Source organism: Microvirga arabica (assembly GCF_016811235.1).
GTDB classification, from domain to species: domain Bacteria; phylum Pseudomonadota; class Alphaproteobacteria; order Rhizobiales; family Beijerinckiaceae; genus Microvirga; species Microvirga arabica.
The window spans coordinates 1-56,243 of record NZ_JAFBID010000031.1 but is presented as its reverse complement, the minus strand read 5'-3'; the positions used below and the strand labels follow the sequence as shown (position 1 = coordinate 56,243).

Sequence of the window (56,243 nt, the reverse complement as noted above, 5' to 3'; positions counted from 1 at the left end):
AGCACCTGCCAAGGCCAGTCCTACCCCCAGAAGAACCATGCCAATGGCAGCCAGAGTGCGCGAGCCGACCCGGTCGGCAAGTGGCCCGCTTGCCGCGCCAATACCGAAATAGAGGAACCCGGCCAGCGAGAACACGAGAGAGGTCGATGCCCGTGACGCGGAGAATTCCGCTTGAAGCGCCTCAAAGAAGGCGCTGAACGTGTAGGCGCTGCCGAAACCAAGTAAGGTTACGGTGAAGGCGGCCGCAACGACGAACCAGCCATAGAAAATGCCAGAGCCGGAGCCGATTGATGTGCTGCGCATGGTGTCTACCTCCTCAGGCGAGTGGATGCCGGCGATGCCAGCCGGTGGCGCTCTGAAAAGCCGTGCCGGCGCGAAGCAATGCCGGCTCACCCATATGCGCTGCTACCAGCTGGAATGCGATCGGCAATCCGGCGTCGGTGACACCGCCGGGCAGCGTGATCGTGGGACTGCCGGTCATGTTGAAAGGGCAGGTGTACCTCTGGAGCTTAAAGATCAGATCCGGCTGCTCGCCGAGCGTCTGGATCATCTCGAGGCTGAGTGGACCGAAGGGATGCACCGGTGTGAGCAGAAGATCGATCGTGCCAAACAAGGCGGCCACCCGGCCGCGCAGCTCAAGTCGCCGTAGCAGGATCTTCTGGTACTCCATGCCGGATAGAGCGCGGCCGTTGTCCAGGACCGACGCGAGGACCTGCCCATACTCCGCCTTGCGCACTGGGTAGGTCGCCTCGTGCGCGACGGCTGCCTCGACCGCACAATTGGGCGCCCAGTCAGCAATTGTCTGCCCCACGTCGGGGAACGTCACCTCCATGATCAAGGCGCCAAGGGAGTGGAAGACCTCCGCCGCCTGTGCGAGCACGGCCTGGACAGCCGGATCCACATCATGCCCGTTCCAGGCGGGGTCGACTCCGATACGCAGTCCGCGAACACCCTGACCGGCTTGCTCAGGAAAGTCGGGCACGGGATCGAGCATTGCCGTCGGGTCTTTCGGGTCGGAGCCCGCGATCGCAGCTAAAATCAGGGCGCAATCCCTCGCGCTGCGCGCCATTGGGCCGATGTGATCCAAGCTCGCGGCGAGCTCAAAGACGCCGTATCGGCTGACACGTCCCCACGTCGGCTTCAGCCCCGTGACGCCATTTGCGGCGGATGGCCAGCGGATCGACCCGCCAGTGTCGGAGGCGATCGCGCCGTAGCACAAACCCGCTGCTGTGGCGGCGCCCGGACCGCTCGACGAAATGCCGGGCCAATAATCCGGGTTCCAAGGGTTTTTTGGCGGGGTGATCGACGGATGGTGGTCCGAATAGGCGCCTTCAGTCAGCTGAAGTTTGCCCAGGAGAATAGCACCGGCCTTCTTGAGGCGATGCACGACCGTCGAGTCTTCGGAAGGGCAAAAATGCTGGTGGATGGACATTCCGGCTGCCGTTGGGTGACCTCCACTCCAGCAGAGGTCCTTCACCGCGAGCGGCACACCGTGCAATGGTCCGCGATAGTGGCCGCCCATGATCTCCGCTTCCGCAATCTGAGCCTGCTCAATCGCATCATCAGCGGTGACGAGAGCGAAGGCATTCAGGGAGCGATCCAGCCGAGAGATACGATCGAGCAGTGCATGGGTGATGCCCACCGGCGACACGGCACGCGTTTTGAGGCGCTCGGCAAGTTCGGAGAGTTCAAGGTAATGGGGGGCAGCGGATAGAGCGTTCATGGCAATCTCTCTCGTTCGGACTTGGCTTGATTGATCCGAATGCAGGTGGGTGCGGCCTCTAACGCCATCTTTCAATCTCGGATCAGGATGGCTAAACTCATTAGCAGAGTAAGTGGGGCCGTCGGACATAACTGACCCCATATTCTCTTCGGCTGCAAACCAGATGTTCTGCATCATTCGAGTTAGAAAATCTAAATGATCGAAAGTAGGCTGCCTCCACTCAAAGCACTTCGTGCCTTTGAGGCCACTGCACGACATCTGTCGGTAAAGCACGCAGCCGCCGAGTTGTGTGTCACCCCAGGCGCGGTCAGCCAGATGCTCAAGACCCTGGAGACCGAACTGGGAACGAAGCTGTTTCACCGCGTCAATCGAGGCATCCTCCTGACTGAAGCAGGGCAGAACTACCTTCCGCCGATCCGCAACGCCTTTCGTCAGATGGCGGAGGCCACCCAGCGCATTGCAATCGCTGCGGACACAACACTGACTGTGAGTGTCACGCCTTTCTTTGCCGCAACGTGGCTCGTGCCTCGCCTAAAGCGCTTTCAAGATGCTCACCCGGATATCGACCTGAGGGTTCTCGCCAGCAGCGCCCTTGCGGATTTCTCCCGCGATGGCGTGGATGTGGCTGTCCGCCACGGCCACGGCCAATACCTGGGACTTCGCAGCTATAAGGTCCTCGTGGCCGAAATCGTGCCAGTGGCGGCTCCCTCGCTCGTTGCTGAAAGAGGCATGCCAGAGTCCGCTGGAGACTTGGCCCGCTGGCCTCAAATTCACGACGCCGAGCGAAAGGGGTGGCACCTTTGGTTTCAAACCCAAGGCATTGAGGACATCGCAGCGCCTCGCGGCCCATCGTTCGACGACTCGAATCTCCTCCTCAAAGCCATATTGAGCGGTCAAGGCGCGGGCCTTCTGCCTGCTGCCATGATTGAAGATGAACTCAAAGAGGGCCGCCTCACGCGCCTTGCAGATACTGTCCTAGTCGATGCATTCGCGTACTATCTTGTCTATCCCGAGGCGAGCCACAGCCGGGCGAAAATCGCTGCGTTCAGATCATGGATTCTCAAAGAGGCCGCTGATTGATGCGGTGCTGATTGATGCGGTATTGGCGAGTCCTGTCGAACCACGCCGCTCAGTTTCCACTCTCCAGCGCAATTCCCGTCGTCACAAGGCAATGGCTGTTATGGGCATCAAATAGTCGTTTAACCATTTCGGCCAGCTGCCGAGCGAGGCCTCTGGGCCGATGGTTCATGAATTGAGATCCATTCACAAAGCATAAGCCTCCCGAAGAGCCTCCCGTTCCGCGAGCATTTCGGTGGCTTCCGCCAGGACCTTTGCCGCTGCCTCGAGGTCTGCAGCCGTGAACCGTGTTCCAATCTCATTGACCCACGCGGCCTGGCGCACCCGGATCTCGGCCAGAATTTCCGCCCCGGTCGGAAGCAGTTGCAGGAGCTTCGCCCGTTTGTGCTGGGGATTGGCGAGATACTCGGCCAGCCCGTCCTCGACCAAGAGATCAGCCACGCGCTGCACACCCTGCCGGCTCATGCCGAGCACCCGCGCAATCTGGGCAACTGACATCCCGTCCGCAGCGGCGGCAGCCAAAACCTGCCAGCGCGCGCTGCTCTGACCGAGAGGCTTGGTCAGGGCATCACCAGCCGCGGTCAAATAGCCCGACAGCCGCAGCACCGCGAAGGCCATCTTGGCAAAAGCTTCTCCCTCGGGGGTCCGGCGCGGCTTCGTGTGGTTGACAGCATGCTGTCGCTTGTCTAGCTTTCGTTTCATGACAGCATGCTGTCATTTAGATGAACGCAAGGCAAGCGGCGCTTCATAAGGCAGCCGCAATGATCCCGGGGAGCTCACAATGTTAAAGACGTACACGGGCGGCTGCCATTGTGGCGCCGTTAGGTTCGAGGCCGACATCGACCTCGCAGCGGGTACGGGACGCTGCAATTGCTCCATCTGCATGAAGACCCGCAACTGGAGCGCCATCATCAAGCCTGGTGCATTCCGATTGCTGAGCCGGCCCGAGGAGCTGATAGAGTATTCCTTCGGCACCGGTGCGGGCCAGTACAGGTTCTGCAAGCGCTGTGGCGTGCATTCCTTCAGTACAGGCTATGTCGCAGATATTGGCGGCGAGTTTGTCTCGGTGCGCGTGAATTGTCTCGATAATGTCTCAGACGAGGAACTGGCTGCTGCGCCGGTGACCTACGCCAACGGGCGTGACAACGCCTGGTGGGACAGGCCAAAGATCACCTGTCACCTTTGATGCGAGGTAGTGTCGTCGAATAAACCCGGAAGAGACGGCTCCGGGTCAAACGGCATCGCACCCTCCATGCGAAGGAGCGCCTGCTTGAGAGCCACACCTCCATGTGCCGAGAACCCTCCCAGCTTACCGGAGGCGGCAAGAACCCGATGGCAGGGCACCACTATGGGCCATGGATTGCGGGACATCGCGACCCCCACGGCTCGCGCCGCATGGGCATGTCCGGCCTGCTTTGCCAAGGTACCGTAGGTAATCGTCTGCCCGAACTTCGTCTGCCGAAGGAGTTGATAAACATGGGCTTCAAACCGGCTGACGGCACTGAAATCCAGCCTCACCTCTTCAAAGTCCGTGGCATGGCCGTTGAAGTATTCTCGAAGCTTATGAATACAAGCAATCACCGGGGCCGGTGGATCACAAGGATTGGGAATCGCCCCGCGTTTGCGCAGGCGCTTCTCCGTAAAACTGGGGCTAGCCTCCGGCAGTTGCACACAGTGCAAGCCGCTTTTAGTCCAAGCGACGCCACAAACTCCAATCTCTGTATCGAACAGCTGATAACAGACTTGCAGCACCGACAGATCCCCTATCCCTCACAGGCAGTGACTTCAAGAAGTCTCCGCGGTCTTGTCCATTGTTGCTTTAAGAACCGAGATGCCGTCTTGCATCATGCTTTGGACTTGGGCACTCGCGCTGTCTGGCAGAAAATCCGCAATCCAGACAGCCCGACTGCCGCCTTGCGTCGCGAAGACCTGGACCGAGGCATTGTAGTGGCTCAGCCCGGCTCCTTCCGCAGACCAGACCAGTCGGCAACGATCTTCATCCAGAGCAATGATCGGCTCGCGGACTATCATGCCGTTCCCAAACGTCACAATTCGCGCACCCGGTTCGAGCCTCGTGTCAACAACAAAGCCCGGGACTAGTCTGGTATGGAGCGCGCCGACATCCCGGATCGCATCCCAGACCGTCTCAGGCGTCGCTTTGGTCATGATTTCTACGGTTTCAGAGGCCATGTTTATCAGGCCTCTTTGCCGCAATGCGCTTCAATCCGGTATCCGTCAGGATCAACGACGAATGCAGCATAGTAGTTGGGGCCATAGTCATCACGCAGGCCCGGAGCACCGTTGTCTCTCCCGTGTGCGGCGAGGGCGGCCTTATGGAATTGCGAGACGCTCTCGCGGGTTGGCGCCACAAAGCAGATGTGCAAGCCGGAGTGTGGATCTGCCGGAACCGGGCTGGTGCTGTGATTCACCCACAAGACCACGGCGTCCTTGCCGTAGCCGAGGGAGCCGTCGCTCTCGCTCAGGCAAGTGTACCCGAGAGGTGCCAGGACGGCATCATAGAAGGCCTTTGATCTTGCCACGTCATGAACGCCAATAGACAGATGATCGATCATTCTCTTTTCCCCTTTATCGGCTTTCGCCTGCGCGACGATCGTCTGAGCGGCTCCGGCCGGTCTCATGGTCCTAGCAATGCGGCAGGCCTGCAGCTTGGGGAAAATTGCTCTAGTTTCTTCTTCAGGTAGGGAGCCTACTCTAATGGCTGATCCTGTTGCTCATTTGACAGAAAAGCTCGTCGTTAGGCAACTCGCCAGGACTGCCGACTGGCAGATCTGCGAGTTCACGTGCAGTGCGGGCATTAATGATCGACCTTTCGAAGAGCAGCACGACGGCTTTACGATTGCGGCTGTCCTCGAAGGGGTCTTTACTTACAGATCAGGGACTGGACGAGAACTCCTCCACCCAGGAGCGCTGCTACTCGGCAATCACGGCCGTTGCTTCGAATGCGGCCACGACCACAGCAACGGCGACAGGTGCATTTCGATTAACTACAGGCCGGACTTTTTCGCGGAAATCGCCACCAGCGTAGCCGGAAGTAGTCGCTTCAGGTTTCCCACAGGAATGCTGCCACAAAAGCAGATGCTTGCTCTACATCTGGCAGGGCTCGAGACGATCACCCATGGAATGTCACTCCAGTCACCGGAGGAGATCGCCATCACCTTAGCAGAGGCAGTCCTCTCCACGGTTTCCGATAAGCCTCTAGCCCATAGAGAGGTTGCGGCCCGGGATGAGCGCCGCATTGCGGCCTCAATACGGTACATTGAGGAGCGCTATAGGGATCCTCTTGAATTAAGCGAGTTGGCGGACGTTGCGCATATGAGCAAGTACCATTTCCTGCGAACGTTCCGCTGCGTGACCGGAAGTACGCCGTATCAGTACCTGTTGTCGGTCAGGATGCGCCAAGCCGCCATTGCATTGACAGTCTCTCCCGCGAACATAGCAGACGTTGCGTACGAGATGGGGTTTGGCGACCTCTCCACCTTCAACGAGCGGTTTCGCAGGGTCTACTGCGCTGGCCCATCGGAGTTCAGGGCTAAAAATCGGAGGCGGCAGGAATAATTAGCCGAGATATCTGATATCGACTCCGAATTCGGGCTCTACGTTTAGCCAAGTCCTTAACACAAAGGAATGTAATGTCTGCAGATGTGATCATTGTTACGGCCGGGTTCGCCGCGATCATCTGGTTTCTCCAGCAGATCCACACTCAACTCGAAGCGATCAATCCTATTCTCCGGGAGGATGACTGAATGCGCTGTGTAGGGGGGCAACTGTGACACTTCTTGGCAGGAAGATCGCAATTACCGGTGCCGGACGTGGGCTGGGAAAAGCGCTAGCGATCGTTGCAGCGGATCGAGGGGCCATACCCATTCTGTTGGGCCGTTCGCCAGACCACCTGACAGCCGCGAGAGAGGCAATTGGTGAGAGGGTCAATCTGTTTCCAGACGCGTTCCGGTGCGATCTGGCCGACTTCGCTTCAATTGCTGACGCTGCCCAGAGGATCGCGCGCCAGCATCCAGATTTGGATGTACTCGTCCATAACGCCTCGCAATGGTCCAGTGGAGCCCTTGATGATCAGAGCGATGACAGTATCGCAGCAGTGATCGATTCTACAGTGACTGGGATGATAGCCCTCACAAGACATCTGTTGCCCCTGCTTAGGGCGCGGCCGCGAGCGGATATCCATATCGTGGTATCAATGTCCGGACTACAATACGCACGCTTCGTCGGGTCGTCGCTTCCATTCCGAGCTGCGAAGGCGGCTCAGGATGGCTTTTCGCAGGGCCTGGTCGAGGAGCTGAAGGGCAGCAACATTCGCATCACATCGATCTACCCTGGGCTGATCGATGACGTCTCGCCATTAGATTCAGCGTGGGAAACTGCGCGAGAGATTGGAGACGGCCTCAGCAACAAAGATGTGGTCGATGCGATCCTCTATGCATTGGCTGCACCGCCCAATGTGGCGCTTCGCCAGATTGTCATCGAGCGCACGAAGTCCGAGTTTTTGGCCTGACTACAGGTGGTGCAACGGGCGGTGTCACGTTAACTCAGGCGTGAGATCGAGCGGTGTAGTTGAGCCGGCATGCCGAAATCCATCAGCTACAAGCGTCACCGCTTCCCGCCTCAGATCATCGCCCATGCCGTGTGGCTCTATTTCAGGTTTCCTTTGAGCCTACGTCTGGTCGAGGTGATGCTGCTGGAGCGTGGCATTCTCATCTCGTACGAGACCATCCGGCGCTGGGCTAAGAAGTTTGGGCCGGATTACGCCCGCCGCCTCAGGCGCAAGCGACCGAGCCGCCACGATGTCTGGCATCTTGACGAGGTGGTCCTCAGCATTGCTGGTAAGAAGCATTGGCTCTGGCGTGCCGGCGATCAGGATGGCTATGTACTTGATGAGATCGTCCAGACGCGCCGCGACACCAAGGCGGCCAAGCGCTTGCTGAGGCGCCTCCTGAAGAAACAAGGCTGTCCGCCCCGACGGCTGATCACCGATAAGCTCGGCTCCTATTCGGCTGCCCGGTGTCAGATCATGCCAGCCGTCGAACACCGCTCCCATAAAGGTCTTAACAACCGCGCGGAAAATTCGCATCTGCCCTTGCGCCGACGAGAGCGGGCGGTGCAGGGCTTCCGGTCTGCGGGAGGCTTGCAGCGGTTCACCGTAGTGTTCTCGGCCGTCCGCAACCTCTTCGTTCCACCCCGCTCTCGCCGCTCTGCCCTTGCCACCCACCTGCATCGCCTCAATGCTATGGCGGAATGGAAAACCGTGGCGGGCATTGCCGCTTGAACACTTATGCCGCCTGCAGGTCTCGTTGCGTCCAACGGCGGTTAACGTGACAAGCCCTTCGACTCTCGGCCAAACGGGATGCAGCTGCCGCCAAGCGGTTCTTCCGTAAGGCTTTGAAGCAGCCTCACACAGTTAATCCGCGGACCATCACGGTCGACAAGAATGCAGCCTATCCGATCGCAACGAGAGCCATGAAACTGGATGGAGAACTCTGGCGCTTCGCCAAACTCCGGCAGGTGAAGTTCTTAAATAACATCGTTGAGCAGGATCACCGGCGCATCAAGCGCCTGGTCCGGCCAGGGCTGGGCTTAAAGAGCTTCACGACGGCCTCACGGACGATTGCGGGCTACGAGGTCATGGTGATGATCGGCGAGGGCTAGGTGGCGAATGCACCAGCAAACGACATGAAGGCTCAGAGCGATTTCATCGCGGCCCTCTTCCGCGTTGCTGCCTAACCCGAACTCTCGTCCAGCCTTCGCTTGACCTACATTAAGGGTTGTAACGGAACCCACTGGGTGACATGGGCCACCAACAGTCTCCGCCGTCTGCGACCCTGGATCTTAGGGCAGGGCAATGTGCTGAGCAGCACGAGGTGTCCAAGCATCCGCCCGCGATCGACCGCCACGTTATAATACATAAACATATGCGCTCAATTAAGCGCCGCTTGACAGGCCCTCGCTCGGGATTCCATATTCTATAGAATATAGAACGCGACTCGGAATAGTTCTGAGCGTACCTGAGGGAGGACCGTGTGATAGCGTCAACTGGTAAGCTGCAAGCCCAGCAATCTGTGCTAGCCCGTCTCACGACCGCCGTCGTCTTGACGGCTGCTTCAGTAGGTACTGCGTACGCCCAAGGAGCCGGCGGTCCGAACTCACCGGTCGAGATCAAGGTCATGGCGAACGAGGCATTCGCCAACAGCTGGCAAACTCAGCTCGTGCCTGAGTTCAACAAGCGGTTTCCGAATGTGAAGGTCGTGGTCGACGGCGTTCCTTATGCAGAACTGCTACCGAAGATGATGCTGGATGCCGTGAATGCCGATCCAGAGTACGACGTTCTCGTGATCGACGACCCATGGGTTCCGCAGCTTGCCACAGTCGGAGCTCTCGCTGATCTCAAGAGCAAGGACGTCGCTGCACTAACCAGCCCTGACTATGACTGGGATGACTTCAACGCGGCACCGCTTGCGGCAGGCGAGTGGAAGGGAAAGCAGTATGCAGTTCCTGTCCGCTCTAACATGCTGCTCATGTTCTATAACCGAACGCTGTACAAGAAAGCCGGCGTTCCGGAACCAACGCCGAAACTAACCTGGGACGAGTTCTTCACCCAGGCCAAGACCTTGGTGCAGGACACCAATGCTGATGGCAAGGAAGACGCCTGGGCCGTCGACACCTACTTCGTACGCGACTCCCTCACCCCCACCATCTGGCAGGCCATCCTCAACGCGAATGGCGGCAAGCTGCTCGACGAGTCAGGAGCTCCGGCATTCAACACTGAGGTCGGGGCGAAGTCTCTCGATATGCACAAGGATCTCGCAAAGTACGGTCCGCCCGGCGCTCTGGGACACGGGTACTCAGAGGCACTTCAGGCCTTCCGGCAGGCGAAGGTCGCTGTGATGTTCAACTGGGGAAGCGTCTACAAAGCGACTGCCATCGACGCCAATTCAACGACGTTGAAGGAGGATGAAGTCGGTATTCAGGTGATGCCGGCCGGATCGGCAAGGGCGGGGACACACCGCGGAATTTGGAACGCTGGCGTCAGCAGCAAAACTAAAAACCTGCAAGCGTCGTGGACTTTCCTCCAGTGGCTGTCGTCCAAAGAAGGCGAGAAGGTCAGCGCCTCACTGCTAGGCTCCTTCCCTGCGCGGAAATCCACGCTCGGAAGCAAGCCTGAGGAGAAGTGGCTCGAGCCAGTCTATCGCACGCTTCAACAATCCTACGAACTTGCCGCTGAAGGCGAAATGTGGAGAATCCGCAGCCCGAAGTCGAACGCCGCACAGCAGGTGCTGGCTGACGAGGTCGCCCGCGCCATCGCCGGTCAGGTCAGCTCAAAAGAGGCCTTGCAGGCGGCTGCGACGAAGATCAAATCCACACTCAGGTAATTGGGTCCCGGAGCCGCCGGCATCCTCCATGCCAGCGGCTCCATCTATGACAACGGCTGATCAAATCCCAGGGTCCCCCTGGAGATCCGAAGCTCAGAAACCGACCGCTCGTTCACTCAGGTTCCAACTGACACGCCTACGCCGCGTCGTCTGGTGAAGTTGTTTGACGTCATGTGAAGTGCACGATTCAACCAGATTCATCGCGCCGTGACCAATCGAGGAAGACAATGCCGAAGAATGCAATCATAAGCGAGGTCAAGACGCTGTCCTGCAGCAACTCGTGGCGAAACTACAATTTCCTTAAGATCACGGCCGAGGATGGAACCGTCGGCTGGAGTGAATTCGACGAGAACTTCGGCTCCCCGGGCGTTGCCAATGTCATAAGCCAAATTGGCCACCGCCTGATCGGTCAAAGTGCTATGAATCATGAGCACATTCGGGAAGACTTACGTGATTGCACCCGGCCCGGATCGGGTGGCGTGGTCGGGCAAGCGCTTGGAGCGATCGAGAATGCTCTCCTCGATCTTAAGGCTAAAACCCTCGGTGTCCCCTGTTACGCCCTTCTCGGCGGAAAGGTTCGCGATAAGGTCCGGGTATATTGGTCCCACTGTGTGTCCTACCGCGCGCGGACGGAGCATTTCAAACCCGGAATCAAAGACATCGAGGGTGTTCAGCAGATTGGTCGAGAGGTTGGCGAGAAGGGCTTTACCGCGCTGAAGACGAACATCTTTCACTATGATGATCAAAACCGGATCAGTGGCTGGTCGCCGGGCTTTGGCCGGCCTCACGATCCTGCCCGGAATGTCGAGCGGAAGACCGTGAAGGACTTGCGCAAGCACATCGAGATCATGCGAGAGGCGGCCGGGCCTGACGTCGATATTCTGCTCGACCTCAACTTCAACGCAAAAACAGAAGGCTATCTGAAGTTGCTGCGGGAAATCAACGATCTAGATCTATTTTGGGTCGAACTGGATACTCTGGACCCAAAGGCGCTTGCATATATTCGGTCACAGACTAAGCATCCGATCTCATCGTGCGAGACACTCATCGGATTGCAGCAGTTTCTGCCCTTCTTCCAGGAGCAATCAGTCGATGTCGCGATCATCGACACCCCTTGGAATGGTGTCTGGCAATCACTCAAAATCGCCGCAGCCGCCGACGCGTACGAGACGAACGTCGCGCCCCATAACTTTTACGGCCACCTTTGTACAATGATGAATGCGCACTTCTGTGCCGTCGTTCCCAACTTGCGGATCATGGAAACTGATATTGACCGCATCGCATGGGACGCCGAGCTCTTCACCCATGTTCCAGTCTACAAGGATGGTTACCTGATCATCCCGGACCGCCCGGGATGGGGCACAGAGCCCAACGAAGCGGCGCTGGTTGCGTACCCGCCATTGGAATCCGTTGGGCCGGCCAAAAAGACACCTGTCCCGAGACTCTCTGTCTAATTCAACTCTCACGCTGCCCCAAAGTTACCGATGCTGAACGCCATGAGAAACGAACCCGTCGACGTCCTGATTATCGGAGCCGGTGCTTCAGGGGCAGCTGTCGCCTGGAGCCTGGCCGATACCAAGATGCGGATCCTGTGCTTGGAACAGGGAGATTGGCCGCGGTCCTCGGACTTTCCCAGCGCAAGCCGGGATTGGGAGGCCCAGCAGTCAGAGGACTATTCCATTAGCCCGAACCGAAGGGGACTGGCTGCGGACTATCCGATCAACGAAGACGATTCGCCGATTAAGATCGCCAATTACAATGGCGTCGGCGGTGGGACAGTGTTCTACGCTGGCCACTTCCCCCGCCTACACCCCTCCGACTTTCGGGTCCGCTCCCTCGATGGCATCGCCGACGATTGGCCGATTGACTACCAGACACTCGAGCCATTCTATGCCATAAATGACCGAATGATGGGTATCGCAAGCCTGGAAGGTGACCCAGCCTATCCGCCCAAGGAGGCGGTGATGCCTCCTATCCCCCTCGGTCGCACCGGTGAGAAGCTCGGCAAGGCGATGAACGATCTCGGCTGGCACTGGTGGCCATCTGATAGTGCGATCGCGACCCAGGAGTACCAAGGGCGTGCACCGTGCATCAACCTCGGGCTATGCGGCGCTGGCTGTGCGCAGGGCGCAAAGGCGAGCACAGATGTGACCTACTGGCCGGAGGCTGTGCGGGCGCGGGTCGAATTGCGTACACGATGCCGCGTAAGCCGGATCGAGACGAATGACGATGGCATGGCAACCGGCGCCTATTACTTCGATCCAGACGGCCAGGAGCGATTTCAGCCGGCTGAAATCGTGATCATGGCCTGCAACGGCATCGGGACGCCCAGGATCCTCCTGAACTCAGCCTCCGAGCGTTTTCCAAACGGCCTTGCAAATTCGAGCGGCCTGGTCGGGAAGAACTTAATGTTTCATCCCTACGCCCAGATCCGTGGCCATTTCGATGAGCCTCTCGATGGCTACCGTGGCCCTCCGATCTGCATCTGGAGCATGGAATTCTACGAGACTGATGAGAGACGAGGCTTCAAGCGGGGCTACTCTTACCAGTTCTCGCGCGGGCTAGGCCCTGTCCGAACGGCGGTCACCGGGATGGCCGATGGTCTCCTGCCGTGGGGGGAAGGCCATCACGCGGCCTTCCGGCGACTATTCTGCCGCAGCGCCGGGATGGTCTCTGTCTGTGAAGACCTGCCCGAAGAGATCAACAAGGTAACCCTTGACCCTCATCTAAAAGACAGCAACGGGGTTCCAGCGCCAAAGATCACGTACCGGATCGGCCAAAACACACAACGGATGCTGGACCATTCAGTCGCCCGCGGCATCGAGATCCTGAAGACTGCTGGAGCACAGGACATCACCCATAGGTCGCCCTTGCCCTATGCAGGTTGGCACCTGATGGGGACGGCCCGCATGGGGAAGGACCCAGGAAGGTCAGTCGTTAACGAGTGGGGGCGTGCCCACGACGTGAAGAATCTCTTCATCGTGGATGGCAGCATTTTTGTCACGTCGGGTGGAGTCAACCCAACCTCGACGATCCAGGCCGTTGCCTTGTACATCGCCGACCAGATCAAGACCCGCATCTACGATCTGTTCGACTAAATGGAGGTGAATGTGCTCTCTCAATCAGTCGGCACTGGCAAACTCTCCGGTCCCGAACAGGAGGCGCTCTTCTGCGTCGTCAGCCATATGATTCCATCCAGCGATGAACTGGAGCTACCTGGAGCCGCCGATCCTAAGATTTTCACCGACATTCTTCGGTCTATCGGTCGTGACCTGCCCGCGCTACGGCACGCACTTCACGTTCTCAACGAGATGGCTGGGCAACGGATAGACGCACTGCCGCCTGCTCAGCAGGCGGCGCTTCTAACCAGCTTCCGGTCAGCCTACCCCGATCTGACCGGGGTCCTAGAGGCTGTGACGGTGCGATGTTACTACCGCGACGACAGGGTGATGGCATTCTTGGGAATGGAACGACGGCCACCATTCCCGATTGGATTTGACGTTCCTCAGGGCGATTGGTCATTGCTGGAGCCAGTTCGCCGACGGGGCAAGATCTACCGTGACGTGAACTAGATCGGAAGGTACCACGTGACTGCGAACCAAAGATCTCACAGCATACACACGGAAATGCGGGGACGAGCAGGCGATCTGATGACTCGATGGTCATTCATGATGCCCTCAATCGTTCTCTTGCTGGTCACTCTCGCGTACCCGATCTTCTATACAATCGACATCAGCTTTTCGACATTCGATCTATCGACTTTCGGTGCGGACGAATGGGTCGGTTGGGCTAACTACGAAGACGTCCTGAACGACTATCGCTTCTGGGACGCTCTGAAAGTAACCTTGGTATACCTCGTTTTCGCGCTGCCGCTCCAGGTCGCTCTAGGCTTTGCCATTGCCTTTCTGATCAATGCGGAGTGGGGCGGGCGTGGCATGGTCCGGGCTCTGTTCATTATCCCGATGGTTGTCGCCCCCGTAGTTGCCGGTGGGATCTGGCGCATGATCCTCGATCCACTTTGGGGACTGATGAACTATGCGCTGCAGGGTATTGGGATTGGGCCGCTGGATTGGTTTGGCGACGCGAACCTAGCAATGGCTGCGGTGATCATCATCGACACCTGGCGGTGGACGCCGTTTATCGTTCTCATTGCCACGGCTGCTCTTCTGGCGCTACCAAAGGACGTCTTTGAAGCAGCAAAGATCGATGGGGCCAACTGGTGGTCGACGCTTTGGTCGATTGCGCTGCCTCTGCTCATCCCGATCATCACGGCTACCTTCGTGATTCGCTGGCTTGGAGCTGTCAAAATGTTCGACATTGTCCTGGCCGCAACCTATGGCGGCCCGGGCAAAGCCACAAACGTCCTCAACTTGTTTATCTACGAAGAAGCCTTCCGATCTCTACGGTTCGCGGAATCCTCTGCCATGGCCGTAATCGTGCTTGTACTCACGATGGTTCTAACAGGGATCTTTCTTTATGGCAGCCGGAAGCTGGAGGAACGATTTTGACCATAGTCGCCACGGCCGCTCCACGTCGCTCTTCTGGACAACTCGGTCACCGGATCCGGATCGTCACTGGAGTCGCCATAACCCTACTCTTCCTTTTCCCGGTCTTCTGGATGGTTCTGACCTCCTTCAAGCACCAGGTTGACATCTTTACCAGTCCGCCAAAGTTCTTCTTCACGCCAACCATTTCCACCTATGTGGAGTATTTCAGGCGAGCTGATATTGAGCGCCGCCTGATTAATACGGTTATCGTGGCCGCAGGGTCAGGCCTACTGTCGATTGTGGTCGGGACGATGGCGGGCTACGCGCTCGCTCGCATCCGGCTTCGCGGTGCGGCAACTTTCGGGGTCCTTATCCTCCTATCCCGGGGCGTGCCGCCCATAGCGCTCGCTGTACCCATGTTTCTGGTGGCCCGGCAGCTTGGCCTGACGGATAAGCACATCACGCTCATCCTGGCCTATAGCACCTTCCTTATCCCGTACGTCATGTGGCTGATGCGTAGCTTCTTTCTTTCTCTGCCCCGGGAATTGGAGGAATCCGCAATGATCGATGGTTGTTCGCGGTATGGGGCATTTTTCAAGATCATATTGCCGATCTCCCTGCCTGGCCTGATCTCAACGCTGATCTTCAGCATGATCCTGGCCTGGGAAGAGCTCCTCTTTGCACTGGTTCTCACGAACCGGGTGGCTTCCACGATCCCGGTTGCCATCGCCGGAATTGCTGGAGACACCATCAACGGTGCAAACTGGGGAGCCTTGACTGCTGTTGGAACCATTACGGTGGTCCCCGTCGTCATCTTCGCTCTGCTGGTGCAAAAGTGGCTGATTCAAGGCTTAGCTGACGGAGCTACGAAAGGCTAAGTCTCCATCCCTCTAGCAGCCTTTGGAATACTTCATGGAACACCCGAATATTCACGTCACGAAAACTGAAATTGCCCGGCGCCACATAAAAGAGATGGTGTTGTCCGGCGCTGTGCGTCCTGGCGATCGGATTACAACTCGTGAGGTTTCCACCGCGCTGGGGATCAGCGAGACGCCAATCCGCGAGGCGATCCGAAGCCTGGAATCAGAAGGCTGGCTGGAAGTCCAAAGTCATGTCGGGGCTGTTGTGAAGGGTCTCCACCCGGATCAGATCCGTGAGATCAGCGCATTGCGTGGTCGGATCTGCGAACTCGCAATTGAATTAGGAGCGCCGAACTTCAACGAAGCGCGCTTGAACAAGATCGACAAGGTCGTCGATGAACTGGAAGAAGCGCTGAACCTAGGCGACTTTCAGCAGTTCGCGTCCAAGAACTATGAGTTCCACGAACTTCTTTGTGACAATCCACAATCGCCCCTTTGCTACAGACTCCTGAATAACATGCTCGGGCTGATGTCGAGTCAGCGCCATGGTCTTCCTCCGCAACGCGCGCGGTTAGAGGAGGCTCAGAAAGAGCACCGACGGATCCGGGATCTCATCCGCGCCGGCGAGTTTCAGGCCGCAGCGGAGATGGCACGCGAGCATGAGAGGATTACTGGTGATTTCCTCATCCGAGCAATGAAGGAACTGTCGGCACCGGGAACGCCCGATCCCGAAGTTTGATGATTGAATTGCGAAAAGCGCCTGACAAGGGCGTCGAACTAGGCCGGTCAGTCGGGAATCTATAACAGGAGGAATCTGCGATGGGGACAGTCGATATTCGAAATGTTCGAAAGTCGTATGGCAATGTCGAAGTCTTACATGGCGTGTCTCTTCACATAAACGACGGCGAGTTTGTTGCCTTGGTCGGGCCATCCGGCTGCGGCAAGTCAACTTTGTTGCGAATGATTGCAGGTCTAGAAGACATCACTGCAGGCGACATCGTGATCAGTGACAGGCTCGTGAACCATGTCGCACCGAAGGATCGCAACATCGCAATGGTGTTTCAGAACTATGCTCTCTATCCGCATATGAATGTGCGCGACAATATGGGATTTGCGTTGCGCCAGCGTCGCATGTCGAAGCCGGAGATCGAAAGCCGGGTGAATAATGCTGCCCGGATTCTCGGCCTTGAGCACCTGCTGGATCGCAAGCCACGGGCGCTTTCTGGCGGCCAGCGCCAAAGAGTTGCAATGGGACGAGCCATCGTACGCGAGCCGAATGTGTTCCTTTTCGATGAGCCTCTCTCGAATCTGGACGCAAAGCTGCGCGTTCAGATGCGCTCTGAGATCAAAGAGCTTCACCAGCGATTGAAGACGACGACGGTCTACGTAACTCACGATCAGATCGAGGCAATGACCCTTGCAGACCGAGTGGTCGTCATGAACGGGGGTGTGATTGAACAGCAAGGGTCACCGCTTGAACTCTACGATAGCCCGGCCAGTCGATTTGTCGCCGCGTTTATCGGCTCGCCACCGATGAACTTCATCGAAGGTAGTGTCGTGAATGGATCGCATGTCCGTCTTGAGGACGGGACAACCCTTCACGTGCCAGCGAACAATCTCGGGGACAAGGGGCGAGCGACCATCGGCGTTCGGCCCGAGCATTTTGAGCTTTCGGACGCAGGTTGGCCGGCGACAGTTTCAGTTGTCGAGCCGACGGGATCCGAAACCCAAATCACGGCGCGTATGAGCGGCCAGGTCGTCCGGATTCTCATACGGGGCCGAACATTCGTGCAGCCCGGCGAGGTTATCCATCTCACGGTGCCGCCTGATCTCATCCACATCTTCGATGACAGCGGGACGCCCCGTATTCACGTCAGTACCCGAGGAATCAAACAGCATGCTTGAACTAAGACGGTTTTACGTTGGCGGCCGCTGGGTGTCGACACAGTCAACCGCGGAACACGTGTTGGTCAGCCCAACTACCGAAGAGCCTGTCGGTATCGTCTCCTTGGGCAACTCAGGTGATGTCAATGCTGCTGTCGCCGCAGCCAAGGCTGCGTTCCCGGCTTGGTCATCCGCCGACCTGACGGAGCGGATAGGGCTCATCGAACGGATTCATTCGATCTACTCCTCGCGGATCGAGGAAGTCGCTCAAGCAATCTCCACGGAGATGGGTGCGCCGATTGATCTCGCCCGAACCCGGCAAGCGCCGGCCGCCCAAAGGCACATGACGAATTTTCTTGAGGCGGTGAAGAGGTTCCAGTTCATTCGCCCCCTCGGCGATCATGCACCAAATGACCGGATCCTCATGGAGCCGATCGGGGTCGTTGCGCTGATTACACCCTGGAACTGGCCGATGCATCAAGTCGCACTGAAAGTCATTCCAGCGTTGCTGACCGGGTGCACGATGGTTCTGAAACCTTCCGAGTTCGCACCCATATCATCTTCGCTGCTGGCCGAGATCATCCAAGAGGCCGGGGTCCCAGCGGGAGTGTTCAACCTCGTTCACGGTGATGGTGAAGAAGCTGGCAATGCCTTGGTCTCGCATCCAGATGTCGCGATGATCAGCTTTACAGGGTCTACTGGAGCAGGGCGAAAGGTGCTTAGGGGTGCTGCAGATACCTTTAAGCGGGTTGCTCTGGAACTGGGTGGCAAAGGTGCAAACGTAGTGTTTGCTGATGCAGACGATCAAGCAATCGAGCGTGGGGTCAAGCAGTGCTTCTCCAACAGCGGTCAGAGCTGTAATGCACCAACGCGAATGCTTGTCGAACGTTCGATCTACGACGATGCCGTTGAAAAAGCGCGGCAAGCGGCTGAAGCCACACCCGTTGGAGCATCTAATTTACCTGGGCCCCATATCGGGCCTGTGGTTTCGGCTCGGCAATTCGAGCGAGTCCAGACCCTGATCGAGACCGGCATTCGCGAGGGTGCCCGGCTCGTGACGGGGGGATTAGGTCGGCCTGCGGAGTTCAACAAAGGTTACTTTATTAAACCAACTGTATTCGCGGATGTCGCGAATAGCATGACCATCGCCCAGGAGGAGATTTTCGGACCTGTCCTGTCAATCATCCCGTTTGACAGTGAGGATGAAGCTGTGCAGATCGCCAACTCCACCCTCTACGGCTTGACGAACTATGTGCAAAGCCAAAATCCTGAGAAGCGCAATCGAGTCGCGCGGCGCTTGCACTCGGGCATGGTGGAAATGAACGGACAGCCACGTGGCGCAGGATCTCCTTTTGGGGGTGTCCGCCACTCTGGAGGTGCCCGCGAGGGGGGCGTCTGGGGCTTAGAGGAATTTCTGACCGTTAAGTCTGTGTCTGACTGGGGAGATCCTACGATCAGCTAGCCTCACACGATCATACTGTGCTGGTCGGAAGCGGCTACTGAGTTTCGGTCACCCTAGCATCCGGGCATCCATCAGCGTCAGCCATCGATAGCAGGAGCGTTGCGGAAGACGTGATAGCGCCCGCCCGGGTCCGTCTCAAGACGGTAGTAATTGCGTACCGTCTTCTGCTCCTCACTTAACCACTACTCCGAAGTGGTCCGTTCCGGACTATCGGCTCGGATCACTTTGTGGCGGACATGTCGCCAGATGAGCAACGCCGGAGGATGATCGGGCAGGAGGGTAGTCGCTACCACGGACTCAGGTTTATTCGGCATGAGGTCACGACGCCAATCGGCACGGTAAGCCATTCATGCTGAGGGATAATGCGGGTGCAGTCTCTCCCACTGTTCCACAGGCTTGCAGGCTTCGACTTCGAGATCAAAGTGATCGCGCGGGTTTCAGCGGCCGCCTGAACCTCCATGAGATTTGATCACGCGCTTGACTCAAATACCTACTTCTACGGTAGATTGTCGAGACCATGAGGTTTTGTGGAGCAGGTATGAAGCGCTTGAGAGCGGGCCCATTCGACGACAACTTCAACGTCTTGGAGAGGCTGCTCTTGAGAACGATCTTGGACTAATTGCCCCACAAACGCTTATGCTCTCCTATTCCGAGGACAGCTTTCTCGGGCGGTGAGCATCTCCTCAACACGGCATAGCTGATGCCTTCAGCCGGAAAGCGATGATGGGCATACCGGGGATGGTGAGTCGTGTTGATCGTTTATCTATGGCAGCATCACGTCAGCGCCCAGTTACGTTGATAGTGCCATTCCGCCAATCCAAGTCTGCCTCACCTGCAGGCTGTCGTCGAGGAGGACGAGATCGGCCCGATATCCAGGTGCGATGCGGCCAAGTTCATGATCGAGCCGCAGGAAGCTCGCCGGCACGAGCGAAGCCATCCGCAGCACGTCCGGCAGGGCGAGGCCTAAGCGCTCGACGCTGTTGCGCACGGCGCTCGCCATGTCGAGATCGGAGCCGGCCAGCGTTCCGTCCTCCGTCGTGAGCCTGCCATCCTTGCGGTAGATCGGGCGGCCGTGGAGCTCGAAGCTCGTCAGGTCCGTGCCGGTCACCGACATAGCATCGGTCACGAGCATCATCCGCTCCGTGCCCTTGGCGGCAATGGCCACGCGCAAGGCAGCGTCGCTCACATGATGGCCGTCGACGATGAGGCCGCACCAGGTGTCACGGCTGTCGAGCGCCGCACCCACGGGACCGGGGTCGCGACCGGCGAGCGGCGGCATGGCGTTGAAGAGATGCGTGAAGCCGCGCAGGCCGTGGCGGGTGGCTTCCATGACCGTGTCATAGTCGCTCGCCGTATGCCCGGCGCAGATCAACACGCCGGCGGAGGCAAGCCGCGCAATGGAATCCATGCTGTTGCGCTCGGGCGCCAGCGTCACGAGGGTGCGGCCCTCCTTCAGGGAGGTCAGGATCGCGATGTCCTCGTCCTCCATCGGGCGCATGAAGGCAGGATTGTGCACGCCCTTGCGCTCGGGGCTGATGAAGGGACCCTCGACATGGATTCCGAGAACGCCTGGGATGCGGGCCGCCAGTGCCTCGCGCATCGCCTCCATCGCTTCCGCCATCATCTCGCGGGTGTCGGTGATGAAGGTCGGCAGGAGCCCCGTGGTGCCATAGGCGCGGTGCGCCTGCGCAATGGTTCTCAGCCCTTCGACGGTCCGCACATCGTTGTAGAGAACGCCGCCGCCGCCATTGACCTGAACGTCGATGAAGCCGGGAGCCAGCAGGCCGCTCACTGCGCGGCGTTCGATTCCGGTGCCGAGGTCCTGAACATGCGGCACGCCCGCGATGCGGCCGTTCTCGATTAACACGGCGCGGCCGTCGAGCATGTGCGACCCGTCGAAGATGCGGGCGCCGGTCAGAGCAACGGCCATCAGACGGTCTCCGTCACCTTGCGCAGCCGCGGCGGGCTGTCGGGATTGCGCCCGCGTGCCAGCGCAATGGCGTTCACGAGAGGATAAAAGCTCTGAATGAGAGCGATCGGGGCAAGATAGGGATGCACATCCTCGACCGGCGGCAGCATCACGGAGGCAGGACCTTCCGCCGCGCCGGCCACCACGACGGGAACGCCCTGTTCGTTCAGCTTCGTCACAAGATCGTTGACGCCGCTGAGCGTCTCGTCCTGCTGGCTGAGGACCAGGATCGGGAAGTGGTCGCCGGCCAGCGTCCAGGGGCCGTGCATCAGCTCGGCGGCACTCATGGCCTCCGCATGAACGCCCGATGTCTCCTTGAGCTTGAGCGCCGCTTCCTGCGCCACGGCGAAACCGACACCGCGCCCGACGACGAAGAGGTTGTCGGCATCAGAAAGGAGCGGCAGCGCGGGGAACCAATCGACGGCAGACGCTTTGGCGAGAACGTCCGGCAGGGTGTCGAGCGCGTTCAGCAGGTCTTGATCCTGCGACCAGTGGGCGACGAGCTGCAGGCCTGCCGCCAGCGCGGCGATGAAAGACTTCGTGGCCGCCACGCTCTTCTCAGGTCCCGCATGGAGCGGCAGCACCACCTCGCAGGTGGAGGCGAGCGGCGAGGTGGTGTCGTTCACCAGCGCAACCGTCAGCGCGCCATCATCGCGCCCAGCCTTGGCGAGGTTGAGAATATCTGGGCTGCGGCCCGATTGCGACACGGCGAGGAACAGCGCATCGCGCATGCGCGGACGCGCCTCGTAGACGGAGGTCACCGACGGGCCGACGGAGGCGGTCACGAGACCGGAATGGATCTCGAGCAGGTATTTGACGAAGGTCGCCGCATTGTCCGAGCTACCGCGCGCGCAGGTCACGGCAAAGGGCGGAGGCGAGGCGCGCAGACGCTCGCCCAGCTCCCGGCAGAGGGGCGCATTGCTCTCGAGCAGGCGCGAGACCACCTGCGGGGCCTCCTGCGCTTCGCGCACCATCCTTGTTTCCATATTCAGGCGCTCTGACATATCATCCTCAGATACCGGGGATGTCGCGGACATGCGGTGGCTACGCATTGAGTGCGGTAGCACCGGCGGCTGGAGCCGTATCCATTTCGAGGTGTTTGATGGGCACCTTCCTCTTCAGAAGATCAGCTGCGCCTAAAAGGCCGGCATCGGCACCGAGGAGGGCCGGTGCCAAGGACGGCCTGAGAGCAGAGGGGAAACGGGACAGAGCGGCCTCAAGACGGGGCAGGAAACCTGCTGCCAGGCCTACGCCGCCGCCGATCACCATGACCTCCGGATCAAGGATCGCCTGGAATCCCGGAAGAGCCATGGCGAGATGATCCACAGCCTCCGCGACAATGCCTTCCGCCCAGCTCTCGCCCGCCGCCAACGCGGCGAAAACCTGTCTGGCATCCGCATCATGGCCGGCGGTGCGGGCTGCTGCCGAGATGGCGAAGCCAGACGCCAGATCTTCCAAGCGGTGATAGCGTTTTCCCGGAGCCGGCACCGGAATTTGGCCGACATGCCCGGCAAGACCGCCCGATCCACTCAGGAGCTGGCCGCCGACGACGGCCCCTCCACCAATTCCGCTGGATACTGTCAGGAAGAGAAGATCGCGGCCTCGGCCAGCACCGAAGCGATACTCGCCCCAGGCTGCGGCCTGAGCATCATTCAGGGCCAGAACGGGACTGCCGAAGTGAGCGGCCAAGCGTGATGCCAGCGGGAAGTCTGCTGGGACGGGCAAAGTCGCCGGATTGACGGCTGTCCAGAGTCCGGTCCGTATCAGACCGGTCACGGCGGCCGCTACACCACTATACCGCCCGTGCCAGTCCCTTGTGGCATCGGCGGCAGCTCTCAGCCACACCTCTGCTCCGTCAGCGGGCTGAGTCGGAATCTGCCGCCGCTCGAGGACGCGGTTTTCCAGGACCAACGCCACAGCCGTCTTGCTGCCGCCGATGTCGATCGCAAGCATCGGCCTCGCTGGGGATGCTTCGCCTGCAATAGCGTCAACGAACCATTGCGTGATGTGCTCTGGGCGGGTGATGGCAGAGCCGACAACTACCGCCGCAGCCCCCGCGCGTATGGCCGCGGCCGCTAAGCGAGGCTCGTTGTAGCGGCCCTCAGCGAAGACTGGCTTACCCAACTTGGAGGCCTCTTCAACCAAACTGATATCCGGTGCACGCGGAGGAGGCCCTGCATCCGTGTAGCCGGACATCGTGGTGCCGATAATGTCTGCACCGAGTGCGCTTGCGTTCCTTGCCTCGGCCACTGTCGCAATGTCTGACATCGCAATGCGGCCCTGTGCGTGTACCGCCTCGATCAGGGTCAGCACTGGTACGGGCCTGACTCGGTCGGTAGCGTCGAAGGCGATGATCGTCGCACCGGCCTCGGACAGCGCGTTGATGTCTTCGAGCCATGGTGTGATCCGGACCGGTGTGTCCGGCAGGTCGCGTTTCACAAGACCGATGATCGGCAGCGAACAGGCAGCGGCGACAGCAGCGACATTGGCGATGCCTTCGATCCTGAGTGCTCTGGCGCCGGCATTCCGGGCAGCCAGTGCGAAGCGCACGACCGATGCGGGATCATCGAACGGGCCCTCAGGAACGGGCTGGCAGGAGACGACCAAGCCGCCCTTCAATCGCTCGGTGAGTGCTGTGGCCGCAGACTGTGAGGTCATGACTGTTCCGGACTTGTGTGGTGTTGTCGAGCAGAGCTTTACACTAGGAAGGTGCCGGGGATCGGGACCTCGCACCGGCTGGCGCTAGCCCGGTGGGCCGCTTCGATGCAGGCAACGACGTGGCGTCCATAGGCTCCGGTGACCGGGGAGGGCGTATCGTTCATGATGCTGGCGGCGAGGGCCCGCCACTCGCGTGCCACGGCCGCCCCCATCCAGTTCGGCTCGATGGATCCGGGAACTGGCGTCCAGACCCCGTCTTGTCCAGTGGAAACTCCATGATCGAAATCGATCCGGATCGTGCCGTTCTCGCATACAAGGTCCATAGCGAAGGTCACGGCACCATCGCGGTAGCCGACGCTGGCCACTTGGCCGACTCGGCCATTTGCAAAGCGCAAGCTGATCAGGGCTGCATCATCAGCCTCTTGTTCGTGGAAGTAGGTGCCGGTCATGGCTGTCACCCCGACTACCGGCTGCCCCATGAGCCATATCAACCGGTCGAGCGCATGGATGCCGGCCGTCATCAGCATCCCGCCCCCTGACGCATGGTTGATGTGCCAGGGACGCCGGTTGCTCTCCATCCACAGCTTGATCATCCAGCTCGAGCCCAGAACCGGCGCACCGAACACGCCCGAGTCGATGATCTCCTTGGCTTTGAGGCAGGGCAGGGCAAAGTGCATCACGTGCCCGATCATGAGTTTGACACCGTACGCATCCGCAGCCGCAAGCATGGTGTCGCAGGCAGCGACGCATGGCGCCATCGGCTTCTCAAGCAGGATATGCTTGCCTGCCTGCGCCGCCCCGATGGTGATTGCTTCATGCAGATGGTGCGGCGTGGCAATCAGAACAGCATCGACCTTTGGATCCTCGAGAAGCGCAGGCCAGTCGCTATAGCCCTTGCCACCATGTTCGGCCGCAAACGCTGCGGCGGCGTCCGCATCCTCGCGGCAGGACGCGACGAGCCTGACCTCCTCAACCTCCGCCATCGCGCGGGCGTGAACCGCTCCGAAGTGGCCAGCCCCGATAATCCCTACTCCGATCATGCTGTTGCCTTCTCGTATGCGGCGTCGATGACCTGCATCGCTGCCTGATAGTGCTCAATGCTGACCGTGGGGGCCTCACCGGAGCGGAGCCTGGCGAATGTGTCAGCCATGAACAGCCGGTAGCGCGTGCTAGGATGCTCAGGGACGAGCGTGCGGATGCTCCCGTCATCCAAGGTCGCGCACTGTGCCGTCTCACCTCGGTCAATCAGGTAAGCGTTGCGGGTTGCGATCCGCCACTCGAAGTCCCCGCCCGGAGCCATCGAGGCATAGGTGTAGCCCGCTTCGACCGTGAAGAGCGTTCCGGCCTCGTCGCGCAGGGTCACGTGGGCGTGGTCCTCGACCCGCTCGTCATGGTTGCGATTTCCGATGGAGGCTGAGACGACGCGCAAGGTTCCCTGGGTAAGCGAAAGGGCGGCATCGATGCCATGAATTCCGAGGTTGCGCAGTGCCCCGCCGCCGCTGATTGCCGGATCGAGCATCCAACCGACTGCGTCGTCGCGGTAGCGTTGAGGAGGGCCGTTGACGATCCGGAAATGACAATGGGCGAGCTTGCCGAGGCGCGCCCTCGTGTCGAGCTCCGCCATTGTACGGAAGACCGGGCCGAAACGGTTTGGGAAAGGTACGCCGACAAAGCTCCCCCGGCTCCGGGTAGCCTCGACGATATGCATCAACTCGCTGGTGGTGGGGGCCGCCGGCTTCTCTAGGATCATCGGGATGCCGGCGGATACGACCTTCAGTGCGACGTCCCGAACATTCTTGGGGAAGCCCATGACAACAATCAGGTCAGGCCGCTCATCGAATACCTGCTGAACGCTCTTGCGAACCGCGACATTGTAGGTGGCGGCAAACTTGGCTGCCGCTCCCGTATCAGGATCCCAAACGGCCATGACCTCGCCGCCTGAGGACCTCACCGCATCCAGATGCATCGCGGCGTGCCAGTGGCTCACGCCCAGCAGACAAACCCTCATATGATAGACCTGTCCTCTTACCCACTTGCTGGATATCCTACAAGCTGATATGTAGCAAGAAGATTATGAGTACCACTGCGCCAACCTGGAGACGGCGAGCAGGAGTGAGGAATGTCCGGTTTGAGAGACATAAAGCCCTTGACCAAACCGCCATCCCTGCATGTAACCGTACAGGAGAGCCTGCGCAGCTACATTGAGGACAACCAGCTCAAGGCTGGGGACGCGCTGCCGCCCGAGTCTATTCTTGCTCAGCAGCTGGGGGTCAGCCGCAACTCTGTCCGGGAGGCGATCAAGGCTCTCGAATCCGTGGGTATCCTGGAAACCCGCCGCGGCATCGGCGTCTTTGTGAAGCAATTCTCGTTCCAGCCCCTGCTGGACAATCTCGCTTACGGCCTCGGCGACGCCCTGCGGGATGTTGAGGAGCTTCGTGACTTACGCCGTGTTCTCGAAACCGGGCTCATCCATAAGACAGTTGAGATGATCAGCGAGGAGGATCTCGCCGCTTTACGCCAGGTGACGGAGCGCATGCGCCAGCGGGCCGAGCGCAACGAGAGCTTCGCCGAGGAGGACGAACAGTTCCATCGACTGCTGTTCCGCTGCCAGAACAACCGGATGCTCACCGGCCTGATCGAGATCTTCTGGCGGGCCTTTTACAAGGCTTCCAACTTTGCCAACCTCGCCAATTCCGACCCGCTCTCTACGTGGCGCGATCATCACGAGATTGTCGAGGCGGTGGCGGCGCACGATGTCGAACGGGCCCGGGAGAGGCTCGACAAGCACTACGAGGGCATTCTCGAAGTGATCGCCAATAACAGAAGAATAGCTACCACATAACGGGAGGAAATGATGCAGCTGAAAACTTTGACACGAGCCATCTCCGTCGCAGCGCTTCTTGGGGCAACAGTCCTGACGACTTCAGTGACAGCCCAGGAACAGAAGACGATCACGGGCGGCTTTGACGTCGGGCCCGGCGGCTTCCAAGGCAACTTCAATCCACTTGCGGCGACAGGTGGGTTCACCTGGCTCAACGTCTACTTTGAGCCGCTGATCAACTACAATGCTGATCTGACGGCGATCGAAGGGGCTCTCTCCACCGAATATTCAGTCAATACTGACAAGACCGAGTATACCTTCAAGCTCGCCAACGAGACGTGGCACGACGGCAAGCCTTTCACCTCCAGGGACGTGAAATTCACGGTGGAACTTGCCAAGAATGGTGAAACCGGAACGGTCTTCGCCGCACGCCTCAACGCGATCGCATCCGTTGAGACGCCTGACGAACGGACGGCAGTCATCAAACTCTCGCGCCCCGACGCGGGTCTCCTCGCGACGCTGACGAAGCTCATGATCCTGCCCGAGCATGCGCTTGCCGGCACGACGCCGAAGGAGCTGGCAACCAGCACGTGGTGGGCGACCAAGCCCATTGGAACAGGCCCCTTCAAGTTCAAACAATATGTGACCGACCAATACGTCGAGCTGGTGGCCGACGACGATTATCGCCTTGGCCGGCCAAAGGTGGACCGGGTGATCAACCGCTACTTCAAGAACACAGCGGCCGCCGTAGCAGCGCTGCGCGCGGGAGAAATCCAGTTCACCTACGTTGAGCCCGACGATGTCGCGGCTTTCAAGGACAACAAAGGGTTCAAGGTCATCGAAGGACAATCCTTCGTGGTCAACTACGTGGGCTTCAACCAACAGGTTCCGCTCTGGAAGGACGTGCGTGTGCGCCAAGCCGTGATGCACGCCATCGACCGCCAGGCCATCATCGACAGCCTCTATGGCGGAGCCGCGACTGTCGCCAATTGTGGCTACGTTGCCAAACAGCTTGTCCCTGAAGGCTTGAACCCCTATGCCTACGATCTGGCCAAGGCCAAGGCTCTCTTGGCGGAAGCCGGTTGGGATAAGATCAATGGCAGCAAGCCGATCACTTGGCTGACCTATTACAACACACCCCAAGCCGCTAATGTCATGGCGGCTGTGCAGGCCATGCTCGCGCAGGTCGGCATCAACGTGGTGCCGCGGGTCGTCGACACGCCGACCTATAACGGCATCATCTACGCCGGCAACCCTGACTTCAACCAGTTCCCGCTCGTTTACGCCGGGCTTCAGAACGGGCCAGATCCGTCGGGTCTCAACATTGGCCTGAATGCGGCACAGAAGCCCCCCGCCGGGGCGAACTTCCTGCGCATTGAGATGCCGGAACTGACCAAGGCGCTCGACACCGCGCTTGCGGAGACCAATCCGCAACAACTCAACACGCGCTACCAAGACGTTTGCAAGGCGATGAACGCCAATCTCCCCTGGGCCACCATGTGGGTCGCCAACCGCTATGGCGTTGCCTCGACCAAGCTGAAGGATTTCGTCTGGGTGCCCGCTCCGGCCGGCGGACCTTACAACGCGCACCCGGATAAATGGTCAATCGAGAGGTAAGCGCACCCGTCGGAGCATCGGGGAAGGCGGCACAGTCCCAATTGGGCTGCCTTCCCATACCCACAAGGCATACTCATGCTGCCGTACATCCTGAGGCGCCTCGCCACCGGTCTGCTGATGCTCGTTGCCCTAAGCATGCTCGTCTTCGTCCTTCTGCGCTTGGCACCGGGCGATCCGATCGACGCTTACGTCAACCCCAACGTTGCCATGTCCCAGGCGGAGATGGATGCAATACGGGCGCGTCTTGGGCTCGACCAGCCTCTGCCCATTCAGTATCTCGCGTGGCTGCGGGCTGCCGCTACCGGCGATCTCGGATACTCGATCCAGCGTAACGGTGTGAGGGTTCTGCCCCTTGTGCTCGAACGCATTGGGCCAACCATCCTGCTGATGGCAGCTGGACTGGTCATCGCAATTGTCATCGGCATCGGGGCGGGGATTCTCAGCGCCGTCAGGCGCAATTCCCCAACTGACATCGGCTTTTCCGTCATCGCCTTCTTTGGCATCTCGAGCCCCGCCTTTTTGACGGCGCTCCTAGGCTTGTACCTGTTCTCAGTAGTCCTCCGCTGGGCGCCATCCGGCGGCATGCTGACACCTGGCGCCCCGTTCTCGATTGGCGACCTCCTCGCCCATCTCGTGCTGCCCGCCTGCCTTCTGTCCATCGGCCATGCGGCCCTGATCATGCGCTACATGCGCGCGTCGCTCCTCGAAGTGCTGAACCAGGATTATGTCCGTACCGCTCGTGCCAAAGGCGTCAAGGAGTTCTGGGTTATCATGAAGCACGCGGTGCGCAATGCACTGCTGCCGGTCGTCACCCTGATCGGGTCAACCATCGGCATTGCGGTGGGTGGAGCGATCTTCATCGAGAGCGTCTTCAACTGGCCCGGCATGGGACTGCTCCTGATCAATGCCGTCGATACCCGTGACTATCCGGTCATCATGGGCGCGACGCTGATCATCGGAGCGTGCGTGATCGTGGTCAATCTCCTAACCGACATCGCGTATGCCGCCGTCGACCCCCGTATTCAGGTCGCCTGACCATGAGTGCTCCTGCCGCCATACCTGCTTCTCGCCGAGGGCCGATCGCCCGGGCCCTCGGCCGATTCGTCACCAACCGCATGGCTCTTTTGGGGCTCACAGTTTTTATCGTCATTCTCATGGCAATCCTGTCCTATCCGCTCTGGTGGGCGTATACGCCCAACCAAATCGACCTGCGCGCCCTCAACAAGGGGCCTAGCGCCAGCCATTGGTTTGGAACCGACGGCGTCGGGCGCGACGTCTTCGCGCGTCTGATGCAGGGCGGCCGTATCTCGCTTCTCGTGGCGGTTACATCCGTAGCGGTCTCACTGGTCATTGGCTTCCTTGTGGGTGCGGTATCATCCTTCAGCGGGCGTGTGGTCGACGGCGCCATCATGCGCCTCGTTGATCTTGCCATGACGCTGCCCCCGGTTATCCTGCTGCTTGTCCTCGCCTCGATTGTCGGGACCGGCATTGTGCCCACAATTGCCGTGATCTCGCTGCTGTCATGGCCCGTTCTGTCACGCATGGTCCGAGCCCGTCTTCTTGAGCTGCGCGAGCGCGACTTCGTGGTCGCTGCGCGCGGAATGGGAGCCGGGATGGGTCACCTGCTGTTCCGACACGGTCTCCCGAACTGCATTGATATTCTCGTGGTCTATGCAACCCTGCAGATCGCTAATGCCATCCTGCTCGAGGCAGGCCTGTCCTTCCTTGGACTTGGCATCGCTCCTCCAGAGGCCAGCTGGGGTAATATGCTGAATGCGGCCCGCTCCACCAGCGTGCTTGAGCAGTATGTCTGGCAATGGATGTTCCCAGGCGGGGCACTGGTCACCACAGTGCTGGCGATCAACTTCGTCGGTGACGGCCTGCGTGACGCCTTCGATCCCCGCTCCGATCTTCAATAACCAAGCAACAAAGGCTCACTATGACCAACTTCCGCGGCGTTGTGCCTCCCGTCGTCACTCCCCTGACCGAGAACTTCGAGGTCGATTATCCCTCCTACACCAAAGTCCTCGAACATCTTATCGCGGGCGGTGTGCACGGCCTCTTCGTTCTCGGCTCGACAAGTGAGGTGATCTTCCACGACGAAGCCACCCGGCGCCAGATCCTTGAGCATACGGTGAAGGTGGTGAACGGACGCCTGCCAGTTTTGGCCGGTGTCATCGATCCGACCACTGACCGGGTCATTGGCCATGCAAGAGCAGCGCAATCGATCGGTGTCGATGCCGTTGTCGTGACGGCTCCCTTCTATACCCGGACGAGCCAGCCGGAAGTCGTCGACCATTTCCGCTACGTGCGCGAGGCGCTTGAGATCCCCGTGATTGCCTATGACATTCCCGTCTGCGTGCACACCAAGCTCGAGCGCAAGACAACGGTGACGCTGGCCCGCGAGGGTACCATCGCTGGGCTCAAGGACTCAAGCGGTGACGACGGCAACTTCCGCTTCTGCCTGCTCGATCTCGCCGACAAGCCCGACGTCTTCCTGATGACCGGCTCCGAGATCGTCGTCGATAACGTCCTCCAGATGGGAGCGCATGGTGTGGTCCCGGGTCTCGCCAACGTGGACCCGCATGGTTATGTCCGGCTGTGGGATCATGCTCAAGTGGGCAATTGGGAGGCTGCGCGCAAGGAACAGGAGCGTCTGTGCCGGCTGTTCGAAATGGTCTGGGTTTCGCTTCCTCGCACCAGCGCGGGTTCGGCGGGGGTGGGCGCCTTCAAGACCGCTATGCGCTCCCTCGGCATCATCGCCACCAATACGATGGCGCGGCCCCAGCGGTCGCTCAACGCTGAGGAGGCTGCAAAAGTCGAAGAGATCGTCCGCGCCGCGGGGCTCAGGAGCTGAAGCCATGCGTACCGCCCCGATCCTGGATATCTCAGGCCTCAAGACGGTGTTCCGGATCGGGGGACGGCAAGTGGCCGCCGTACAAGACTTGGAACTGACCATTGCGTCAGGCGAGACCCTGGCGCTGGTCGGCGAATCCGGATCGGGCAAATCCGTCACCAGCCTCTCGATCATGGGGCTGCTACCCAGGGCAGTGGGGAAGGTAGCCGAGGGCAGCATTCTGTTTCGAGGAAAGGCGGGCCAGGCACGGGACCTGACCAAACTCGATGCCGAGGGCATGCGGCACATCCGGGGCAATGACATCGCTATGGTCTTCCAGGAGCCCATGACGAGCCTCAACCCGGTCTATACTATTGGCGAGCAGATCGCCGAGCCCATGCGCATCCATCTTAGGCTAAGCCACAAGGACGCGGCTGCCGCGGCGGTCAAGCTTCTGGCCGATGTCGGCATCCCCGATCCCGAGCGGCGCGCCAGGCAATATCCGCACGAGCTCTCGGGCGGCATGCGCCAGCGTGCCACCATTGCGATGGCGCTTTCCTGTGACCCGGTCCTGCTGATTGCCGACGAACCGACCACCGCACTCGATGTGACGATCCAGGCCCAGATCCTCGATCTCTTTCAGAAGCTGCAGGCGGAACGGGGTATGGGCATCTTGTTCGTCACGCATAACCTAGGGGTCGTGGCCGAGATCGCCGACCGGGTGGCCGTGATGTATGCAGGCCGGATTGTCGAGACCGGCACCGTTGCCGATGTGTTCAGGCATCCACGGCACCCTTACACGATCGGGCTGATGCGCTCCGTCCCCAGGCTGGGGGAGGCGACCGAGCTGAGACGGAAGGGGATCCCGCTGCCGACGATCGCGGGCTCCGTGCCGAGCCTCATGCTGCTCCCGAAGGGCTGTTCCTTCGCTCCCCGTTGCCCCTATGCAATTGACGCATGCAGGGCCGATGTTCCGCCCTTGTATGAAACCGGCAGTGGCCAGAAGAGCCGCTGCATTAGATGGCAGGAGGTTTAGGGATGGAAGAACCGCTGCTCTCGGTCAGAGGATTGACCAAGCATTTTAAGCCGGCTGGATTTTCCCGCGGGGCAGTCGTGCGCGCTCTCGAGGATGTTTCCTTCGATGTCCCACGCGGCAAGGTTGTTGGCCTTGTCGGGGAGTCAGGCAGCGGCAAGACCACGATCGGGCGATCTGTGCTGCGCCTAGTCGAACCAACATCCGGCGAGGTACGCTTTAACGGGATCGATCTTACCAAGCTGTCTGCTGCCGAGATGCGCCGGCAACGCAAGAGCATGCAGTACATTTTCCAGGATCCCTTCGCGAGCCTGTCGCCGCGAATGACGATCGGCCAGATTCTGACGGAAGGTCTTGAGATTCAACGTGTGGGGACGCGCCAGGAGCGGACCCAGCGTGCTAAGGCGGCACTCGAGGCCGTCGATCTGCCAGCTGACGCCTTTGAACGCTATGCGCATGAGTTCTCGGGTGGGCAGCGCCAGCGGATCGGGATCGCACGCTCCTTGGCGCTTGAGCCGCAGTTAATCGTCGCGGACGAGCCTGCCTCGGCGCTAGATGTTTCAATCCAGGCTCAGATTGTCAACCTGTTGCGCGATCTGCAGATCCGCCTCGGTCTGACGATGCTCTTCATCTCCCATGATCTGGCGGTCGTCGAGTATATTTGCGATACGGTCATCGTGCTTTACCTCGGGCGTATCATGGAGCTTGCGCCGAGCGAACAGCTTTATGCGGATCCGCGCCACCCCTATACGCGAGCGTTGCTCTCAGCGATTCCAAACCCAGATCCTACCAAGTGCCGCACCCGGCAGATCCTGAAGGGTGATATCCCAAGTCCGGCAAACCCACCTTCAGGATGTGTTTTCCGGACGCGATGCCCCTATGCGGTCGAGCGATGCGCTGGGGTAGTGCCGCCTCTCGAAGAGGTTTCGCCGGGACATTTCAAGGCCTGTATCCGGCACGAGGTGAGCGGATGACGCCGGTAAGCGGAAGACGGCATCAACGCTCCCTCAGTTCCTCCGCGTTGCGCCGCCACCTACAACCCCAGATTTGACAGCCGGAGGGATTGAGGCATGCAGCCAACGGTTCACCAGACGAGAACTCTGATGATGCATCGCACCGCCGGTGATAGCGCGCCGTCGCGGCTGCGCGGCAATTGGGCGACACTTCTTCTTCCGATTGCAGACGACGACTCGGTTGACTTCGGGCGGCTCGCCACCGAGATCGAGGCGTTAATCGATGCGAGAGTCGATGGTGTCTATTCCAACGGAACGGCCGGTGAATTCCACAACCAGATGGAGATTGAATACGACAGGATTCAGGAACTTCTTGCGGATCGGTGCACCGCCGCCGGCGCCCCCTTCATCATCGGTGCGTGCCATCCTGACCCGTCGGTCTCATGCGATCGAATCCGCCGGGCTACGCGTCTTGCTCCCGCTGCCATCCAGGTAATCCTGCCGGATTGGGTGCCGGTGACCGATTCCGAGGCTGTCGATTTTCTCTCTATGGCGGCCGATGCTGCAGCGGGGATACCCCTCGTCTTGTACAATCCGCCTCACGCAAAACGCGTATTGACGCCGGCGGAGCTTGAATCGGTGCTGCGGCGGGCAGGTTCCGCTGTCCATGGCATCAAGCTCGCCGATGGCGACGCCCTCTGGTACGCCGCGGCACGGCAGCATCTCACCGAATGGGCCGTTTTCGTTCCCGGCCACCATCTTGCGACAGGCATCAGCGAAGGCGTCGCAGCAGGCGCCTTCTCCAACATTGCCTGTCTCAGCCCTCGCGGTGCTCAGGCTTGGACCGATCGGATGTCGTTCGATCTTCCCGCTGCCCTCGACCTTGAATGCAGGATCCGCACGTTCCTGGATACATATATTCTGCCTTACCGCCTCAATGGCGGTCACTCCAATGCGGCACTCGATAAGCTGCTAGCCTCCATCGGCAACTGGGCCCCGATCGGAACCCGCTTGCGCCGCCCCTATCGCTGGATCGCAGAAGCAGAGGCCAACCGTCTGAGATCCATCGCGCGGGACCTTCTTCCTGAATTATTCAAGGGTCAGTAGGTGGGGCGATATCCCTAATGGGATGGGCACTCCGAGCGCCCGTTTCACTCGAGTTTCGGAATTAATCGCCCCGGAGACTCTTTCGCTTCACCATCATCAACCTCATGGCCAAGCCAACGGATCTGGCCTTGATGGTTGCATTATGAAACCATTTGATTGGAAACGCACGGCCATGTCTATAGACCACAGTGTGGCGCCCAGCGGCGCCGTTAACGGTGACGCACGCTCTCACAAGATCGCACGCCAGGATGAAGCCGCCGGGAAGGGCCGGGCCACGGGAGGTGCGCCTTGACCGAACTTGAGCCGCGTCACATCCCTGCTGGGTGGGGCCGCCAATTGCGTGAACTAAAATTACCATTACGGGCATGTCACATCCGGGGGGCTCGTCCTCGTCTTGGGGGCGTCACGACCCTTCACTGAGGACAAAATGACCAAAGCCAGATTGGACTACTTCGCCGCCGCACCCGACGCCATGAAGGGCATGCTCGAACTCGAGAAGGCTGTGAAGAACGTTAGCTTGGAGCCGAGTCTCGTCGAGCTTGTGAAGATCCGGGCCTCCCAGATCAACGGCTGTGCCTACTGCATCTACATGCACACCAAGGCCGCGCGGGAGATTGGCGAAGCCGAGGAGCGCCTCTACCTTCTCAATGCCTGGCGTGAGTCCCCGCTGTACAGCGATCGGGAGCGGGCGGCACTCGCCTGGACCGAGTCCTTGACGCTGATCTCCCAGACCCATGCTCCGGACGAGGATTATGCGGCCTTCAAGGAGCATCAGTGACAAGGAGCAGGTCGAACTCACCCTGGTGGTCAGCGCTTACAACGCCTGGAACCGGTTCGCCATTGGCTTCCGCTCCACCCATCCCGCGAAGGCCGGCCGTGCCGCCACTTGAGACAGAGGCGGCGGATCTGTTCCGCTCGCTTCGGCCGAGGCTGATCCGCCTTGCCTACCGCATGCTCGGCTCCATCGCAGAGGCGGAGGACATTGTCCAGGAGGCGTGGCTGCGTTGGCACAAGGCCGACCGCTCGGCCGTTTGGGACCCACCCGCCTATCTGTCTCAGACAGTCACCCGTCTGTGCCTCGATCATCTCAAGTCGGCGCGGGTGAGGCGCGAGACCTACATCGGTCCGTGGCTGCCTGAGCCGGTCTTCGATGCCGGAGCGGATGATCCGGATGAGGATCTGTCTCTGACCCTTATGATGGCGCTGGAACGTCTCTCCCCGCTGGAGCGGGCAGCTTTTCTCCTGCACGACGTGTTCGGCATGGGTTTTGACGAGATTGCCACAACGCTGAGCCGCGAACCCGCTGCCTGCCGCCAGCTTGCGTCCCGCGCCCGCAAGCATGTGCAGGCGGCGCGACCCCGCTACAGCGTCTCGAAGGACGAGGGCCAACGCATTGCGGAGGCCTTCTTTGCCGCCTCCCGGAGCGGCGATGTTGATGCCCTCAAGACACTCCTGGCGGAGACCGTGGTCGCCTACACCGAGGGTGGTGGCGTCAAGATCGCAGCCTTGAACCCGCTCCACGGTTTTCGTCGGGTGGCCCGGTTCTTCGCTGGTTTGGCTCACAAGGTGAATGGCGCTCAACCTCCCGTGCTCTATCGCGGTTCGATCAATGGCCTGCCGGGTTTCGTGACGCTTGAACGGGGAGACGTGGTGGAAACCACGGCCCTGCAGGTCGAGGATGGGAGGATCACAGCCATCTATATCGTCCGAAACCCGGAGAAGCTCCGCCACCTGCCACAGATGTCTTACATACGCTACTAGGAGTCCTTGGGTTCCCGTCAGGACAACACCACGATTCGTCGTTTCTTACGGAAGTGAGAACGCTCGCAAAGCATAACCATAATGACCGTGTCGTATGTCCCGATCACACCGATGGTGCCACGGCTATTGTGGTTGACTTTGATATGAAGTCTCGGAGGACAGGAATGTCGATTGATTTCCAGAGGAGCGACATTGATCGCGCGGCTCTCGTCATCATGCACTACCAAGCCGATGTGTTCTCTATTCTCTTCGGGGAACAGCCGTCGCCGCTACTGGACCGGTGTAACGCTCTGATCCGCCGCTGGCGTGAGACCGGTCGGCCGGTGGCGTTCCCCAACTTCTCGCTGGGCGAGGAGTATCAACATGCCCCGCCGGCGACCAACCGCCAGATCACACCGTATTTGCCGAGTGGACGATTTCGTACCGGCCTGCCCGTCGAAGGGCTGGCGACCGAACGGGGCGACCTGTTCTATGCCTGTCCGCGTGCCAGCGTCTTTCACGGCACCTCGCTCGATGCCGACCTTCGAGCACGCGGCGTCAACACGCTTGTGATGGCGGGGATCAGCACCACCGGCGTTGTTCTCTCAAGCGTCGCCTGGGCCAGTGATGCGGACTACGACCTGCGTCTGGTCAAGGACTGCTGCTACGACCCTGATCAGGAGGCCCACGAGGCTCTCTTTCGCTCCGGGTTCGGTGGACGCGTACAGGTCGTGTGAAGCGCGAACTAACCTGTTCTGCGAACCCGTCTTGTCACGAATTCAGTTGCAGCATCGTCTTACAGTGGGGTCGAGCGGAGGTTCCTCCGGCGGCTCAGTTCTAACTACAAATACCCCACTTAGGACAATCAGCATGAAGGAAGATTCGCGGCTAGAGAAGGGCAGATACTGTTCCGACAGTGCATTCTACGGATCTCAGATTGGCATAATCATTGTTGCTCTTCACATCATCCACCACGTCATCATAGATGCCATTCCGGAAGATACACTCGCGCATGTAGCCCGTGAGCTAATTGCCGGGGCGCTTGGCGGTGCTATCCTGTTCGCAGTATTTAACTTCTCAGTTAGAAGACTCCGGAACATGACTGCTCTTTGAGCGTCCGGCGACGAAGGAGCAAGCGCACCTGCGAACCGGAGATCCTCGCATGGTCTTGAAACTTCTGACACTTGGTCTGACAGCGCTGGTCCTAGTGCCGAGCGCCGCACACCAATTCGAGATGCTCGTAAGCACGGGCTTGATCGCGACGCATACTTTATAGTCCAGGGAATCTATGCTGTTGAGCTTGGTTTGGCATTCCGACTTTCACAACGGAGTGCGCGACATACCATTGGCAGTGGGCTCGGCTGAGCGGTACCATGCCATCGCTTCTGTTCAACCCGCGTTTCCAATCCTATAACCTCCGGAACTTCGGGGCAAACGGGACGACAGCCATGCCACTCCTCGGTCGCTTGGCTTAAATCCCAGCTTCCCCGACCGACTGAGTGAGAGGCCTCCTGTGACGATCAACCCAGTAGAAACCATCCGCAAGCAGCTCGACTTCCTACCAGAGCTCGACCGGCTTAAGTCGGTTCTGCGGCAGTCGCCACTGATCAATCGCGCCCGACGGGAAAATTCGGCCGAGCATTCATGGCACCTTGCAATGTTTGCTTTGGTTCTTTCGGAACATGCCGAGGGGGTGGATGCCCTGCACGTTGTTAAGCTCCTGCTGCTCCATGACATTGTTGAAATTGATACCGGAGACGCGCCCATCCACGTCGCAGGCAGGGATACGGCTGTGTTGATGCAAGACGAACGTGCGGCCGCCGAACGCATCTTCGGAATGCTGCCTCTCCATCAGGCGCAGGAATTTCTCTCCCTCTGGCTGGAATTCGAACCTGGGGTGACACGCAACGCACGCTTCGCCAGGGCGCTGGATCGCCTTCAGCCCTTGCTCCTGAACACGCTCACGAATGGAGGTACATGGGCCGAGAACGGCGTCACTGAGCAACAAGTCATGGATCGCTACGGCCCCGTGATTGAGGGAGGCTCTACTCTTCTATGGCAGGTGGCCTCCGCTATGGTTCGGGAGCACTTTTATAGACGTCATGCTAACGTGAGCTAGGGCGACGACCTTTGACCAAGATACGCGATAACCATGTGTAGGAGAATCCCGCCCGGACCTCAGGGAGCCCTTCCTGTGTGTTGAGTCTGGGAGAGCGCGTGCACGCCCTCACGGTGACGTCAGTGGTTCCGCTTGATAGGCCCGATTAAGCAGTTCCAACAAGGCAGGCGCGTCTGGTAAACGGGTCGAACCGATCTGTCGAACGGGAACCCCCGGCGTCCAGGAGTTCATGACGACCGCTCCGGACAATATCGAAAGATCTGCGAGTCTCACCTCCTGCACACGCTGGGGAACGCCGAGGCGCTCCAACTGCCGACGGAGAATACTCATCGTGATGCCGCTCAGCACGTCTGCCTCAGGCCACACCACCGCGTTTCCATCCCAGAATGCGAGGTTCCAGATCGTTCCTTCACTCAGCCGATCTAGATGATCAACAAAGGCAGCGTCATCAAATCCTTGTGCGGCAGCCTGGCGGAGGAAGTACGTCTTCGCGACCTCGCCAACATGCTTCACGGCTGGCAGGACCCGCTCGTGTTTGACCGTCATCAGAGATAATGGACCCTGCGGGCCGGCCGCCGCTGGTCCTGTACGGATCAGGACCTCAGGTTCCACATCGGGCCCGGCAACCGTAAACTCGCCCGCTGGTGAGTAGATCGTCGCCATCAAGGAAACGTCAGCCGGCCCCGCCTCTATGGCCATTCGCAGATACGATCGCACCTGATCGTCAGGCAGTGCCCGACCAAACAGTTCTAGCGAGGCGGAACGCAGCCGCTCCAAATGAAGGTCGAGGCCCCGGATCTGTCTCCCTCGCACCTGCATGGCTGTGAAATGGGCATACCCAGCGAAGGATAGCGGCGCCAGATCCTCGCTGGTCGCTGTCTGGCCGTTGCGTTGCACAACAAGAAATTCTGGTAAGCGATTCGCCATTGGGTTCACTCCAGTGCCTTGCGTCGAAACATGGACGTTGCCGTGTTTCGCTATGTGAATGCGTCAGTACTTGCGATCATCGTCCATTGAATGCGATCGAGGAAACGAGTAGTTCTTGATGAATCATTCAATCTGGCTTGAAGATGATGAACCGCATGCTGCCAGGAACGCGGGCGCTCAGGACATTTGAGGCGGCTGGAAGGCATTTAAGTTTCACCCGTGCGGGCGAAGAGGTAGGGTTGACACCTGCTGCAGTCAGCTACCAGATCAAGGAGATTGAGGAGCAGCTGGGTATCGTACTTTTCAAGCGGACCAGCCGCAGGACTCAGCTCACACCAGCGGGGGCTGTGTTGTTCGAGGCTGCCGCCGACGCACTGAATAGGCTGCAGCGCGCCACGGGCCGCGCCCGGCGGCTCGCCCGAGGCACCTCGCACTTGCGTGTATCGCTAAGCGCCAGATTCGCTACGAACTGGCTCTTGCCCAGGCTCCCGCAACTCAGGGCCTCGAACCCGGGCCTGGAATTGACCTTCGACATCTCCGATGAGATGCGGGACTTTGAAGCCGACGACATCGATATTGCGATCCGGTTCGGCACCGGCCGGTATGAGGGCTTGTGTTCGGACCGACTGTTCGACACGATCATCGTCCCTGTCTGCAGCCCGAGGCTGATCGAGAGCGGCGCTCGCCTGGAAGAGCCGCGGGATCTGCTCGAGCACACACTCTGTTATGTGGACTGGAGAACCGACGGTATGGTCTGGCCGAACTGGCGTATGTGGATGGCGGCAGCCGGCATCGAGGACTTCGACGACAGCCGATGCGTCGGGTTCCCCGACTCAAGCTACGTTGTGCAGGCAGTATCCGAGGGGGAGGCTGTTGGGCTCGCTGATCTGGACATGATCGCTACGGATCTGTCCCAAGGGCGATTGGTGAGATTATTCGACATCGGCCTGAACGTTGCGAAGGATTATGCCTATCATCTCGTCTACCCGGACAGCAGCAGACAGGATCCAACGGTGCTGGCTTTCCGGGAATGGATGTTGGATGCGGCAACTCAGTCAATCGAGCCACCAATGCGAGTCCCTGGATAAAGCTCTTCTTAAGCCTTCGCAATTTGATCGATCTCTGGTCCCTGTGAAGCATCACCCATAGGATTGGTCGAGACCAGCCCCGCCAAGCCTTACCACGCGGGAGGGACACCTGCTCGCTTATGACGTCGCCCACTGGATGACCTTTCTGGCTGCTGCCCTCCAGCTCAATGTCTCTCCGGGTCTGATATCGCGTTTTTACAGTAACCATTCGCCCATGGACTGGCCCGGCTCAATGTAAGCCGTCCTGGTTCCCAGAGCCATGATCCACTGATGCATGGCTTTAGCCACGAACTCGGATCCGTTATCGGACCGACTATGGCTTGGATGCCACGCGGATGAACAGATCCGAGGGCACGTCGAATGCATCCACGGCCTTGAGCTTCCGGTTCACCTGGATGGCCATACATTCGCGTGTGAACTCGTCGATGACGGTGAGCATGCGGAACTTGCTTACTCCTCGCCACGTCGATCATCTTGCTGGGTCACGACAACAACCTCCGGGACTGAGGTTATCCTTCGGAGCGTCTCTCCACCTGAGAAGGGTGCAGAGTACGGTAGAAGAACGCGCTCAAGGCCGATATCACGAAGTAGATGATCATTCAGCGTCTCAGTTCGGGCGAAGCTGTTCCGGGGTGTATGATGCCTATTCCTATAGGGCAGTCGGATGGCCAATGATTTGAACAGAAGCATAGGCCCGAGAAGGATTCGGTATCGAAGAGCACTCAGAGGCATCGTCGTTTCCTTGGAGAGGATGTCTGTGCGGCCGGTCAAGGCACGACAAATGTGGAGAAACAGTGCGAGGTCGCGACCACCAGCACGAGAGGACGATCGGGAATGAAAACGAAGGTCTGGCGACCTCCGCAGAACAAGTGCTTTCAAGTCAGTCAGGTTGAGACATGGCCACATCGCGTTGCTTGGATCCCGCGCCTCGGGAGCCTTGATCGAAATCGCGCGGTAAGCCCTGTGAGTAGCCCCAGATCCTATCCTTCAAGGCTCTGAGGACGATTGGGGTTTGGTCGGATGCATGGGCCTTGGCCTGCCACTCGCGATAGGCAGAGTCGATCAGGAACTTAAAGGGCGCCGGGTAGCTGTGGTTGTACTCAGGGGTGACGATGATGAATGCATCGGCATGCTCAAGGCGGCTTTTGAGCTGCAGAGGGCCCGCACCGTCGTGCTGTTCAGGACGGAACGGCAGGTCCAGCTCTGCCGGGTCAATCAGGTCAAGACTGAAGTCGCCTCGGCCCCAGATCTCGTTCGCAGCCCAATTTGCAACTATGTCGCAGAAACGCCCTTCGCGCGTACTGCCATAAATCAAAGCGAGCTTGAGAGGATAAGTCATGCGTTTGTCTCTCTATCGTTGCCGACTGGGAGACTGGGTGATAAAACCTCAACTAAAGTTGAGGTCAAGAGGGATTTTTGGGATGGGTAAAGGCGCCCCCGGAGCCTTCCGTCGGGAACTCACCGTGGGCGAAGTCGCGGCCCGCAGCGGCGTGGCTGTCTCGACACTCCATTTCTATGAAACCAAGGGGCTGATCCGCAGCTTCCGCACTCAAGGGAACCAGCGGCGCTATTCGCGCGAGGTGCTGCGGCGAGTAGCAATCATCAAAGTGGCGCAGGGACCGGGATTCCGCTGGCGGAGATCCGCAAAGCGTTGTCGACCCTTCCCGAAGGGCACACTCCGACGGCGGCGGACTGGCGTCGGCTCTCGGCACAGTGGAAGGCGGATTTGGATGATCGCATCGCTCGTCTCATGCGGCTGCGTGATCAGCTCAATGATTGTATCGGTTGCGGCTGCCTGTCCACGGAAGCATGCCCGTTACGCAATCCTCGGGACGAACTCTCCGAACAGGGACCAGGGCCGCGGTTGCTTGATCCGGAGTAAGTGAGTGCATTCCGCCGCTTACAACAGCTTCTTCCAGCGTCACCTCATATCTTGTCCAACTCTCCGGTTATCCAGGTCAGAGGCGGCGAGCCAATGGTAGTTTGCGAGCACAGCCGCATGAGTGAATTAGCCTCCAGTCCTGATGCAGTTCGGCTGTCGTTCCAGTGACGAACAAAAGCATTAGACAGCAAAAGATCGACTCATATCTATAGTCGGCTTTGTCGCAAACGTTTTGTTTCAAAGTTTTAGCTACTGAGATAGTGGTCTCAGTAGCGGAGGAACGGGTGTTCAAGGGCAGGCATTTTGATTGATCCGCGATCCTGCTCTGCGTGCGGTGGTACTTGGCCTCGAATCTGAGCTTTCGGAACTTGGAGGGGATGATCGCTGAGCGCGGCATCTCCGTCGACCATGCGACCATTCACCGATGGGTTGTCCGCTACGCGCCCGAACATCTGAAGCGCTTTAACTCACGTAAGTGCCCCGCCACTGGCAGATGGCTCATCGATGAAACCAACATTAAGGTCCCCGGACGATGGCTGTACCTGTATCGAGCGATCGACAGAAACGGCGACACGGTCGAATTCTGGTTCAGCAAACGCTGCAATCTGGATGCCGCCAAGCGTTTCCTACGCAAAGCCCTGAAACGGCATGGCCGGCCTGAACGGATCGTGATCGACGGCAGCCAGACGAACCGGGAAGCCATCCTGTCCTGCGATACTACAGACCGGCTCCAGAATCGATCAAGGCGCCGCCTGAACCCATTCGCATCCGGCAAAGTGCCTACTTGAACAATCGAATTAAGCAGGATCATCGCGTCATTAAGAGGCGGGTGCGGCCGATGCTGGGCTTCCAATCCGTTAGCACCGCTCGTGGCGTCATTGAGATGATACACATGATGCGTAAGCAGCAGGCGAAGTGCGCCTACAATCCACAGCCGTCATTGGCGGACCAGTTCGATCTGCTCGCTGCCTGAGTACGTCATGAACACCTGCTCCTCACTCGCCCCTGCTCCGGACTTGCGACGAAGCCAATGCTCGTGGTGTGAGTGTCCCCGCAAACAGCACATCGGTATGCACCTATTACCGCTTGAGTCCATCGCCCTGCAGTAATCACGCAGGCGAGATCAACTATTGTGCGTCTAAGGGGTAGTCGAAACTACTGAACTCTGATATTGAACCTGCCCCGCGGATCTTCCGCACGGTTCACAGCCCCAGCCAGAGGAGGCGTTACATGTCTATGCGACTTTGCACGTATCGACGCGCCGCTCTCCTCGTCACACCTTTTGCTGCTGGTGACTCCGATGAAACCGACCTTATTCCCTCTGCCCTTGGTAGGGCTCGCCTTCCGCTTTGAGTTCATTCGCGTTCCGCGCAAGCCCGCGAACGATCACAAGCAGCCTGTACCGACCTTCGAGTTGGTCGAATCGCTGAAGCGCGAGGTCAGCCCCCATATTCTTCGTGACATAGGGGTTGACAGAAGACGGACCGATTAACAGTCCGACTGAATTGTCTTCTGCGATAATCGCGCTAGCGACCGATTGTGTGCGTCGCCACACATCGGCACGTGGCTGTCGTGTCTACATAGATCTTGCGATGCCGGAACACATCGCAAGCGCCCTGGCGGGAGGTCTTGTGCTCAGCCTGAGTTTGAACCGGCGGGACACGTTAGTCGTTGTCCTGACGTGGTGTTGCAACCGGCATCATAACGTTCGCCCTGACAGGGAACTCCGTATGTCGACCTCTGTCAGGGCGTTTTCGGTTGATGTGCGTTGACGCGCTTTCTAAGCGTTCTATCTTCCGAGCCGTGGTCTCTCCCTAAATCGGCCGCAGGCGCCTTGGTTGAGGTTTTCGGACAGCACCTCCGCCAAGGCGTTTTCTTGAGTGTTATGCGATCAAGGCTAGTGTCGCTCAATCAAGGTTCAGTTTTGCAGGCTCGCGCTTGCTCAGTATCACCCCCACGATTGCTATCGATGCTGCCGCTATCAGGGCTGTCCCCATATCCCGGAACGTAGCCTGATAGCCGAACCATTCAATCCAAGACTGGCTCACCAGCGGGGACAGAAACTGACCCAAGAAGATGCTGGCTGTTAGCCCGCCGGCAATACGCCCGCGGGATGATGGAGGAGCAATCAACATCGCACCTGCCATGAGGCTGGGCATGATTCCGCTCATGCCAACTCCTGTGATCACAAGCCCAGCGAGAACCAGACTGTGTGAGGCAGCGGAAGCCATGACGTAATAGCCGGCGGCCATGAGGCTGAATCCGAGGACAAACATCCCCAGAAGCGGGATATGCTGCCTGACCTTGCCGTAGACCAATGAGGTGATCGCACTCGAGAGAGTGAACACCCCGATCGTCACGCCAATGAGACTCGGCGCATTGACGCCGAGTGAGTGCAGGTAGAAGGGGAGCTGAGTCGGAATGAGGTAGAAGATGACACTGTTGAAGGCACCTGCCAGATACAGCGCTGTCACAGCCATCAAGGGAAACCTCGATAAACCTTCAGAACCGGATAAGAGTTCCCCGCGCTTCGGTTCCGCCAGATAAACCAGGACGGCAGGCAGGACTAGGAAGGCGAAGCCATAGATAGCAAACGGCATGCGCCAGTTGGCTTCTGCCAAAAGGCCTCCAACGGTCATGAACAGCAGGCCTCCTATGCCGGTAAAGGCGGCCTGCCAGCCCATAAAGCGGTCCCGCTCGGCCCCGGAGAACAAGTCACCGACGAGGGCAGTTGAGGCCGTCATGATCCCGGCTACCGCCGCACCAAGCAGGGCACGACCGACTAAAAGACCGTGCAGGCTGTCGAGCACAAGACCCGACAATCCGGCAAAGCCGTAAAGGAGGATAGAACTCACAAGCACCCGCCGGCGGCCAAACCGATCAGTCAGGCTTCCAGCCACAGGTGCCACGATGGCGATAACGAGGGCTGGCATGGTGACAAGGAGCCGCGTCAGCAGAGCCGCACTCTCAGTGGCAGCGAACGTCGCTTCAATCGCGGGCAGGGCAGGGGAGATTGCCGTCGCTGCCATGATCGTCAGGGCGCTGACAAAGAGCAGGGAGAGGGTGGGGCCGCGTGGATGCCGCTGAGCCCCAGCATGTGAAAGGCTCTGGTCACGAGCCGGGACAGCGGACCCCGCCAGCTTCGTAGGGCTTACCGGATTCATGCCGCCACCTCACCGTAGGGGACCACCTGGCGCGCCTCGCGCAGAACCTGCGCCCACCAGCGCAGACGCGCCAGCATAGTTGCCATGGCTTTGCGAGGCTCATCAGGCTCAAGCAGGCGCCCGTTGGCATCGAACCTCACCCAGGGATTGGCGAAGCTCACACCGTCCCGCAGCGTCACGGCATGCAACTCGGCAAAGACGAGGCGCAGTTGTTCGACCGCCCGTAGGCCTCCCGAGATGCCGCCGTAGGACACGAACGCCACGGGCTTGGCCTGCCACTCACGATGAGCTGAGTCGATCACGAACTTGAGCGGGGCGGGGTAGCCATGGTTGTACTCTGGCGTGACGACGACAAAGGCATCCGCCGCACCCAAACGCCGCCTCAGTTCCGCCAGGGCGGCAGTATCGTCCTGCCCCTGGCTAGACGTTAGACCCAACTCGGCTGGATCGATCACATCGAGGTGGAAATCGTTCCGGCTCCAGATCTCCTCGGTCGCCCAGTTCGCGACGGTGTCGCAGAAGCGGCCTTCCCGTGTGCTGCCGTAGATCAGCACAAGCTTGAGGGGGGTATTCATCGCGTCGTCTCTCCATGATTGCCTATGGGGAGACAGGTTGATAAAACCTCAAGTAAGGTCGAGGTCAAGAAGGATTTTGCATGGCCAGGGTGACCCCCGAGTCATTCCACCGGGAACTCACGGTGGGCGAAGTGGCAGCCCGCAGCGGCGTGCCCGTCTCTACGCTTCACTTTTATGAGCAAAAGGGGCTGATCCGCAGTTTTCGCAGCCAAGGCAACCAACGCCGCTACGCACGCGAGGTGCTGCGCCGGGTGGCGATTATCAAGGTGGCGCAGCGGACCGGCATTCCACTGGCGGAGATCCGCGGGGTGCTCTCGACTTTGCCGGAGGGCCGCACACCGACGGCGGGCGACTGGAGCCGGTTATCGGCGCAGTGGAAGGCGCAGCTGGATGAACGGATCGCCCGGCTTACGCGCTTGCGCGATCAGCTCACGGACTGCATCGGCTGTGGCTGCCTGTCGACAGCGGCATGTCCGCTGCGCAACCCCTTCGACGAACTCTCTGAACAAGGTGCAGGCCCACGTCTCCTGGATCCTTCGTAATCCAAACGGACGCTTGATCAGATCGCTGGTGAGGATTTCACATCAATGAATTTGTCTTGCCTGCACGGCTCCTTGCACAACCACCCGATCATGCATTTCAACGACCTAAACAAGGATGGCCCAGGGGCAAAATAGTCTTTCCTTGCTTGATGTAACGGCGACCCACAGGCCCCTCTTTGAGGTCGCAACAGTGCGATGCATTGCTTACGGATCAACCATCGAGCGGCCGCTTCTTTGGTGGGCCATGTTTCGGCCTATTGAGGAGGATCCTTCCGAGTGGCATGTTGCCGATGGCCCGGGACCGTTCAGGAAGGTTATCTGTCATGCCGCATGAACACGCGCCGATTCTGGCCAGCCGGGCCGGGGGCTATGTCGAGGCCCGTCCCATGCCCCGGCTGCTCCCACACTTCCAGTGCGTGTGGATGAGCTCAATCTCCTCGGACCATTCAGGACCTGTTGCCGTCGTTCCCGACGGCTGTGTCGACCTCCTGTGGCGGGACGATCGGTTCACGGTCGTGGGTCCCGACATCACCGCCGCGACCCCGGAACTGGGACCGGGTTCCATCGTTCTCGGCATTCGCTTCAGGCCGGGAGCCGCAGCCAAGTGATTGAGACGACCCCTGACGGATATCGTCGGGCGGGAGGTTCCGATAGCAGAGTTCTGGGGAAGCACGGCCGACCGCATCGCGGATAGGATCAGAGCGGCATCCTCGACAAGAGACAGGCTCCGCGTCTTGCAGGAGCTTCTGGCCGCCGAGGCACTGAGGGTGGAGCACCCGCGCCAAGAGGCAACGATGATCTTCAGGTTTCTCAGGTCGGACGCGAGTGCCGACGGGCGCAAGATCAAGGCACTGCGCGAACGCCTTGGAGCCAGCGAGAGAACCTTGCGCCGCCGATGCGATGAGCTTTTCGGCTACGGCCCGAAGACCCTCGCCCGGATCTTGCGCTTCCAGAGGTTTCAGGCTCTCGCCCGAACGGATGCCGATGAGCGACTGGCCCTCCTCGCGCTCCGCGCCGGGTATGCCGATCAGGCCCACCTCACGCGTGAGGTCCAGTCCCTCTGTGGGATGACGGCAGGCGAGTTCGTGCGCCAGTTGAAGGCCTGGGTGGCCGTTTTGTTCAAGACGGCTCCATCTGGCACAGCCATGCTGTGGCCCGTTGTGACTGCCAGAACATAGAACGGAGGACGAATGAAACCACGCATTTCGGTGTTGACGCTTGGGGTCGATGATCTGGAACGGGCTGTTGCGTTCTACCGCGATGGTCTTGGGCTGCCGACCGAAGGCATCGTCGGCAAGGAGTTCGAGCACGGAGCGGTAGCCTTCTTCGACCTTCAGTCCCAGGTGAAGCTGGCCGTGTGGGCTCGTGATGATGTTGCCCACGACACGGGACTGCCAAAGACACCTCCATGCCCGACAGGATTCACGATTGGGCACAACGTGACCCGCAAGGACGAGGTGGACCCAGTCATGGAGCAGGCCCGCAAGGCTGGAGCTAAGATTCTGAAGCCAGCCCACGACACGTTCTGGGGCGGTTACGCAGGATACTTCCAGGATCCCGACGGGCACGTCTGGGAGATCGTGTGGAACTCTGCCTTCGTTCCTGTGGACTGAGTCTGGCTCACGTCCTGACGAGTGGCCGCTGTCGGATTACCTTCCAGGATCATCTCCGGTGGCTGGGTCGGAGTTGATCGGAATTTCCCCCGACCAAAAAGTATGCAAATTCAGCAGGTTGAAAGGTTTCTAGAGGTCTTTGCTACCAAATGCCTGATATTTGTTTAGAAAGCTAAATGTCTGACTCAAATTGGCCCCGGGTCGGCAGTGGCGCTGCATTTCTGCGTGCAGAGCCTCATTGCGAGCTTTGGCGGAACGCTGGCCGTGATCCGCTCGCAAGGTGACACCGCATGGCCGCTCGCGACCTTCTCGTCGATCATGGCCATTATCGTACTGATCGCCCTGGGGCGGTTGCGCTACCAAGGACGCGTGCGGGCGTAATCCAACGAGAAGTCGGGCGCCTCGCCCGACTTCTCAAACATCTTAGAGATCAAGAGCCTCGGTTGGCTACAGCCCATCCGGCAGTTTTCCCCCGTGTGCCGCGCATGGCGCAGTCCTTCGCTCCGGCCATACTTTCGCTGCCGTAAGCGCGTCGGCTACGACATACCGCATCAACTTGAGGCCATCGAGACAGCGTGACACCGATAGCTCTGTGACTTTGCCGCTCCTCACCAACAATGCGTCCTGGATAACGGAATGCCACTGTGCTGGATATTGGTTTAGCCCCCATTGTCCCGCCTCGGACTTAGAGACAATGCGGCGCGTACCAAGGGTGCAGGCGACCCGCAGGCTTCCAAGGACGCCCCAGGCCAAGACCGCGGCGTCCACGGCTTCATCAGCTGTCTTGCGAGCAAGAGCCGTGCTGCCCTGTTCAATCCAAGGCTCCCAATAGGTTCTCAGATTGTTGATCTGAAAAGCCACGAGCGCGGCGGGATCCGTCGCAACGGCAAAGGTCTGTGGTGGGCTGCCCCGCACTGCAATTCCATGTTCGGCCAAGCAGAGCCAAGTCGCCGGGTTGATCTCGAAGCAGAGGTCCCCGGCGCGAAACACCCCATTGACGCTAAAGGGAGCCTGTTCGTTGAGGGCCGGCACTCGCCCAAGCTTTGCCCGTTCGATGTAGAAGCCGTCGAAGTGCGGACCCTCTGATGCTGCCATAGCGGCGTGGATCCGAGCTAGACTTTGAAGCTGGGACTTGGATGGGGGGTCGGCAACCAGTGCAACGAAGTCGATGTCGCTTAGTCCCCCCTGGAAATCGCCGAGGGCGACAGAGCCAACAAGATAGACACCCTGAACGAAGGTAGCGTCCTCTGTCTTAAGGAGTGCGAGGTACTCGCGAACTCTTCGGGTCACGCCTGCTGGCAAAGCCGCAGAGTTTTGTCTATCCATCGCCCCCTCGTGGAAATACGCTGTTTCTCTGAAAATGGCCGAACTAACAACCTCTGGAAGGCGCTTAAATCAAAATGGTGTACCTTCTCCGCCAGTCGGCTCTCCCGAGCTGTCAACGTGATGCGCCAACCAAGTAACGGCGAACGCGCATACGGCTGCTGCATCAACAAGTACTGATGGCGCCTCGCCAACCAAACCCTGCGTACCGCGCCCGCTGGCGAGGAACTCCCGGACGATTAGCGCGAAGTAGTCGTCATCGAGATCGGCGACAACTGGCACCGAAGTGTCGAATTCCTCGATCATGCGCCATGTCACGCCCCCGGGTGTGGCCAAGGGCACCTCGTAGCGGCGCAGGCGCTTGTTTGGGATGGCTGCTAAATGTTCGGCATGATGGAGCAGCGTCATCGTGTCGAGCGGGGCACCGACCAGCAGCACCTTCCCGCCCGCCTCCACTAGCTTGGCAAAGGGCGATCCCGCTCCATAGCCGTAGTCGAGGGGGTGGTCCGCAGTAATCCAATCGGCCCGGGCGCCGATGGCCGCGACAGAGGCGCCCGGATTGCCGCTGCGCCGCGTACCAGGGGTCGTGCGGATGAACTCGGCGAGCACTCCGTTGCCGCGGATGGCACGGGAGGCGGAAGGATCGAAAGGCGGAATGTGCGGGCGCCATTCGGGCGGAACACACCCGTCCTCGCCCAGCAGCTCATCGTAAGCCCCGTCCCAGTCGGTATAGGCGAGAATGGTGCCGGAAGGCCCAACCGCGTCTAGTAGGGCTCTGATGAGCGCGTCCGGCCCGTTGAGCAGCCGTCCCACCCGGCTCATGGCAGCGTGCACCATGATCATGTCACCGGCATGCACCCCGAGATGCTTCAAATCGTTGCTGAGTGAGGCGCGCGTGTGGAAGACTGACGCTGTCATCCGCAAACCATCGCAAGTTGGTCTTCGTCCGTCTATGGGGTTGTACGGCTGACTGCCGAGCAATGGAAACACCCGCGACCACAACTGCCCGCGCGGTGCTGGCTCTCAATCGTGTCCTTACGCCATCGGACACATGACGACTTGGCATATCCCGTCTTCTGGGCCAGCATTCGCCCATGTCTTATCCTCGACTATTTATCATCACAGGTGCAATGGCCGCTGGGAAATCCACCGTTGCGGAGAACTTAGCGCGCCGGCTGGACAGGTCCGTGCATCTCCGGGGCGACATTTTCCGGAAGATGATCGTGAACGGGGCCGCGAGCATGGGGCCGGACTTGACCTTGGAAGCATCCCGACAGCTCGCCCTGCGCCATCGTCTCGGCTGCCAGGTCGCTGAGCGGTACCTGGAGGCAGGGTTCTCAGTTGTCTACCAGGACATCCTTGTCGGCCGGGCCCTCGAGGAAGTGGCCGAACGCCTGCACCATCTCTCGCCCACAATCGTGGTTCTGGTTCCGAAGGTCGAGGTCCTTGCCCAACGCGACCGGGATCGGGCGAAAACAGGCTATGGTGAGCACTTCCCTCCTGACGTTCTTGCCTCCGTACTGGAACACGACACACCGCGGATCGGCCTCTGGATCGACAGCTCGGATATGTCGGTCACCGAGGTGGTTGAACTCATTCTTCGGGAATTCGCCGGGACCGAACAGTTGGGAACTGCCAATGCCCGCTGATTCACGTGCCATCGCCGGCACCGGTTGGCGCTGCCCGGGTATGCGGTCCCAATCCGATTACAGCAGCTCAGCTATCCTGTGATACAGGTAAGATGCCGCTTGGTCTTGCTTCGGTTTAGTGGAGAGCGGTTTGGTAGCTATCCGGCCAGCTTTTCGAACTGAACCGGACTGACATAGTCCAGTGTCGAATGACGCCGGACAGGGTTGTAGAAGCCGTCGATGTAACGACCAATGGCCGCCTTGGCCTCAGCTCTGGTCTGGAACACCGTGCGCCAGACCAATTCGGACTTCAAGGTCTTGAAGAAGGTCTCGACCACCGAATTATCATAGCAGTTCCCTTTCCCGGACATCGAGATCCGGATGCCGTGCTTCCTCAGCTCGGCCTGATACTCGATCGAACAATATTGACTGCCGCGGTCCGCATGATGGGTCAGCCCCTCACCGGGTCTTCGGATCGCCAGAGCCTTGCGCAGCGCCTCAAGCGCCAGTTCCTTGTGCAGCCGGTCACTCACCGCCCAACCGACCACCCGCCGAGCGAAGAGATCGAGGATCACGGCCAGATACAGCCATCCCTCACCCGTCCACACGTACGAGATATCCGCGTTCCACTTCTGGTTCGGGCGCTCGGCCGAGAAGTCCTGCTCGAGCAGGTTGGGCGCAATCGGAAAGCCATGTGGCTATCGGTGGTGCGTTTGAACCGGCGCTTCTGCCGGGCTTTGAGCCCATTCTCCCGCATCAGCCGGGCGGTGCGGCGTCGGCCCACCATCAGGCCCTCGTCCTGCAACTCGCGGGTCATGCGCGGGCTGCCGTAGGTCTCGTTTGAGAGGGTGAAGGCCGAGCGGATGTGGGCTAACAGAACCAGATCCTCCCTCTGGCGCGGACTGGCCGGACGAGAGCGCCAGGCGAAATAGCCGCTGGGACTGACATTGAGGACCTGGCATAGGCGTGTGACGGGGAAGCTCTCTTTCGCCACATCGATGAACCGAAACTTCATCGACTTCCCTCCTTGGCGAAAAAGCCGTGGCCTTCTTCAGGATCTCCCGCTCCTGACGCAGGATCTCATTCTCCCGCCGCAGCCGCTTCAGCTCGGTGGCCATGTCTTCCTGCCGCTCTTCGGGCGGGTGGTCGATCTCACGCTCGCGGCGGCGATCAAGCCAGTGGCGCAGGGTCGACAGGCCGACCCCGAGATCCGCCGCAACCTCACGCCGGCTGCGGCCGCTGGTCAGGGCGAGCCGCACCGCCTCATCCCGAAACTCTTTCGTAAAGCGTGTGTGGGGCATGGAGATCCTCCTGCTTCATGAGAGACTCTCCAGTTTTTCGAAGCAAGACCAGCAGCTCCCGGGCCGAATTCCAGGGAATGATACCTTTGGGCACGAGGCGGAAGTACACCAAAGGTCGGCGATGCGGTGACAAGCGGACCTTCAATGCAGCTCCGTAGTATTCATCGCACGACCGGGCACTGGACAGCGTCCACGCACTCCAGGGAGTCGAAAGGCGGCCATCGCGGCAGGACGCAAGAAGCCCCGCGTTCCGCCAGGGAGCGCGGGGCTTCAATCGAATCATCAACCTGAAATGGTCATGGATGGAAGGGCGACGGACTATGAGGCGGCCGCTTGCGTCAATGCTCGAAGCTTCGGCTGACGATCGACATAATCGTTTCGAATAGCTCGTCCTGTGCCTGTCGAGCTGTAATCTCGCCGGCTACGGCGGCATGGGACAGGGCATCGGCGGCCCCGAGCAGGGCCCAGAAGCTGGCTAGCGCAGCGCCTCGTGCCGGGGTGAAAGCGGCCAGCGCCCTGCGGCACCTTTCTATGAAGGCCACCTGGTACTCCCGTTTCACCGCTTCCATCTCCGGCGAACCCGCTAAGGCGGCCAGCACGCCTGGCATTTCGCGCCCTTGCGTGAGGACACATTCAACATAGGAGGTAGCAATGGCTCTCGCTGTCGCCTCCAATGTCAGCTTGTTGGCCTCAAGCACTGCGTCGAAGATCGCCGTCTGTCGCGCGTCGAAGTCCCTATAGAGCGCGATCAGCAAGCCGTCGCGCGTGCTGAAATGATCATAGACGACCGGCTTGGTGACATCGGCCTTATCCGACAGCCTCGGGAGGGTCAAGGCATCCGTGCCTTCCTCGCGCACCAATTGCCAAGCCACGTCCAGAAGTTGGCGATGCCGCTCCCCCCGGGACAAGCGGCGGCGTGGCCTGAGCTTGGAGGCGTGTTCTCTTGTGCGGGCAGTTGACATGCTTATATACCGTTAGTAACTTACTAAAAGTATATTAGGTTCAGATCTGAGCTGCAATCACCTACCAGGAGTGTTGCCATGCACGCCCTCATCGTCGTTGCACATCCCGATCCCAAGGCACTCACCCACAGTGTTGCCGACCATCTTGCCGAGGGCGTGTCCTCCTCCGGCCATACGTTCGAGATCGCGGATCTTGCAGCGGAAGGATTCGATCCGAGGTTCATCGCAGCCGACCTGGCTCTCTATCATAGGGAGGCGCCACCCCCTGCTGATGTTGCCGCCGAGCAGGCGAGGATTGATCGGGCCGACGCGCTCGTGCTGGTCTATCCCGTGTACTGGTGGTCGATGCCCGGGATGCTCAAAGGATGGATCGATCGTGTGTTCGCCAATGGCTGGGCCTACGATGAGGCCCCGGATGGCAGGATTGTAAAGAAGCTTCGCCACCTTCGGGTCCACCTCGTCGCAATTGGAGGTGCCGATCTGCGAACCTATGCCCGACACGGCTATTTTGGCGCTATGAGAACACAGATCGATCATGGGATCTTCGACTACTGCGGCGCACGGGTTGGGACGTCAGAACTCCTTGTCCCAGCGGAAACACAGAACTCACGTTCTCATCCCGATGCTGCGTATGCCATCGGCCGCAAGATCTTCAAGGCAGCGGAGCGACGCGAGGATCCCAAGGCGGCATAAGCGCGTCGTCCACAGGGCTGCCGGTATGTGACAAGCCGATATCGCTGCCTGTCCATTACGTTCAGCCCGCACAAGGTGATGGCGTGAAGGCTAAGTCTCGGAAGCCACGGAAGAAGGGCTCTGGAACTGTTGGACAGGAGATTGCATCCGAGCCGCTTCCGGAGGTAGAGATGCCTGCCCCATCAGTCGTGTCGAAGGTGGCCCAGTGCAGGATAACGAAGCGCCTGGCCGCCGCGGCTCAACTCCCGCGCCATGAACGCTGGAAGGGGCGGCTTCACCCCGCTGCCTGGTAAGTTCAATACCCTGTCGGATTTTCAGACTCACCTCCCAACGCCGCAACGACATCAGCCGGTGGTACGCCGCGATGCCACAGGACGTAGACGGTGCGATAGCGCGGCGGCGCCAGGCCAGCGGCCTGGCACGCCACAACAGCCTGATCGTGCGCCCTGCGAATGCTACCAAACGGCGCCCTGTCGCCCTGCCTCCAAGCCGAGGAGCGACAGCTCAGGATAGCGCGCCAGATGATGACCTGTTTCAGGTGCGGAAACCTGCGGCCTTTGCGTGTAGTCTTTGGTCTGAAAGCCGGGCTCGGCACATTCTTCGCGTGTTCTCGGGCAAGCACGAAGCGACGCTGGAGAGCGCGGTGGGAGAGATCATGACCTTCATCATTCGGATTTGCGCCGCGCTGCTCTGCATCGCGTAAAGCCGTCCGTAACCGTGCGATCCGCCAGGCCGGAATGGTTTCGAAAGGTGAAGCGTTCATCTCATTCCGCTTTTGTATCGTTGCTCTCGTACCATGCAGGGGCGGAACTGGCCCCATCCCGAGTTTCCCTCAGCTGCTGCCGGGCTCTTCCGGGGGATACTTTGGCTGCGGCCGACCGGTAACGCGCTCCCACCAAGCGTCAGCCCGCGCCTCGAACGTCTGACTGCCTCGGCCATCACTCTGGTAGAACTGGCCCGGCTGAATACCGGGTGCGTAGGTCTGCTCAACCCAGCCGCGGGGATCATCATGCGGGAACTGGTAATCCACATGGCCCAGTTTGGCTGCTCCGGCATAATGCCCGTCCCGCAGATGCGGCGGCACCGGGATCATCGGCTGCGATTTAACATAGGTCATCGCCGCTCCGATGCCGCGACAAGCCGAGTTAGACTTCGGCGCCCGCGTGATGTGCAAGGCTGCATGAGCGAGAACGATCTGGGCTTCCGGATAGCCGACGTGCTGGACGGCTGTGAGAGCAGCTGCCGCGGTCTGCAGGGCTGTGTTGTCGGCAAGCCCGACATCCTCCGAGGCATGGATGAGAATGCGGCGGGCGATAAAGCGAGGATCCTCCCCAGAATGGATCAGGCGGGCCAACCAATACAAGGTGGCGTCTGGATCCGATCCGCGCATCGCTTTGATGAAGGCCGAGATCGTGTCGTAGTGATAATCGCCTTTGCGATCGAAGGGCAGGGGAGAGGCCTGGTAGACGTCCTCCACCATGGCTCCAGTGATCGAGACGGCCGAGCCGGGGGCGGGTCCAAGCACCAGTGTCTCGAGGGCATTCAGCACGCGGCGGGCGTCCCCTCCGGCCCGCCCAATGAGCTGCTTCATCGCATCCGCCTCAAGGTGGATGTGCAAATCCTTGTGGCTGGCGAGGAGAGCAACAGCCCGCTCCACCACCTGCTGCAGGTCCTCCAGCGAGTGCGGCTCCAGCTGGAAGATGGATGCACGGGAGACCAGGGCAGGGGTGAGCACGTGATAGGGATTGCCGGTCGTGGCGGCGATCAGGTCGAAGGTACCGGTTTCGGTGAGATCGAGCAGATAGTCCTGCTGCGCGCTGCTGAAGCGGTGGATCTCGTCGATGAACACCAGGATGTCTTTTGCCTGAGCCTCCTGAGCCACAGCCTTGATGTCAGAGACATTGCTACTGGCCGGATGAAGGGAGCGGAACTCCTTCTTCATCTCTTGGCCGATCGCCCGGGCAATCGTGGTTTTACCGACCCCTGGCGGGCCAAAGAGAATCACCGTGCCGAGACGGCCGGCCCGGACGCGCCGCCTCAACGGTCCGTTTGGACCCAGGATATGCTGCTGCCCAATGAGCTCGTCGAGGGTTTGCGGGCGGATCTCGGCGGCAAGCGGCTTGGGACGCTGCTCCTGGGCCTTGGAGAAGAGATCAGGTTTCATCACGGGTCAGGGCCGGTTTGAAGGAACAGGGTGAGCGTACTCCTACTCGATCTGCATGCTTAATCCGCAATGCTTTCAGCATTGAGCGGATGGAGATCGCGGACCATCTGGTGGAGGCGGGAGGTATCCAGATGGGTGTAGATCTGGGTGGTCTCGATGCCGGCATGGCCGAGCAGTTCCTGTAAGACGCGCAGGTCGGTACCGCCTGAGTGCATGTGGGTGGCAAAGGCATGCCGCAGCACGTGCGGTGACACCCGCTCAGGGCTGGCCAGCCCTGCGGCCACAGCAGCTTCCTTGATCTCGAGCAGAGCGGCTTGGCGCGTCAGGGCCTTGCTGCTATTCCGGACAGAGTGGAACAGCCACTGGGTTGGCTTTCCCCCGGAATACGCACTCGCCAGCTTCTGCCAGTGGGTGATAGCCCCAATGGCTCGGTCATGGAGAGGTACGAGCCGCTGCTTATCGCCCTTGCCGCGCACCAGCAGCATCCGGGTACTGGAAGGAGTCGCATCGGAGGGCAGAGACAGGGCCTCGCTGATGCGCATGCCCGAGGCATAGAGGGTCTCGAACAGGGCAGCCCGTCGGGCATAGCCGGCCTGACGGTACAGCCCGACTGAGGGATCGGCCGCAAGCCTATG

55 protein-coding genes and 5 pseudogenes (1 of these 60 running past the window's edge) are annotated in these 56,243 nt (G+C 59.8%); 38 read left to right on the top strand and 22 right to left on the bottom strand.

The genetic code is table 11. The features are described from left to right. On the bottom strand, positions 1–303 hold the 5' end (the start) of the coding sequence (locus tag JQC81_RS16555) for an MFS transporter (protein ID WP_203272895.1). It extends 963 nt beyond the left edge of the window; 303 of the gene's 1,266 nt are visible here — the first part of the coding sequence; its start codon is at positions 301–303; the stop codon falls past the left edge of the window. A gap of 13 nt (positions 304–316) precedes the next feature. After that, complete coding sequence (locus JQC81_RS16550) at positions 317–1,723, bottom strand: amidase (RefSeq protein ID WP_203272906.1); 1,407 nt, start codon at positions 1,721–1,723, stop codon at positions 317–319. Between the two features lie 195 nt (positions 1,724–1,918). On the opposite strand from JQC81_RS16550, the gene gcvA reads away from it, so the two are divergent. Continuing rightward, positions 1,919–2,803, top strand: a complete 885-nt coding sequence (gene gcvA / locus JQC81_RS16545) for a transcriptional regulator GcvA (protein WP_203272894.1) — start codon at positions 1,919–1,921, stop codon at positions 2,801–2,803. Between the two features lie 183 nt (positions 2,804–2,986). Here the strand turns inward: gcvA and JQC81_RS16540 are convergent, their stop codons facing one another. Continuing rightward, complete coding sequence (locus tag JQC81_RS16540; protein WP_203272893.1) at positions 2,987–3,502, bottom strand: MarR family winged helix-turn-helix transcriptional regulator; 516 nt, start codon at positions 3,500–3,502, stop codon at positions 2,987–2,989. Positions 3,503–3,581: 79 nt separating this feature from the next. Between JQC81_RS16540 and JQC81_RS16535 the strand changes: the two genes are divergently transcribed. Continuing rightward, positions 3,582–3,986, top strand: coding sequence for a GFA family protein (locus JQC81_RS16535; RefSeq protein ID WP_203272892.1), 405 nt, complete (start codon positions 3,582–3,584; stop codon positions 3,984–3,986). Here the strand turns inward: JQC81_RS16535 and JQC81_RS16530 are convergent. Genes JQC81_RS16530 through JQC81_RS16520 form a run of 3 tightly spaced genes read right to left on the bottom strand, consistent with a single transcriptional unit; the run spans position 3,977 to position 5,373 of the window. Then, the gene (locus JQC81_RS16530) at positions 3,977–4,552 is read right to left on the bottom strand and encodes a methylated-DNA--[protein]-cysteine S-methyltransferase (RefSeq protein ID WP_203272891.1); all 576 of its coding nucleotides are present in this window, start codon (positions 4,550–4,552) and stop codon (positions 3,977–3,979) included. The genes JQC81_RS16535 and JQC81_RS16530 overlap by 10 nt on opposite strands. 33 nt (positions 4,553–4,585) lie before the next feature. Beyond that, on the bottom strand, positions 4,586–4,990 hold the full coding sequence (locus tag JQC81_RS16525) for an SRPBCC family protein (RefSeq protein ID WP_203272890.1): 405 nt from the start codon (positions 4,988–4,990) through the stop codon (positions 4,586–4,588). 5 nt (positions 4,991–4,995) lie between these two features. Then, positions 4,996–5,373 (bottom strand): VOC family protein, encoded by a 378-nt coding sequence (locus JQC81_RS16520; RefSeq protein ID WP_203272889.1) that lies wholly within the window; start codon positions 5,371–5,373, stop codon positions 4,996–4,998. A gap of 142 nt (positions 5,374–5,515) precedes the next feature. On the opposite strand from JQC81_RS16520, the gene JQC81_RS16515 reads away from it, so the two are divergent. From JQC81_RS16515 to JQC81_RS16455, 13 genes and pseudogenes are all read left to right on the top strand, one after another. Beyond that, the gene (locus JQC81_RS16515; RefSeq protein WP_203272888.1) at positions 5,516–6,376 is read left to right on the top strand and encodes an AraC family transcriptional regulator; all 861 of its coding nucleotides are present in this window, start codon (positions 5,516–5,518) and stop codon (positions 6,374–6,376) included. 211 nt (positions 6,377–6,587) lie between these two features. After that, positions 6,588–7,328 (top strand): SDR family oxidoreductase, encoded by a 741-nt coding sequence (locus JQC81_RS16510; protein ID WP_203272887.1) that lies wholly within the window; start codon positions 6,588–6,590, stop codon positions 7,326–7,328. A 69-nt stretch (positions 7,329–7,397) separates the two neighbouring features. Further along, positions 7,398–8,099: an IS6 family transposase gene (locus JQC81_RS16505; protein WP_203272886.1), complete on the top strand. Its 702-nt coding sequence runs from the start codon at positions 7,398–7,400 to the stop codon at positions 8,097–8,099. A gap of 62 nt (positions 8,100–8,161) precedes the next feature. After that, a pseudogene (locus JQC81_RS16500) lies at positions 8,162–8,554 on the top strand (DDE-type integrase/transposase/recombinase); the annotation flags it as partial. A 440-nt stretch (positions 8,555–8,994) separates the two neighbouring features. Further along, entirely contained in the window at positions 8,995–10,200 is a 1,206-nt protein-coding gene (locus tag JQC81_RS16495) for an ABC transporter substrate-binding protein (protein ID WP_246520478.1), read from the top strand. 227 nt (positions 10,201–10,427) lie between these two features. Next, positions 10,428–11,654: a mandelate racemase/muconate lactonizing enzyme family protein gene (locus JQC81_RS16490; RefSeq protein ID WP_203272884.1), complete on the top strand. Its 1,227-nt coding sequence runs from the start codon at positions 10,428–10,430 to the stop codon at positions 11,652–11,654. Positions 11,655–11,696: 42 nt separating this feature from the next. Continuing rightward, positions 11,697–13,298 (top strand): GMC family oxidoreductase, encoded by a 1,602-nt coding sequence (locus JQC81_RS16485; protein WP_203272883.1) that lies wholly within the window; start codon positions 11,697–11,699, stop codon positions 13,296–13,298. A 12-nt stretch (positions 13,299–13,310) separates the two neighbouring features. Then, positions 13,311–13,772 carry a hypothetical protein gene (locus JQC81_RS16480; RefSeq protein WP_203272882.1) on the top strand — a complete coding sequence of 154 codons (462 nt, stop codon included), beginning with the start codon at positions 13,311–13,313 and terminating at the stop codon, positions 13,770–13,772. A 96-nt stretch (positions 13,773–13,868) separates the two neighbouring features. After that, positions 13,869–14,708 (top strand): carbohydrate ABC transporter permease, encoded by an 840-nt coding sequence (locus JQC81_RS16475; RefSeq protein ID WP_203272881.1) that lies wholly within the window; start codon positions 13,869–13,871, stop codon positions 14,706–14,708. Beyond that, complete coding sequence (locus JQC81_RS16470) at positions 14,705–15,565, top strand: carbohydrate ABC transporter permease (RefSeq protein WP_203272880.1); 861 nt, start codon at positions 14,705–14,707, stop codon at positions 15,563–15,565. The genes JQC81_RS16475 and JQC81_RS16470 overlap by 4 nt, the downstream gene beginning before the upstream one ends. A 34-nt stretch (positions 15,566–15,599) precedes the next feature. Next, the gene (locus tag JQC81_RS16465; protein WP_203272879.1) at positions 15,600–16,286 is read left to right on the top strand and encodes a GntR family transcriptional regulator; all 687 of its coding nucleotides are present in this window, start codon (positions 15,600–15,602) and stop codon (positions 16,284–16,286) included. Between the two features lie 80 nt (positions 16,287–16,366). Further along, entirely contained in the window at positions 16,367–17,452 is a 1,086-nt protein-coding gene (locus JQC81_RS16460) for an ABC transporter ATP-binding protein (protein ID WP_203272878.1), read from the top strand. Continuing rightward, entirely contained in the window at positions 17,445–18,893 is a 1,449-nt protein-coding gene (locus JQC81_RS16455) for an aldehyde dehydrogenase family protein (protein ID WP_203272877.1), read from the top strand. The genes JQC81_RS16460 and JQC81_RS16455 overlap by 8 nt, the downstream gene beginning before the upstream one ends. 790 nt (positions 18,894–19,683) lie before the next feature. Here JQC81_RS16455 and nagA read toward each other — a convergent pair. The 5 genes from nagA to JQC81_RS16430 form a co-directional block, all read right to left on the bottom strand. Further along, the gene (gene nagA, locus JQC81_RS16450) at positions 19,684–20,823 is read right to left on the bottom strand and encodes an N-acetylglucosamine-6-phosphate deacetylase (protein WP_203272876.1); all 1,140 of its coding nucleotides are present in this window, start codon (positions 20,821–20,823) and stop codon (positions 19,684–19,686) included. Continuing rightward, a complete protein-coding gene (locus JQC81_RS16445; protein ID WP_246520477.1) occupies positions 20,823–21,836 on the bottom strand; it encodes an SIS domain-containing protein in 1,014 nt (337 codons plus the stop codon). Before JQC81_RS16445 ends, nagA begins: the two co-directional genes overlap by 1 nt. 70 nt (positions 21,837–21,906) lie before the next feature. Beyond that, positions 21,907–23,520: a putative N-acetylmannosamine-6-phosphate 2-epimerase gene (locus tag JQC81_RS16440; RefSeq protein ID WP_203272874.1), complete on the bottom strand. Its 1,614-nt coding sequence runs from the start codon at positions 23,518–23,520 to the stop codon at positions 21,907–21,909. Between the two features lie 38 nt (positions 23,521–23,558). Continuing rightward, positions 23,559–24,560: a Gfo/Idh/MocA family protein gene (locus tag JQC81_RS16435; RefSeq protein WP_203272873.1), complete on the bottom strand. Its 1,002-nt coding sequence runs from the start codon at positions 24,558–24,560 to the stop codon at positions 23,559–23,561. Beyond that, positions 24,557–25,528: a Gfo/Idh/MocA family protein gene (locus JQC81_RS16430; protein WP_203272872.1), complete on the bottom strand. Its 972-nt coding sequence runs from the start codon at positions 25,526–25,528 to the stop codon at positions 24,557–24,559. Before JQC81_RS16430 ends, JQC81_RS16435 begins: the two co-directional genes overlap by 4 nt. 111 nt (positions 25,529–25,639) lie before the next feature. On the opposite strand from JQC81_RS16430, the gene JQC81_RS16425 reads away from it, so the two are divergent. The 13 genes and pseudogenes from JQC81_RS16425 to JQC81_RS16365 all read left to right on the top strand — a co-directional run bounded on the left by JQC81_RS16425 (position 25,640) and on the right by JQC81_RS16365 (position 37,746). Then, on the top strand, positions 25,640–26,362 hold the full coding sequence (locus JQC81_RS16425) for a FadR/GntR family transcriptional regulator (RefSeq protein ID WP_203272871.1): 723 nt from the start codon (positions 25,640–25,642) through the stop codon (positions 26,360–26,362). Positions 26,363–26,374: 12 nt separating this feature from the next. Continuing rightward, a complete protein-coding gene (locus tag JQC81_RS16420) occupies positions 26,375–27,958 on the top strand; it encodes an ABC transporter substrate-binding protein (RefSeq protein WP_203272870.1) in 1,584 nt (527 codons plus the stop codon). Positions 27,959–28,033: 75 nt separating this feature from the next. Then, positions 28,034–28,993 (top strand): ABC transporter permease, encoded by a 960-nt coding sequence (locus JQC81_RS16415; protein ID WP_203272869.1) that lies wholly within the window; start codon positions 28,034–28,036, stop codon positions 28,991–28,993. A 2-nt stretch (positions 28,994–28,995) separates the two neighbouring features. Further along, positions 28,996–29,877, top strand: a complete 882-nt coding sequence (locus JQC81_RS16410) for an ABC transporter permease (RefSeq protein WP_203272868.1) — start codon at positions 28,996–28,998, stop codon at positions 29,875–29,877. A 20-nt stretch (positions 29,878–29,897) separates the two neighbouring features. Further along, entirely contained in the window at positions 29,898–30,815 is a 918-nt protein-coding gene (locus JQC81_RS16405) for a dihydrodipicolinate synthase family protein (RefSeq protein ID WP_203272867.1), read from the top strand. Between the two features lie 4 nt (positions 30,816–30,819). Next, a complete protein-coding gene (locus JQC81_RS16400; RefSeq protein ID WP_203272866.1) occupies positions 30,820–31,830 on the top strand; it encodes an ABC transporter ATP-binding protein in 1,011 nt (336 codons plus the stop codon). Between the two features lie 2 nt (positions 31,831–31,832). Beyond that, positions 31,833–32,801, top strand: coding sequence for an ABC transporter ATP-binding protein (locus JQC81_RS16395; RefSeq protein ID WP_203272865.1), 969 nt, complete (start codon positions 31,833–31,835; stop codon positions 32,799–32,801). A gap of 129 nt (positions 32,802–32,930) precedes the next feature. Then, positions 32,931–33,887, top strand: a complete 957-nt coding sequence (locus JQC81_RS16390) for a dihydrodipicolinate synthase family protein (protein ID WP_246520476.1) — start codon at positions 32,931–32,933, stop codon at positions 33,885–33,887. Positions 33,888–34,314: 427 nt separating this feature from the next. After that, a pseudogene (locus tag JQC81_RS16385) lies at positions 34,315–34,777 on the top strand (carboxymuconolactone decarboxylase family protein). Further along, complete coding sequence (locus JQC81_RS16380) at positions 34,764–35,648, top strand: sigma-70 family RNA polymerase sigma factor (RefSeq protein ID WP_312887536.1); 885 nt, start codon at positions 34,764–34,766, stop codon at positions 35,646–35,648. The pseudogene JQC81_RS16385 and the gene JQC81_RS16380 overlap by 14 nt, the downstream one beginning before the upstream one ends. A gap of 164 nt (positions 35,649–35,812) precedes the next feature. Then, a complete protein-coding gene (locus tag JQC81_RS16375) occupies positions 35,813–36,364 on the top strand; it encodes a cysteine hydrolase family protein (protein ID WP_246520475.1) in 552 nt (183 codons plus the stop codon). Positions 36,365–36,497: 133 nt separating this feature from the next. Beyond that, positions 36,498–36,740 carry a hypothetical protein gene (locus tag JQC81_RS16370; protein ID WP_203272864.1) on the top strand — a complete coding sequence of 81 codons (243 nt, stop codon included), beginning with the start codon at positions 36,498–36,500 and terminating at the stop codon, positions 36,738–36,740. Positions 36,741–37,140: 400 nt separating this feature from the next. Further along, entirely contained in the window at positions 37,141–37,746 is a 606-nt protein-coding gene (locus JQC81_RS16365) for an HD domain-containing protein (protein ID WP_203272863.1), read from the top strand. Positions 37,747–37,854: 108 nt separating this feature from the next. On the opposite strand, the gene JQC81_RS16360 is transcribed toward JQC81_RS16365, so the two are convergent. Then, complete coding sequence (locus JQC81_RS16360; protein ID WP_203272862.1) at positions 37,855–38,673, bottom strand: aminotransferase class IV family protein; 819 nt, start codon at positions 38,671–38,673, stop codon at positions 37,855–37,857. Between the two features lie 146 nt (positions 38,674–38,819). Here JQC81_RS16360 and JQC81_RS16355 point away from each other — a divergent pair, with 146 nt between their 5' ends. After that, a complete protein-coding gene (locus JQC81_RS16355) occupies positions 38,820–39,761 on the top strand; it encodes a LysR substrate-binding domain-containing protein (RefSeq protein ID WP_203272902.1) in 942 nt (313 codons plus the stop codon). 191 nt (positions 39,762–39,952) lie between these two features. On the opposite strand, the pseudogene JQC81_RS33205 reads toward JQC81_RS16355, so the two are convergent. Together JQC81_RS33205 and JQC81_RS16350 are read right to left on the bottom strand one after the other, a co-directional pair. Then, positions 39,953–40,209: pseudogene (locus JQC81_RS33205) on the bottom strand (DDE-type integrase/transposase/recombinase); the annotation flags it as partial. Positions 40,210–40,641: 432 nt separating this feature from the next. Beyond that, positions 40,642–41,100, bottom strand: coding sequence for an NADPH-dependent FMN reductase (locus tag JQC81_RS16350; RefSeq protein ID WP_203272861.1), 459 nt, complete (start codon positions 41,098–41,100; stop codon positions 40,642–40,644). 82 nt (positions 41,101–41,182) lie between these two features. Between JQC81_RS16350 and soxR (JQC81_RS16345) the strand changes: the two are divergent. Further along, positions 41,183–41,643: pseudogene (gene soxR / locus JQC81_RS16345) on the top strand (redox-sensitive transcriptional activator SoxR). A gap of 317 nt (positions 41,644–41,960) precedes the next feature. Continuing rightward, a protein-coding gene (locus tag JQC81_RS16340; protein WP_312887538.1) for an IS6 family transposase occupies positions 41,961–42,616 on the top strand; the annotation gives its coding sequence in 2 pieces (ribosomal slippage) (positions 41,961–42,393 and positions 42,393–42,616; 657 coding nt in all). Between the two features lie 934 nt (positions 42,617–43,550). Here the strand turns inward: JQC81_RS16340 and JQC81_RS16335 are convergent. Continuing rightward, on the bottom strand, positions 43,551–44,807 hold the full coding sequence (locus JQC81_RS16335; protein ID WP_203272860.1) for an MFS transporter: 1,257 nt from the start codon (positions 44,805–44,807) through the stop codon (positions 43,551–43,553). Next, positions 44,804–45,382: an NADPH-dependent FMN reductase gene (locus JQC81_RS16330; protein ID WP_203272859.1), complete on the bottom strand. Its 579-nt coding sequence runs from the start codon at positions 45,380–45,382 to the stop codon at positions 44,804–44,806. The genes JQC81_RS16335 and JQC81_RS16330 overlap by 4 nt, the downstream gene beginning before the upstream one ends. An 80-nt stretch (positions 45,383–45,462) precedes the next feature. On the opposite strand from JQC81_RS16330, the gene soxR (JQC81_RS16325) reads away from it, so the two are divergent. The 5 genes from soxR (JQC81_RS16325) (at position 45,463) to JQC81_RS16310 (ending at position 47,918) form a co-directional block, all read left to right on the top strand. Beyond that, positions 45,463–45,924, top strand: a complete 462-nt coding sequence (gene soxR, locus JQC81_RS16325) for a redox-sensitive transcriptional activator SoxR (protein ID WP_203272858.1) — start codon at positions 45,463–45,465, stop codon at positions 45,922–45,924. Positions 45,925–46,247: 323 nt separating this feature from the next. Next, a complete protein-coding gene (locus JQC81_RS33200; RefSeq protein ID WP_246520473.1) occupies positions 46,248–46,532 on the top strand; it encodes a DUF6597 domain-containing transcriptional factor in 285 nt (94 codons plus the stop codon). After that, positions 46,533–47,102 (top strand): helix-turn-helix domain-containing protein, encoded by a 570-nt coding sequence (locus JQC81_RS16320; protein ID WP_246520472.1) that lies wholly within the window; start codon positions 46,533–46,535, stop codon positions 47,100–47,102. It abuts the gene before it with no gap. Between the two features lie 12 nt (positions 47,103–47,114). Further along, positions 47,115–47,537: a VOC family protein gene (locus JQC81_RS16315; RefSeq protein ID WP_203272857.1), complete on the top strand. Its 423-nt coding sequence runs from the start codon at positions 47,115–47,117 to the stop codon at positions 47,535–47,537. A gap of 225 nt (positions 47,538–47,762) precedes the next feature. Beyond that, the gene (locus JQC81_RS16310) at positions 47,763–47,918 is read left to right on the top strand and encodes a hypothetical protein (protein ID WP_203272856.1); all 156 of its coding nucleotides are present in this window, start codon (positions 47,763–47,765) and stop codon (positions 47,916–47,918) included. Positions 47,919–47,984: 66 nt separating this feature from the next. Here the strand turns inward: JQC81_RS16310 and JQC81_RS16305 are convergent, their stop codons facing one another. Together JQC81_RS16305 and aac(3) are read right to left on the bottom strand one after the other, a co-directional pair. Further along, positions 47,985–48,863, bottom strand: coding sequence for a nucleotidyltransferase domain-containing protein (locus JQC81_RS16305; protein WP_203272855.1), 879 nt, complete (start codon positions 48,861–48,863; stop codon positions 47,985–47,987). A 69-nt stretch (positions 48,864–48,932) separates the two neighbouring features. After that, positions 48,933–49,778 carry an aminoglycoside 3-N-acetyltransferase gene (gene aac(3) / locus JQC81_RS16300; protein ID WP_203272854.1) on the bottom strand — a complete coding sequence of 282 codons (846 nt, stop codon included), beginning with the start codon at positions 49,776–49,778 and terminating at the stop codon, positions 48,933–48,935. Between the two features lie 176 nt (positions 49,779–49,954). Here aac(3) and JQC81_RS16295 point away from each other — a divergent pair, with 176 nt between their 5' ends. Further along, on the top strand, positions 49,955–50,509 hold the full coding sequence (locus JQC81_RS16295; protein WP_203272853.1) for an AAA family ATPase: 555 nt from the start codon (positions 49,955–49,957) through the stop codon (positions 50,507–50,509). Between the two features lie 137 nt (positions 50,510–50,646). Here the strand turns inward: JQC81_RS16295 and JQC81_RS16290 are convergent. Both JQC81_RS16290 and JQC81_RS16285 read right to left on the bottom strand, forming a co-directional pair. Next, positions 50,647–51,789 (bottom strand): annotated as a pseudogene (locus tag JQC81_RS16290) (IS3 family transposase). A 338-nt stretch (positions 51,790–52,127) separates the two neighbouring features. Further along, positions 52,128–52,751: a TetR/AcrR family transcriptional regulator gene (locus JQC81_RS16285; RefSeq protein ID WP_203272852.1), complete on the bottom strand. Its 624-nt coding sequence runs from the start codon at positions 52,749–52,751 to the stop codon at positions 52,128–52,130. Between the two features lie 78 nt (positions 52,752–52,829). Between JQC81_RS16285 and JQC81_RS16280 the strand changes: the two genes are divergently transcribed. Beyond that, positions 52,830–53,444 carry an NAD(P)H-dependent oxidoreductase gene (locus tag JQC81_RS16280; protein ID WP_203272851.1) on the top strand — a complete coding sequence of 205 codons (615 nt, stop codon included), beginning with the start codon at positions 52,830–52,832 and terminating at the stop codon, positions 53,442–53,444. 832 nt (positions 53,445–54,276) lie between these two features. Here the strand turns inward: JQC81_RS16280 and JQC81_RS16275 are convergent. Next, the gene (locus JQC81_RS16275) at positions 54,277–55,608 is read right to left on the bottom strand and encodes a replication-associated recombination protein A (protein ID WP_203272850.1); all 1,332 of its coding nucleotides are present in this window, start codon (positions 55,606–55,608) and stop codon (positions 54,277–54,279) included. Positions 55,609–55,667: 59 nt separating this feature from the next. Continuing rightward, positions 55,668–56,243 (bottom strand): tyrosine-type recombinase/integrase (locus JQC81_RS16270; protein ID WP_203272849.1); only part of this gene is annotated, 576 nt, incomplete at its 5' end.

What these genes read in the sequence shown, in the direction of transcription:
- JQC81_RS16415 (WP_203272869.1), top strand. Translation starts at nt 28,034, where the DNA reads ATGCTGCCGTACATCCTGAGGCGCCTCGCCACCGGTCTGCTGATGCTC.
- JQC81_RS16305 (WP_203272855.1), bottom strand. Translation starts at nt 48,863, where the DNA reads ATGGATAGACAAAACTCTGCGGCTTTGCCAGCAGGCGTGACCCGAAGA.
- JQC81_RS16455 (WP_203272877.1), top strand. Translation starts at nt 17,445, where the DNA reads ATGCTTGAACTAAGACGGTTTTACGTTGGCGGCCGCTGGGTGTCGACA.
- JQC81_RS16495 (WP_246520478.1), top strand. Translation starts at nt 8,995, where the DNA reads ATGGCGAACGAGGCATTCGCCAACAGCTGGCAAACTCAGCTCGTGCCT.
- JQC81_RS16515 (WP_203272888.1), top strand. Translation starts at nt 5,516, where the DNA reads ATGGCTGATCCTGTTGCTCATTTGACAGAAAAGCTCGTCGTTAGGCAA.
- JQC81_RS16375 (WP_246520475.1), top strand. Translation starts at nt 35,813, where the DNA reads ATGTCGATTGATTTCCAGAGGAGCGACATTGATCGCGCGGCTCTCGTC.
- JQC81_RS16440 (WP_203272874.1), bottom strand. Translation starts at nt 23,520, where the DNA reads ATGACCTCACAGTCTGCGGCCACAGCACTCACCGAGCGATTGAAGGGC.
- JQC81_RS16490 (WP_203272884.1), top strand. Translation starts at nt 10,428, where the DNA reads ATGCCGAAGAATGCAATCATAAGCGAGGTCAAGACGCTGTCCTGCAGC.
- JQC81_RS16330 (WP_203272859.1), bottom strand. Translation starts at nt 45,382, where the DNA reads ATGAATACCCCCCTCAAGCTTGTGCTGATCTACGGCAGCACACGGGAA.
- JQC81_RS16425 (WP_203272871.1), top strand. Translation starts at nt 25,640, where the DNA reads ATGTCCGGTTTGAGAGACATAAAGCCCTTGACCAAACCGCCATCCCTG.
- gcvA (WP_203272894.1), top strand. Translation starts at nt 1,919, where the DNA reads ATGATCGAAAGTAGGCTGCCTCCACTCAAAGCACTTCGTGCCTTTGAG.
- JQC81_RS16505 (WP_203272886.1), top strand. Translation starts at nt 7,398, where the DNA reads ATGCCGAAATCCATCAGCTACAAGCGTCACCGCTTCCCGCCTCAGATC.
- JQC81_RS16475 (WP_203272881.1), top strand. Translation starts at nt 13,869, where the DNA reads ATGATGCCCTCAATCGTTCTCTTGCTGGTCACTCTCGCGTACCCGATC.
- JQC81_RS16485 (WP_203272883.1), top strand. Translation starts at nt 11,697, where the DNA reads ATGAGAAACGAACCCGTCGACGTCCTGATTATCGGAGCCGGTGCTTCA.
- JQC81_RS16315 (WP_203272857.1), top strand. Translation starts at nt 47,115, where the DNA reads ATGAAACCACGCATTTCGGTGTTGACGCTTGGGGTCGATGATCTGGAA.
- soxR (WP_203272858.1), top strand. Translation starts at nt 45,463, where the DNA reads ATGGCCAGGGTGACCCCCGAGTCATTCCACCGGGAACTCACGGTGGGC.
- JQC81_RS16355 (WP_203272902.1), top strand. Translation starts at nt 38,820, where the DNA reads ATGAACCGCATGCTGCCAGGAACGCGGGCGCTCAGGACATTTGAGGCG.
- JQC81_RS16430 (WP_203272872.1), bottom strand. Translation starts at nt 25,528, where the DNA reads ATGAGGGTTTGTCTGCTGGGCGTGAGCCACTGGCACGCCGCGATGCAT.
- JQC81_RS16370 (WP_203272864.1), top strand. Translation starts at nt 36,498, where the DNA reads ATGAAGGAAGATTCGCGGCTAGAGAAGGGCAGATACTGTTCCGACAGT.
- nagA (WP_203272876.1), bottom strand. Translation starts at nt 20,823, where the DNA reads ATGGCCGTTGCTCTGACCGGCGCCCGCATCTTCGACGGGTCGCACATG.
- JQC81_RS16535 (WP_203272892.1), top strand. Translation starts at nt 3,582, where the DNA reads ATGTTAAAGACGTACACGGGCGGCTGCCATTGTGGCGCCGTTAGGTTC.
- JQC81_RS16285 (WP_203272852.1), bottom strand. Translation starts at nt 52,751, where the DNA reads ATGTCAACTGCCCGCACAAGAGAACACGCCTCCAAGCTCAGGCCACGC.
- JQC81_RS16295 (WP_203272853.1), top strand. Translation starts at nt 49,955, where the DNA reads ATGTCTTATCCTCGACTATTTATCATCACAGGTGCAATGGCCGCTGGG.
- JQC81_RS16400 (WP_203272866.1), top strand. Translation starts at nt 30,820, where the DNA reads ATGCGTACCGCCCCGATCCTGGATATCTCAGGCCTCAAGACGGTGTTC.
- JQC81_RS33200 (WP_246520473.1), top strand. Translation starts at nt 46,248, where the DNA reads ATGCCGCATGAACACGCGCCGATTCTGGCCAGCCGGGCCGGGGGCTAT.
- JQC81_RS16520 (WP_203272889.1), bottom strand. Translation starts at nt 5,373, where the DNA reads ATGATCGATCATCTGTCTATTGGCGTTCATGACGTGGCAAGATCAAAG.
- JQC81_RS16350 (WP_203272861.1), bottom strand. Translation starts at nt 41,100, where the DNA reads ATGACTTATCCTCTCAAGCTCGCTTTGATTTATGGCAGTACGCGCGAA.
- JQC81_RS16460 (WP_203272878.1), top strand. Translation starts at nt 16,367, where the DNA reads ATGGGGACAGTCGATATTCGAAATGTTCGAAAGTCGTATGGCAATGTC.
- JQC81_RS16335 (WP_203272860.1), bottom strand. Translation starts at nt 44,807, where the DNA reads ATGAATCCGGTAAGCCCTACGAAGCTGGCGGGGTCCGCTGTCCCGGCT.
- JQC81_RS16410 (WP_203272868.1), top strand. Translation starts at nt 28,996, where the DNA reads ATGAGTGCTCCTGCCGCCATACCTGCTTCTCGCCGAGGGCCGATCGCC.
- JQC81_RS16420 (WP_203272870.1), top strand. Translation starts at nt 26,375, where the DNA reads ATGCAGCTGAAAACTTTGACACGAGCCATCTCCGTCGCAGCGCTTCTT.
- JQC81_RS16525 (WP_203272890.1), bottom strand. Translation starts at nt 4,990, where the DNA reads ATGGCCTCTGAAACCGTAGAAATCATGACCAAAGCGACGCCTGAGACG.
- JQC81_RS16405 (WP_203272867.1), top strand. Translation starts at nt 29,898, where the DNA reads ATGACCAACTTCCGCGGCGTTGTGCCTCCCGTCGTCACTCCCCTGACC.
- JQC81_RS16540 (WP_203272893.1), bottom strand. Translation starts at nt 3,502, where the DNA reads ATGAAACGAAAGCTAGACAAGCGACAGCATGCTGTCAACCACACGAAG.
- JQC81_RS16360 (WP_203272862.1), bottom strand. Translation starts at nt 38,673, where the DNA reads ATGGCGAATCGCTTACCAGAATTTCTTGTTGTGCAACGCAACGGCCAG.
- JQC81_RS16275 (WP_203272850.1), bottom strand. Translation starts at nt 55,608, where the DNA reads ATGAAACCTGATCTCTTCTCCAAGGCCCAGGAGCAGCGTCCCAAGCCG.
- JQC81_RS16390 (WP_246520476.1), top strand. Translation starts at nt 32,931, where the DNA reads ATGATGCATCGCACCGCCGGTGATAGCGCGCCGTCGCGGCTGCGCGGC.
- JQC81_RS16280 (WP_203272851.1), top strand. Translation starts at nt 52,830, where the DNA reads ATGCACGCCCTCATCGTCGTTGCACATCCCGATCCCAAGGCACTCACC.
- JQC81_RS16550 (WP_203272906.1), bottom strand. Translation starts at nt 1,723, where the DNA reads ATGAACGCTCTATCCGCTGCCCCCCATTACCTTGAACTCTCCGAACTT.
- JQC81_RS16465 (WP_203272879.1), top strand. Translation starts at nt 15,600, where the DNA reads ATGGAACACCCGAATATTCACGTCACGAAAACTGAAATTGCCCGGCGC.
- JQC81_RS16445 (WP_246520477.1), bottom strand. Translation starts at nt 21,836, where the DNA reads ATGGTGCGCGAAGCGCAGGAGGCCCCGCAGGTGGTCTCGCGCCTGCTC.
- JQC81_RS16395 (WP_203272865.1), top strand. Translation starts at nt 31,833, where the DNA reads ATGGAAGAACCGCTGCTCTCGGTCAGAGGATTGACCAAGCATTTTAAG.
- JQC81_RS16435 (WP_203272873.1), bottom strand. Translation starts at nt 24,560, where the DNA reads ATGATCGGAGTAGGGATTATCGGGGCTGGCCACTTCGGAGCGGTTCAC.